Here is a 56966-nt window from a genome sequence, read left to right on the forward strand (position 1 = left end):
GACCGTCAGCCGAGTACGGCCAGCGCGTCGATCTCGATGAGCAGGCCCTTGGGCAGGCCGACGTACACCGTGGTGCGGGCGGCGGGCGGAGCCGTGAGCTGCTGCTCCTCGAAGTACGCGTTGTAGATCTGGTTCATCTCCGCGAAGTGGTCGACGTCCGTGAGGTAGACGCGCAGCATCATCACGTCGTCCCAACTGGCGCCGCCCTCTTCGAGGATGGCCTTGACGTTGGCGAGGGTCTGAAGGGTCTGCTCGCGCAGGGTCGGGCCCGCGGGAGTCGGGGCCTGGCCCTCGACCGCAGGGAGGAAGCCGACCTGGCCCGCGACCTGAAGGATGTTGCCCTTCTTGACGCCGTGCGAGAACTTCGCGGGCGGGGCGGTGTGGGTGGCCGGGGTGATCGCGGTCTTCTCGCTCATGAGCCTTCTCAGCTTTCTTCCTTGATGGGGGCCTTGCCGGAGTACTCCCGGCTGATCGCTTCCGCGGTGCGGCGCACCGCCGGGAGCAGGGTGAGGAGTTCCTCGGCCGTGACGACGACGTTCGGCGCGGACACCGACATGGCGGCGACCACCCGGCCGTCCGCGCCCCGGATGGGCGCGCCGACGCAGTTGATGGACTCCTCGTGGCCGCCGAGATCGGTGGCCCAGCCCTGTTCGCGCACCAGCGCCAGTTCCTTGAGGAAGGCGGCGGCGTTGGGCGTCGAACGGGACGTGTACGCGGGATAGTCGAGCTTCTCCGCGACAGCGCGCCGCTCGGCCTCGGGGAAGTCGGCGAGCAGCAGCTTGGCGACAGCGGCGACGGTGATGGCGACCGGCTTGCCGATGCGCGAGTACATCCGCACCGGATAGCGGCTCTCGACCTTGTCGATGTAGAGGACCTCCTGCTCCTCGTACACCGCGAGGTGGACGGTGTGGCCGCACTTCTCGTTGAGCGCGAGGAGGTGGGGGTGCGCGATCTCGCGTACGTCGAGGTTCTCGACGGCTTCCTGTGCGAGTGCGAAGAGCCGGGCGCCGAGGCGGTAGCGCTGGTCGGACTGGCGGAAGACCAGGCCGTGTTCGTGCAGGGTGCGCAGGAGCCGCAGGGCCGTGGACTTGTGCACGCCGAGGCGGTCGGCGACCTGGCCGAGGTCGGCGGGGCCCTCGGCGAGCAGCGGCAGGATGGACAGGGCGCGGTCGACGGTCTGGCTCATGACGTACGTACCTCCTCGGAGGCCGCGGCTGTGGTCCGGGCGGAGCCGGCCGTCCGGGCGGGGTCGGCGGTGGTCCAGCCGGGGCCGAGACGCAGTCTCTCCCAGGCGGGGGTGTCCAGGGCGGCGAGCGCGTCGGCGTGGTCGCGGGGCGGCGGGGTCGCGAGGTCGCCGGGGACGGTGAGGGCGGCGGCGGCCATGAGGTGGCCGTGCCTGAGGCGGCGTTCGGCGGACAGGCCGCGCAGGGTCGCGGAGAGGAACCCGGCGGCGAAGGCGTCGCCGGCCCCGACGGGCGCGACGACGTCGACGCGCAGGGCGGGCACGAAGGTGATGGTGTCGCGGCCGGTGGCGTGGTCGGCGGCGAAGACCGTGGCGCCGTGCGCGCCCTGCTTCACGACGAGCACGGCGGGCTCGGGCAGCGCCGCGCGGATCGCGGCCGGGCCGCCGGTGACGCCCCAGGCGGTCGCGGCCTCGTCCTCGCCGGCGAAGACCAGGTCGGCGCCGCGCGCGAGGTCGAGCAGCACGTCGGCGCCGTAGCCGTCTCCGTCGCTGTCTCCGTCTCCGTCGTCGCCGCCGTCTCCGTATCCGTCGCTGTCGCCCTCTCCATCGCCGTCGCTGTCGCTGCCGCTGTCGCTGTCGCTGTCGCTGTCGCGCCACAGTCCTGGCCGGTGGTTGACGTCGAAGGAGACCAGGGAGCGGCGGCCGGGCTTGCGGTCGCACAGGTCGCGGACTAGGGCGAGGCAGTCGGCGGAGAGGGCGGGCGTGATGCCGGAAAGGTGGAGCACGCGGCCCGACCACAGGGCGTCGTACGGCATGGTCGCGGGCGACATCGCGGAGGCGGCGGAGCCCGCGCGGTAGTAGACGACCTCGTGGGTGTCGGTGCCGCGGTCGTCGGCGGTGCGGAAGTAGATGCCGGTGGGGCGGTGCGGGTCGCGGCCGACGGCGGAGGTGTCCACGCCGTACCGCCCGATCGCCTCGACCAGGTGGTCGCCGAAGCCGTCGGCGCCGACGCGGCTGATCCAGCGGGTGCGGTGGCCGGCGGCGGCCAGGGCGCAGGCCACGTTCGACTCGGCGCCGCCGATGCCGCGTTCGAAGGACGGTACGTCGGCGAGCCGCCCCGGGCGCGACGGCAGGAAGGTCACCATGGACTCGCCCAGCGCCACCACGTCGGTGTCCAGGGAGTTCGTGTCTCCGCCGCCGCCTGCTCGGGTCACGTTCGGGTCAGCCCCTCGGTCGCTTCGCTCGCTCTCCGGATCCGTTGACCCGGCGTTGGCTCGGATGTTAGACAGCAGTAAGCGACATACGCAATGAACGTTGCATATTCTGCAACGCACTCGCCGGAGGGTGTTGTGGAGCCACGCCGAGCAGCCCAGGAGGCGCCCATGGCCGCCGACAAGCCCGCCCCCGCCGACCGCCGCGCGAGCGCCCTCGCACGGCTGGCCGAGGAGCGGATCGACCACCGCTTCAAGGGGCTCCCGCCGGACGCCGACGGCATGACGGTCGGCGAGCTGGCCGCCGAGCGCCGCAACCTCTTCACCGGCGGCTTCACCACGCCCGTCCTCGCCCTGTCCGCCGAGCGCCTGGAGCACAACCTGGCGCTCATGGAGGAGTACGCGACCCGCCACTCCCTCGCCTTCGCGCCGCACGGCAAGACGTCGATGGCGCCGCGGCTCTTCGAGCGGCAGCTCTCGCACGGCGCGTGGGGCATCACCCTCGCGGTGCCCCACCAGGTGCGCGTGGCAAGGGAGTTCGGCATCGAGCGGATCTTCCTGGCCAACGAGCTCGTCGACGCGGCGGCGCTGCGCTGGCTCGCCGCCGAGCTCGACTCCGACCCCGAGTTCCGCTTCATCTGCTACGTCGACTCGGTACGCGGCGTGGAACTGATGGACGCGGCTCTCCGCTCGGCGGGCGCGCGCCGCCCCGTGGACGTCGTCGTCGAGCTCGCCGCCGGCGACGGCGCCCGCACTGGCGCGCGCACCGAGGCAGACTGCGCGGCCGTCGCCGACGCGGTCGCCGCGGTGGGGACGCTGCGGCTCGTCGGGGTCGCGGGGTACGAGGGCGAGGTGCCGGACGCCACACCCGAGCGGGTGCACGCGTGGCTGCGGCGGCTCACCGCGCTGGCCGCGGAGTTCGACGCGGCGGGGCGGTTCAAGGCTGGCGATGCTTCCGGTGCCGGATCCGGTTCCGGCGCCACTTCCGGTGGCGCTTCCGGTGCCGGTTCCGGCGACGTTCCCGGTGCCGTTGACGAGATCGTCGTCAGCGCCGGGGGGTCCGCGTGGTTCGACGCGGTGGCCGACGAGTTCGCCGCCCTCCCCCAACTGTCGCTCCCCGTCCTGAAGTTGCTCCGTTCCGGCGCGTACGTCTCGCACGACGACGGGCACTACAAGCACCTCACGCCCTTCAACCGCGTGCCCGAGGAGGGGGCCCTGCGTCCCGCCTTCCGGTTGTGGGCGCAGGTCGTGTCCCGGCCCTCGCCCGAGCAGGCCTTCGTCAACGCCGGGAAGCGGGATGCGGCGTACGACCTCGATCTGCCGGCCGCGCAGGTTGTCCGCCGCGCGGACGACGGGGCGGAGGTGGCTGCCGACGGGGTCGTCGTGACCGGGCTTTCCGATCAGCACGGGTGGCTGCGGATCGCCTCGGGCGCCGGTGTTGAGGTCGGGGACTGGGTGGGGCTCGGGCTCTCCCACCCCTGCACGTCCTTCGACAAGTGGCAGCTCATTCCTCTCGTCGAGGCGGACGGGACGGTCACGGACTACATCCGCACCTACTTCTGACCGCTGGCGTGGCTCCCCGAAGCGGGGGCTCCGCCCCCGGACCCCCGCTCCTCAAACGCCGGAGGGGCTATCTCCCCCACCCACCCGCCCTTACTACCTGCCGGAACAGCCAGCCCAGCAACATCCCAGCCCACCCCGCACGGCACATTCCCGCCCACCCCGCACACTCTCAGCCCGCACGGCACATTCCAGCCCGCACGGCACATTCCAGCCCGTCCGGCGTTTGAGGACGAGCCGCGAAGCGGCGATCAGCGGCGGCCTGTCCCACCCGCACGGAACCCCCACTCCGGCAGGGGCCTGTCCCACCCACCCAAAGCCCCCACCCCGGCAGAGGTCTGTCCCACCCACCCAAAGCCCCCACCCCGCTGGGGTCCAGGGGGCGCAGCGCCCCTGGTTTCGGGAAGGGGCGGGCTTGGGGAGCCCCGGCAGGGACCACCCACCACCCGCAGAGAGGCACCCCCATGGACCTACTCATCCGCGGCGCCCACGTCATCGACGGCAGCGGCGACGCCTCGTACAGAGCCGACGTACGCATAGCAGACGGCCGCATCGCCGAGATCCGGCGGGAGGGCGAGGGCCCCCGGCCGACGGGGACGGCGGGGGGCACGGGGACCGCGGGGACGCGGACCATCGAGGCCGACGGACTCGTCCTCAGTCCCGGCTTCATCGACATGCACGCCCACAGCGACCTCGCCCTCCTCCGCGACCCCGACCACAGCGCGAAGGCCGCCCAGGGCGTCACCCTGGAAGTCATCGGCCAGGACGGCCTGTCGTACGCTCCGGTCGACGACCGCACCCTCGCCCAGGTCCGCCAGGCCATCACGGGCTGGAACGGCGACGGCGGCGACATCGACTTCGACTGGCGCACCGTCGGCGAGTACCTGGACCGCCTGGACCGGGCGCACGGCGGCCGCGGCATCCCGGTGAACGCGGCGTACCTGATCCCGCAGGGCACGGTCCGGATGTACGCGGTGGGCTGGGACGACCGCGAGGCGACGCCGGCCGAGCTGGAGCGGATGAAGCGGCTGGTGGCGGAGGGCATGGAGGAGGGCGCCGTAGGCATGTCGTCGGGGCTGACGTACACCCCGGGCATGTACGCCAAGGACGCCGAACTCACCGAGCTGTGCCGGGTGGTGGCGGCGTACGACGGCTACTACTGCCCCCACCACCGCAGTTACGGCGCCGGCGCGCTGGCTGCGTACGAGGAGATGGTGGAGCTGACGCGCTCCGCGAACTGCCCCCTCCATCTCGCCCACGCCACCATGAACTTCGGCGTGAACAAGGGCAAGGCGCCGGACCTGCTCGCGCTGCTCGACGACGCGCTGGCCGCGGGGGCCGACATCACCCTCGACACGTATCCGTACACGCCCGGCTGCACGACGCTCGTGGCGATGCTGCCGAGCTGGGCGAGCGAGGGCGGGCCCGACGCGATTCTGTCCCGGCTCCAGGACGACGAGACGGCCGCGCGGATCCGGCACCACATGGAGGTCGTCGGCGCGGACGGGTGCCACGGCGTGCCCATCGACTGGAACACCATCGAGATCTCGGGCGTCTCCGACCCGGGGCTCGCCTCCTGCGTGGGCAAGACCATCAAGCAGTCGGCCGACATGCGCGGCGAGGAGCCGTGGGTGACGGCGCGGCGGCTGCTCATCAACGACCGGCTCGGCTCGACGATCCTCCAGCACGTCGGCCATGAGGAGAACGTGCGGGCCATCATGCGCCACCGCGTCCACACCGGCGGCAGCGACGGCATCCTGCAGGGCTTCAAGCCGCACCCGCGGGCGTACGGCACGTTCCCGCAGTATCTGGGCAAGTACGTACGGGAGTTGGGGGTGCTGTCCCTGGAGGAGTGCGTCGCGCACCTCACCTCGCGGCCCGCGGCCCGGCTGCGCCTGCCCGACCGCGGCCTCGTCCGCGAGGGCTACCGCGCCGACCTCGTCCTCTTCGACCCGGACACGGTCGCGGCGGGCTCGACCTTCGAGGCACCGCGTACGCTCCCCGTCGGCATCCCGCACGTCCTCATCGACGGCAAGCCGGTCATCGAGGACGGCCGGCGCACGGACGTCCTCGCGGGACGTGCGGTGCGCCGGACCGCCTAGTTCCGGTCCTTGAACCGGTCCCCGGTCCTCGCAGGGGTCGGGATCGGGGTCGCGGTCAGGGCTTGGGCAGGGTGCAGCCCGGACGGTTCAGGTCGATCTTGTTGCCCGCGCCGACGCACGGGACGATGGTGTAGGTCTGCTGGCCGTAGTTGATGCCCTCGCGCACGGTCACCTTGCCGTTCTCGTCGACCTCGCACGGGTTGTTGTCGGTGCAGCGCTCGCCGTTCTCATTGCCGGTGTTGTTGACGGCGACGACCTTGCCGGTCGCGTCGTCGACCACCGGCGAGCCCGACGTACCGCCGATCGTCTGGCATGCGGAGGTGTAGCGGACCGAGTCCTTCCAGGTCCAGCGGCCCTCCTTCAACTGGTAGGCGAAGCCGTCGATGTTGCACTTGTACATCCGCTTCCAGTAGCCGGACACGACCGTGATGGCCTTGCCCGCCTGCGGGTGCGCGGAGTCGAGTTCGAGCGCCTTGATGCCGTAGCGGGTCTCTATGTCCTTGTACGTGCTGGTGAGCTGGTAGAGCGAGACGTCCGTGTCGGTCATCGTGCCGTACGCGATCTTGCTGGCGCGCACGGTGCCCGCGTTGCCGCCGCTCGCGTTCAGGAGCGTGAAGCTGCGGGTCGACGCGCGGTCGACGATGACCTGGCCGGGGGCCGGGAAGCCGGTCTCCAGGCAGTGCCCGTTGGACATCACGAGCGCGGGGTCGGTCGGCTGCGAGGACGGTACGCGGACGACGGAGCCGGAACAGTTGCTGAGCGCCACGCTGCCGGCGAAGGTCACGGCCTTGGCCTTGGCCTTCGCCTTGGCCGCCGGCTGCGCGGTGGCCGTCTGCTTGTCGAGTGCCGGTGCGTCATTGCTGACGGCCGCCGCGGGTGCCGCCATCGCGCCCAGGAACAGGGTCGCGAGAGCAGCACCGACGAGAGGCTTGTTCATGTGGGGGTCCCCTCTGGATGACTAAGTGACCGAAGGTCGTTCGGTTTTGTCATGCGCATTGTTGGGGCATCCTCGGGCCGGGACAAGACCGCGTACAGCCAAGTGCGCCCCAGAGGGGCGCGGGGAACTCCCAGAACAAGCCGCACCCGCCGGACGGCAGGAGTGACCGAGCTCTCCCGCCTCAAGGCGCCCCCGCCCGATAAGCTCAAGCTCATGCAGGTGATCCAGTCGACGAAGCTCGCCAACGTCTGTTACGAGATCCGGGGCCCGGTGCTCGACGAGGCGATGCGGCTGGAAGCAGCAGGTCACCGCATCCTCAAGCTCAACACCGGCAACCCCGCGGCCTTCGGCTTCGAGTGCCCGCCGGAGATCCTGGAGGACATCCTCCGCAACGTCAGCGGGGCGCACGGGTACGGCGACGCGAAGGGCCTGCTCGCCGCGCGCCGCGCGGTGGTGATGCACAACCAGACCCTCGGCATCGAGACCGACGTCGAGCACGTCTTCATGGGCAACGGCGTCTCCGAGCTGATCGTGATGGCCATGCAGGCCCTGCTCGACGACGGCGACGAGGTCCTGGTCCCGGCGCCCGACTACCCGCTGTGGACCGCCGCCGTCTCCCTCTCCGGCGGCACCGCCGTGCACTACCGCTGCGACGAGCAGGCGGACTGGATGCCGGACCTCACCGACATCGAGCGCAAGATCACCGACCGCACCAAGGCGCTCGTGATCATCAACCCGAACAACCCCACCGGTGCGGTCTACGACGAGGCGATGATCCGCGGCCTGACCGACATCGCCCGCCGCCACAACCTCCTGATCTGCTCGGACGAGATCTACGACAAGATCCTGTACGACGGCGCGACGCACACGCCGACCGCCGCCGTCGCCCCGGACCTGCTCACGCTCACCTTCAACGGCATGTCGAAGGCGTATCGCGTGGCCGGCTACCGCGTCGGCTGGATGTCGGTCTCCGGGCCGAAGGCCCACGCCTCCTCGTACATCGAGGGCCTGACGATCCTGGCGAACATGCGCCTGTGCGCGAACATGCCGGGGCAGCACGGCGTCGTCGCCGCGCTCAGCGGGCGGCAGACCATCGGCGATCTGGTCCTGCCGGGCGGGCGGCTGCTCGAACAGCGCGACGCGGCGTACGACCTGCTGACCCAGATTCCGGGCGTGACCTGCGTCAAGCCCAAGGGCTCCCTGTATCTCTTCCCGCGTTTGGACCCGAAGGTCTTCAAGGTCAAGGACGACCGGCAGCTCGTCCTCGACCTGCTCCGCGCCGAGAAGATCATGGTGGTCCACGGCACGGGCTTCAACTGGCCGGAGCCCGACCACTTCCGGATCGTGACGCTGCCGACGGCGTCGGATCTGACGGAGGCCGTCACCCGGATCGGCACGTTCCTGGACGGCTACAGCCAGCCGTAGACCTTCGCCCAGCGCCGCTCAGCATCGCTCAACTTTAGACAGAATCTAAGCTAGGATGGTTTTCAAGCAACCCGCTTGGAGGCCATCCCATGTACGAGCCGATCCGCACCAAGTCGGTCCATGCCCTGGCCGACCCGGGCGACTTCCCGCACCGCTCCCGCGAGGAGGAGCTGGACATCCAGCTCGCCGGTCACCTCGCGGCGCTGCTCGCCGTCACCGACGAGCTGCGCGCCCTCGACGCCGATCCCGGTCTGGACGCGGCCGCCGAGAAGCTTGCCGCGCAGGTGGCGCGGCTGCGCGGAGGGGTGCCGCCCGTCCGTTCGTCGGCGGTCGCCACCGCCATCCATGAGCCGCATCTTGCCGCGCTGCACCAGCGTGCGCATGCCCTTGCCGGGCGGGCGCTGGTGGTGGCCGCGTCCCGTGCGGACACGGGGGTGGCGATTCTGGCGGCGTCGCGCATGGACGCGCACGCGGCGGCCCACTTCGTGGGCGCCGCGCAGCTCTGACCTCGGGCCCCACTATGGGGCTGCGCCCCTCTCCCCCCTCTTTCGGCCCTCCGGGCCTCGTCCTCAAACGCCGGACGGGCTGAATCCCCCCGGAGGCTGACATCGCGCCCCCCCCGGGGGGCCCACCCGACTGTTCCGGCAGGTAGTAAGGGTGGGCGGGTGGGAAAAAAACCGCGCCGGAGGCGCGGTGCCCCCCACCGCGCCGCAGCGGAAAGCGGGAGCTCAGCCCAGGCGGGCGGTCAGGGCGTGGTATTCGTCCCAGAGTTCCTTCGGGGTGTGGTCGCCGAAGGTGTTGAGGTGCTCGGGCACGAGCGCAGCCTCCTCGCGCCAGACCTCCTTGTCGACCGTGAGCAGGAAGTCCAGGTCGGCGGCGGGCAGTTCGAGGCCGTCGGTGTCGAGGGACTCGGGCGTCGGCAGGACGCCGATGGGGGTCTCGACCCCGTCCGCGCGGCCGTCGAGCCGGTCGACGATCCACTTCAGGACACGGCTGTTCTCACCGAACCCGGGCCAGACGAACTTCCCGGCCTCGTTCTTCCGGAACCAGTTCACGTAGTAGATCTTCGGCAGCTTGGACTGGTCCTTGCCCTTGGCGACGTCCACCCAGTGGGCCATGTAGTCGCCCATGTTGTAGCCGCAGAAGGGCAGCATCGCGAACGGGTCGCGGCGCAGCTCGCCGACCTTGCCCTCGGCCGCGGCGGTCTTCTCGGAGGCGACGTTCGCGCCGAGGAAGACGCCGTGGTTCCAGGTGAAGGACTCGGTGACCAGCGGGACGGCGGAGGCGCGGCGGCCGCCGAAGAGGATCGCCGAGATCGGCACGCCCTTGGGGTCCTCCCACTCGGGCGCGATGATCGGGCACTGGGACGCCGGGACGGTGAAGCGGGCGTTGGGGTGGGCGGCCGGGGTCTCGGAGTCCGGCGTCCAGTCGTTGCCCTTCCAGTCTGTGAGGTGCTTGGGCTGCTCCTCCGTCATGCCCTCCCACCAGATGTCGTTGTCGTCGGTGAGGGCGACGTTGGTGAAGACCGAGTTGCCCCAGAGCGTCTTCATCGCGTTGGCGTTGGTGTGCTCGCCGGTGCCGGGCGCGACGCCGAAGAAGCCTGCCTCGGGATTGATGGCGTACAGACGGCCGTCCTCGCCGAACCGCATCCAGGCGATGTCGTCGCCGATGGTCTCGACGGTCCAGCCGGAGATCGTGGGCTCCAGCATCGCGAGGTTCGTCTTGCCGCAGGCAGAGGGGAAGGCCGCGGCGACGTACTTCGACTCGCCCTGCGGCGGCGTCAGCTTGAGGATCAGCATGTGCTCGGCGAGCCAGCCCTCGTCGCGCGCCATGACGGAGGCGATGCGCAGGGCGTAGCACTTCTTGCCGAGCAGGGCGTTGCCGCCGTAGCCGGAGCCGTACGACCAGATCTCGCGGGACTCCGGGAAGTGCGAGATGTACTTCGTGGAGTTGCAGGGCCAGGGGACGTCCGCCTGGCCGGGCTCCAGCGGGGCGCCCAGGGTGTGCACGGCCTTCACGAAGAAGCCGTCCTCGCCGAGCTCGTCCAGGACCGGCTGCCCCATGCGGGTCATGGTGCGCATGGACACGGCGACGTACGCGGAGTCGGTGATCTCGACGCCGATCGCGGACAGCGGCGAGCCGAGCGGGCCCATGCAGAACGGCACGACGTACATGGTCCGGCCGCGCATCGAGCCACGGAAGATCCCGCCCCGACCGTCTTCGCCGCCCTCGCCGGCGAAGATCTCCCGCATCTCCGCGGGGGCCTTCCAGTGGTTGGTGGGCCCGGCGTCCGCCTCCTTCTCGGAGCAGATGAACGTGCGGTCCTCGACGCGCGCGACGTCGGTCGGGTCGGAGGCCGCGTAGTAGGAGTTGGGCCGCTTGATCGGGTCCAGCTTCTTGAAGGTGCCCTTGGCCACGAGCTCCTCGCACAGGCGCTCGTACTCGGCCTCGGAGCCGTCACACCAGACCACACTGTCCGGCTGGGTCAGTTCGGCGATCTCGTTCACCCAGGAGACGAGCTCCTGGTGGTCGGTGGGGACGGTCCCCAAGGACTGCACTGACGGGGGAGCCGCGATATCGCGCGCCACGATTGCTCCTATACGAGGGTTTTTGTGGTTGGGGCCCCGTGGGGGCTGCGACCCGGATGCTTCACTGCTTCGAACTCATGGGCGCTCATCCGGTGCCGACCGCACTCATTTGATCATCCGACGCGTTTGCGCATCTGTCCAGAGTGCCTCACACCTGAGCGGCGTGAGCATTGCCACTCGCTCTTCCCGCATCCGGTCACGCTCACACCCGTGACCCGTGACCCTCGCCACTTGTAACCTTCAGGTGCGTCGGCTTTGATACCTAACTTACGGTTCCGTAGGTACGATGCCGCTCATGACCGCACCCGTCCCCGACGCGATCGCGAACTCCCCCGCAGGCGCCCCGGATCCGGGCGCGGCCCGCGCGTCCACGCCTGCGCCCGCCGATCCGGCGAAACCCAAGCTGCGCGGCTGGCTACACGCGGGCATGTTCCCCGCGGTAGTGATCTCGGGCGTCTTCCTGACCGCCCTCGCGGACTCCACGCGCGGCCGCATAGCCTGCGGGATCTACGTCCTCACGGCCTGCCTGCTGTTCGGCGTGAGCGCGCTCTACCACCGCGGCAACTGGGGTCCGCGCGCGGACGGAGTGCTGCGCAGACTCGACCACGCCAACATCTTCCTGATCATCGCGGGGACGTATACGCCCCTGACCCTGCTGCTCCTGCCGGACGCCAAGGGCCAGTGGCTGATGTGGGGCATCTGGGCGGCGGCCGCCGCGGGCATCGTCTTCCGCGTCTTCTGGGTCGGCGCCCCCCGCTGGCTCTACACCCCGTGCTATCTCGCGATGGGCTGGGCCGCCGTCTTCTTCCTGCCCGACTTCCTGCGCACGGGCGGCATCGCGGTCCTCGTCCTGGTCATCGTCGGCGGCCTCCTCTACAGCGCGGGCGGCGTGGTCTACGGCTTCAAACGCCCCAACCCCTCCCCCCGCTGGTTCGGCTTCCATGAGGTCTTCCACTCCCTCACGCTGGCGGCGTTCGCTGTGCATTACGTGGGGATCTCGCTGGTCGCGTACCAACACGCATGATTCACCCCTCCCCTCCGGGGCCGCGGCTTGCGCCGCGGCCCCCTTTTTGTTGGCGCCAGAACAACCCGCGCCCGCCGAACAACAAGCCCCATCGAGCTCTCAGTCGATATTGACAGCGAGCACCTTTTGAGAGCTACTCTCATTTCATGTCCACTGTCACCTCGCCGGACGGCGCACGGCAGGACCCCCGCCGCTGGCTGGCGCTCGGCGCCCTCGTCGCGAGCATGCTCGTGCTCGGCTTCGACCTGACGATCCTCAATGTCGCGCTGCCGACGATGGCCGATCAGCTGGACGCGAGCACCGGCGAACAGCAGTGGATGGCGGACGCGTACGTCGTGGTGTTCGCGGCGCTGATGCTGCCCGCCGGGCTGCTCGGGGACCGGTTCGGGCGGCGCCGGATGCTGGTCGTGGGGCTCGGGATCTTCCTCGTCGGCTCGCTGATCGGCACGCTCGTCGGCTCCGTCGCGCTGGTCGTCGTGGCGCGTGCCGTCATGGGGCTCGGAGCGGCCCTGGTGATGCCGCTCGCGATGGCCGTGCTGCCCGCGCTCTTCGGTCCCGGCGAACGCACCAAGGCGATCGGCATCGTCTCGGCCGCCTCCGCGCTCGGCGTGCCGCTCGGGCCCATCATCGGCGGCTTCCTGCTCGACCACTTCTGGTGGGGCTCGATCTTCCTGGTCAACGTCCCGATGGTCGCCATCGGCATCACCGCGTGCGTCCTGCTGCTCCCCGAGACCCGCGACCCGTCCGCGCCGAAGGTCGACGCCCTCTCCACCGCGCTCACCGCGACCGGCCTCGCCGCCCTCGTCTACGGGATCATCGAAGCCCCCGGCCGGGGCTGGTCCGACCCGCTCGTGATCGGCGCGCTTGCCGCCGCCGTGGTCCTCATCGGCGCGCTGGTGCTGCGCGAGCGCCGCCTCGTACGCCCCATGCTCGACCTGTCGCTCCTCGCCCACCGCGGCTTCCTGCTCAACACCCTCGCGGCGACGCTCGTGATGTTCGTGCTCGCGGGCCTGATGTTCGTGCTGCCGCCCTACCTCCAGGCCGTCCTCGGCAACGACGCCCTCGGCACCGGGCTGCGGATGCTGCCGCTGATGGGCGGGCTCATGGTCGCGGCCAAGGGCACCGAGCCGCTCGTACGCCGCTTCGGCTCGCCGGCCCTGATCAGCGCGGGCCTGACGGCCCTGGCCTTCGCCGCGATCCTCGGCAGCCGCACGACGGCCGACTCCGGCTACGGCTTCACCGCGCTGTGGCTGTCGATCGCCGGGCTCGGCTTCGGCTTCGCGGTCGTGCCGGCCATGGACGCGGCGCTGGGCGCGCTGCCGGTGGACCGGGCCGGGTCGGGCTCCGGACTGCTGATGACGGTACGTCAGGTGGGCAGCGCCATCGGCATCGCGCTGCTCGGCTCGCTCCTGTCCGGCGTGTACGCGGACCGGCTCGACACCGGCGGCCTGCCGGGCCCCGCGGCCGAGGCGGCGGGCGATTCGGTGGTGGCCGCGCACCTGGTGGCCGAGCGGGCCGCCGCGCCCGGGCTCGTCGAGTCCGCCAACGACGCGTACGTGCACGGCATGGACGTCGTCCTGGTGGTCAGCGGCATCGCGGCGCTGGTGGCCGCGCTGCTGGTGGCCGCGCTGCTGCCCCGCTCCGAGTCCGGCCGCGCCGACCCCGCCGACATGGCCTCCGGCCCCGCGGATGTCCGACAATGACGCCATGACGGCCGCACGCACCACCACCCCCGAGCCCCTCCCCACCCCGCTCTCCCGGGCCGGGTCCCCGGGGGGCCCGGCGGCCGGGATGGGGCTGCGGGAGCGCAAGAAGCTGAAGACGCGCATCGCGATCCGGGACGCGACGTACCGGCTGATCCGCGAGCGGGGGTACGAGGCGACGACGGTCGAGCAGATCGCGGAGGCGGCGGAGGTCTCGCCGTCCACCGTGTTCCGGTACTTCCCGACCAAGGAGGACATCGTCCTCACCGACGAGTACGACCCGCTCCTCGAGGACGACCTGCGCGCGCGGCCCGCGGACGAGCCGGTCGTGGAGTCCCTGCGGCACGTGCTGCGCCGGGCCGTGGGCCTCGGCTTCACGGAGGAGCCGGAGGTCTCGCGGCTGCGCACCAAGCTGATGGTCGAGGTGCCCGCGGTGCGCTCACGGATGCTGGAGAGCATGTCCGTGACCGGCCGGATGCTGTGCCGCGTCATCGCCGACCGCACCGGCCGCGACGCCGACGACCTGGAGGTCAGGACGTTCTCGATGGCCCTGATCGGCGCGCTCACCGAAGCGACGGCGTACTGGGCCGAGCACGATCACGAGGACGACCTGGCCGAGCTGGTGGACCGCACCCTGGACATGCTGTCGACGGGATTCAGGGCCTGATCAACGCCGTCGCGCGGGCCCGCCGCCATATCCTGGCCGGATGAACGGTCCGGAGATCCTCGTCGACTTCGCCCCCGACCTCGCGCTCTTCGTCGCGCACCAGCGCCGGGAAGGGCCCACCACGGCGGTCACCGACGGCGCGTCCACGCTCGGGCACGTCGTGGAGTCCCTCGGCGTGCCGCTCACGGAGGTCGGGGCGCTCGTCGTGGACGGCCGCGAGGTGCCGGCCGCGCATGTGCCGGCGGCCGGGCAGCGGGTCGAGGTGCGGGCCGTGCCCCGGCCGCAGCGGGTGCGGCCCGACGAGGCCCCCGAGGAGCCGCTGCGCTTCCTCCTCGACGTCCATCTGGGCACGCTGGCGCGGCGGCTGCGGCTGCTCGGCGTGGACGCGGCGTACGAGAGCACGGACATCGGCGACCCCGCGCTCGCCGCGAAGTCCGCCGCCGAGCGGCGAGTGCTGCTCAGCCGGGACCGGGGGCTGCTGCGGCGGCGGGAGCTGTGGGCGGGCGCGTACGTGTACAGCGACCGGCCCGACGACCAGCTCAGCGACGTCCTCGAAAGGTTCGCGCCGCCGCTGCGGCCGTGGACGCGGTGCACCGCCTGCAACGGAGCCCTGCGGGCGGCCAGCAAGGAGGAGGTCGCGGAGCGGCTCGAAGGGGGGACGCGCGGGGCGTACGACGTGTTCGCGGAGTGTGGGGCCTGCGGCCGCGTGTACTGGCGGGGCGCCCACCACGAACGCCTCCAGTCGATTGTCCGCCAGGCCGTGGCCGGGGTGCGGGGGGACGTTCCCCTCGACCCCGGGTGGGGCACCGCCGAATCGCGCTGACGCGCTCGTCCTCAATCGCCGGACGGGCTTTCCCCCCACCCGCCCACCCTTACTACCTGGCCAAATGCTCCCGGCGAGGTCGTTTCAGCCCGTCCGGCGTTTGAGGACGAGGCCCGGAGGGCCGAAAAGGCGGGGGAAAGGGGGCGCAGCCCCCATGAGGGCGGCCGCAGGGGTCAGGCGGCGGCAGCGCCGGTTCGGGGGCGGCGCCCGTCCGGCGACGGCGCGGTCACCGGAACGTGCCAAGCGCTTCCGCCAGTTCCCCCGCCTCCGTCGTCGGGCGGTCGCACACGAAGCCCCGGCAGACGTACGCCGTCTCCCGGCCGTCGACCAGGGATCGCCCCGCGAGCAGCGGGAGTTCGCCGTCCGGCGGCCCGGCGGCGACGACCGCGCCGGGTGCGGTGCCGAGCAGCGCCACGCGGTGCAGCGCGCCGCCGGCCTCCCCGGCGACCGCCACCTCCCGCGGCCCGTCCACCGCCGCCTCCGCCACGGCGAGCCCGTGCCCGATGAACCGCGGCACCCGCGGTCCCAGCGCCTTGACGACCCCGAGCGCCCGCTCGGCCGCCTCCCGGTGCGGCGCGGCCCCGGTGTGCGCCGCGTACGAGAGCAGCGCGCCCGCGGCGGCCGTCCACCCGGAGGGGGCCGCGTTGTCCGTGGGGTCCTGGGGACGCCGGATGAGGCGCTCCCCGTCGGACGCCGTGTCGTACAGCGCCCCCGACTCGGGGTCCACGAACTGCGCGAGGACGTGATCGAGCAGGAATCCGGCGAACTCCAGCCACACGCCCTCGCCCGTCACCGAGGCGAGCGCGAGGAAGCCCTCGGCCACGTCGGCGTAGTCCTCCAGGACCCCGGCGTTGGCGCCGACGTGCCCGTCCTTGGAGGTGCGGGCGAGCCGCGCGCGGTCGTCCATGTGGAGTCGTACGAGAAGATCCGCCGCCCCCACGGCCGCCGTGACCAGGTCGGGCCGGTCGAAGAGGGCGCCCGTCTCGGCGAGCGCGGCGATCGCGAGGCCGTTCCACGCAGCGACCACCTTGTCGTCGCGGCCGGGCGCGGGCCGCTCGGCGCGCGCGGCGAGCAGCCGCTCGCGGACGGCGGCGATCCGCGAGGCGTCGGCGACCACGCCGACGTCGCGCTGCGGGAGCTGGAGGACGGAGGCGCCCTCCTCGAAGGTGCCTTCCTCGGTCACGCCGAAGTACACCGCCGCGAGATCGCCGTCGGCCTCGCCCAGGACCTCGCGCAACTGCGCGGGCGTCCATACGTAGTACGCGCCCTCGACGAGCCTGCCCGTCGCGTCCTCGCTGTCGGCGTCCAGGGCGGAGGCGAACCCGCCCTCGTTGGTGCGCAGTTCGCGCACCATGAAGTCGGCCGTCTCCAGGGCGACGCGGCGTGCCAGGTCGGAGCCTGTGGCCCGCCACAGGTGGGCGTACGCGCGGCACAGCAGCGCGTTGTCGTACAGCATCTTCTCGAAGTGCGGCACGACCCACTCGCGGTCGACGGAGTAGCGGGCGAAGCCGCCGCCGAGCTGGTCGTAGATGCCGCCGCGCGCCATCCGCTCGCAGGTGTCGGCGGCCATCTGCAGGGCGCCCTCGGAGCCGGTGCGGGCGTGCGTGCGCAGCAGGAACTCGATGACCATGGACGGCGGGAACTTGGGGGCGCCGCCGAAGCCGCCGTGCGTCGCGTCGTAGTCCCGGGTGAGCGCGAGCAGTGCCTGGGCCAGCTCTTCCTCGCCGGGACGCTGCCCGTCCCCGACGGCGAGTTGACGCTCCGACAGGTCGCGCACGATCTTCCCCGCGACCTCGCCGACCTCGTCGCGCCGGTCCGCCCAGGCCCGGTTCACCCCGTCGAGGACCTGCTTGAAGGACGGCATGCCGTGGCGCGGCTCGGGCGGGAAGTACGTACCGAAGTAGAAGGGTTCGGCGTCCGCGGTGAGGAAGACCGTCATGGGCCAGCCGCCCTGGCCGGTCGCGGCCTGCACGGCCTCCATGTACACGGCGTCGACGTCGGGGCGCTCCTCGCGGTCGACCTTGATGTTCACGAAGTGCTCGTTCATGAGCGCGGCCGTGCCCTCGTCCTCGAACGATTCGTGGGCCATGACGTGACACCAGTGACAACTCGAATAGCCGACGGAGAGCAGCACGGGCACGCCGCGCTCACGGGCGGCGGCAAACGCCTCGGCCGACCACGGCCACCAGTCGACCGGGTTGTCGGCGTGCTGGAGGAGGTAGGGGGACGTCTCATGGGCCAGTCGGTTCGGCATGGGCCCATCCTCGCGCACACCGGCCCTGATCCGCCGACTCGCTCGCGCCGACGCCTCGTACGCAGGACACTGACACGTACATGTAGAGGTACGGGGGAGACGTACCCCTGGATGGCCGACGTACCCGTGTACGGGGCAGCCGGCTGGGTACGGGGCTCACGCACAGACACGTGTCGACGGCACGTGCCGCTCTCGGAGGGGGACCACATGCGGGACAGCCATCGGGCCGAAGCCGAGCGGCTGTTGGCACGGGCGGTCGAGGAGGAGGTCCGGCGCACGGGCGGGCGCACGGACGGCGGTGTGCTGCTCTCGCGGGCGCGCGGCGCGCTCGACGCCATGGCGCAGACGGCGGCCGAGGAGTACGAGGCGTACACCCGGGCCCTGGACGAGGCGGCGGCCGGGCAGCAGACGTTCGCGCAGCGGTACGCGAAGGAGGGCGCCGGAACTCCCTTGCTGGTCGCGGGCGTCGCCGCCGTCGCGGCCACGGCGGCCGACCTCGCGCTCGGCACGGGCGGCGGCACGGCGCTCGGCGCGGGCGCGGCCGTCGCGGTGGCGGGCGCGGCGGCGACGGTGGTGAAGGTGACGGCGGCGCACGTGCCCGCGGCGCAGCGGCACGCGGGCGCGGTGAGCCAGCCGGGCGGGCCCGAGCAGTTGCGGCTGCAGTGGCTGACGGCCCTGGAGGTGCGCGGGATCCGGCCGTTCCTGGACCAGCAGCGGGTGCTGACGGCCGCGTCGGGCGGCGGCGTGTCGGGCGGCTCCGGCGGGTCCGGCGGACAGAAGAGGGCGGCACCGCAGCTCCGCCGCACCGACAAGAGCGCGGCCGCGCGGAGGCGTACCGTACTGGAGCAGTCCTTCGGTCAACTGCCGCAGTCCGAGAGCGCGTTCGCGGGGCGGCGGGCCGAACTGGGGCGGATCGCGCAGTGGGTGCACGCGGCCCGCGCGAGCACGCAGACCAAGCCGACCGTCGTCGTGCTGCACGGGGCGCCCGGGGCGGGCCGGTCGTCGCTCGCGGTGCGGGCGGCGCACGACCTGAAGGACCAGTTCCGCGGGGCGTGCCTGGTGGACCTGCGCGGCGAGAGCCCCGACACCCCGCCCCTGTCGACCCGCGACGCCCTCCTGCACCTCCTCAACCGCCTGGGCGCACCGCGCGAACAGCTCCTCTTCCGCGAACGCTCCACCCAGGAACAGCAGGTCAAGCGGCTCAGCGAGCTGTACCACCAGCATCTGACCGGCCTTGAGGTGGTCGTCGTGCTCGACGACGCCGACGATCCCGACCAGGTGCGCACGCTGATCCCCGAACGCTCCGACAGCCTCGTCCTCGTCACCGCCCGCAAGCCGCTCGACCTGCCGGAGGACCTGCCCGCGTGGGTGCACCGGCTCCCGGTGGAGGCGCTGGACGCGGCGGGCGCCGAGCAGTTGCTCCGCGAATCGGCCGAGGAGCTCACGGGTCCTTACGACGCGGCGTCGCTGGAGTCCGTCGGGGAGCTGTGCGGCGGGCTGCCGCTGGCGCTGCGCGTGGCCGGATCCTCGCTCGGGCCGCGCACGCCGCTGCAACTGGTCTCCGACCTGTCGGCGTACGGCCCCCGGGACGCCGTGGCCCCGGTCGAGCGCGCGCTCTGGCTGCGCTACACCGACCTGGCGGAGCCCGCGCGGCGCCTGCTGCGGCGGCTCGCGCTGGCCGGGCGGGCCTCGCTCGGCGCGGCGGCCGCGGCCGCGCTGCTCGCCACGGACGAGGCGGAGGCAATCCGCCAGCTCACCGCCCTGTCACGGGCGGGCCTCGTCGACCACGTCCGGGGCAGCCGCTACCGCCTGCACGACCTCGTCCGCACGTTCGCCCAGGCCCGGCTCGCCGACGAGGAGGAGCCCGCCGAGCGCACCGCCGCGCAGGAACGTCTCATCGTCAGCTACGGCGAACTCGCCGACTCCGTGATCCGCCTGGTCGACGGCAAGACGTCGACGCGCGCCGACCACTTCGGCCAGCACGGCTTCACGTCCCTGGACTCCGCCCTGCGCTGGCTGGACGATGAGTCGAGCTTCATCACGGCGGCGCTGCGGCACGCGGAGGGCGTGGACCAGCAGGCCGTCCTCAACCTCCTGGGCGCCCTGTGCGACTACTGCCTGCTGCGCGGCGACCTCTACCGCCTGGGCGAGATCAGCGAGTTCGCGCAGTCCCTGGAGAAGGCCGGGGCCACCGCGTCGGGTCCGGCCGGGCAGGGCCGCATGGAGCGGAGCGTGCAGTGGCGCACCGGCATCGCGGCCCGCCAGATCGGCGATCTGGACCAGGCCCGCTCCACGCTGTCCTCCGTCGTGGACCTCTACTTCGAGGCCCACCAGGACGCGGGCGCGGCTCGTGCGCTCGGTTCGCTCGGCATCACCCTGCACCACCAGGGCCATCTCTCCGAGGCCGCGGCCCGCCTGCGCGAGGCGCTCGACCTCCAGGTGTCCGACGAGCTAGCGGGCGACCGCGCCTGGACCCTGCACGCCCTGGCCGCCGTCGAACGCGACCGCTCCCGCCTCGGCGAGGCCCAGGAGATGCTGCGCACCGCCCTGGTCCTGCACCGCGACAGCGAGTCCGTGCACGGCGAGGCGTGGGCGCACTTCCAGCTCGGGCAGGTGTGCCTGCGCATGGGCGAGGTGCCGCGCGCGGAGGAGGAGCTGCGGCGCGCCCTCGACCTGTACTCGTCGACCCGCGACGCCCGCGGCGAGGCGTGGGCCCTGACCCAGCTCGCCCGGGCCCGGCTCGTCGCGGGCGACCCGTCGCCCGCCGTCGACGGCCTGCGCCAGGCGGTCTCCCGCCACCGCGACAACGAGGACGCCCGCGGGGAGGCCTGGTCCCTGTACTACCTGGGCCAGGCCCTGGAGGAGACCGGCAACCTCGAACAGGCCGTGCGCGACCTGGAGCGGGCCCGCACGATGTTCTCCCGCATGCGGGACGTCTACGGCCTCGCCTGCGCCCGCCACCACTCGGCCCGCGTCACCCGCGACCAGCGCGCCGCCCAGACCGGCTCCCTGCGCAACTCCGGCTTCGCCCGCCAGCTCCTGATGGACGCCCGCGCCGACTTCCAGCGCATCGGGGTGGCCCACGGCGAGGCGTGGACGTGCCTGGAACTGGCCGTCGTCGACGCGGGGAACGCCCGCACGCAGGCGGCCCTCTCCCTGTGCGACGAGGCCCTCTCCCTCTTCGCCTCCTACGGCGACCGCCGCGGCGAGGACTGGGCCCACTTCCTGCGCGCCACGCTCCTCCCCTACGCCTCCCCCGGCGGCTGGGAGATCGGCACGGCCGTCGCCCAGGAGGAACTGGCCCAGCTCGCCCGCACCAGCCACCCCCTGCGGGACGGCAAGCTCGACGAGTACGTGGAGGCGTATCTGCTCCTGCTGGAGCGCGGGGCGGAACTGGACGCGGGGTGGCAGGCGTGGCGCCTGGGGATGACCCCGAACCGGCACGCGAGGGAGATCATGGGGGTGACGGTGGCGGGTTCTTAAACAGCCCGCTCCGCTGCGGCGTGGGTGGTGGCTTCCCCCGCCCACCCACCCCACCCCGCCCGAAGGGCAAGACCCCACCCACCCCAGCCCGCCCGGAGGGCGAGAAGGGCGGGCGGGTGGGAAATAGCCCGTCCGGCGCTTGAGGACGAGGCCGTTCAGGCCGATACGGGGGTCCGGGGGCGGAGCCCCCGACAGGAGCCTCAGGCCCCCCTGGACCCCTTGCCGCTCGCGGGCGTCGCGGGCGTCGCCGCATCCTCGGGGACGGCCGAGGAGTCGTCCGCGGCGGCCGCGGAGTCGGGAGACTCCTTGAAGTCCACCTTCCCCATGTGCCGGTTCATGGACTTCATCAGTCGCCACACCGCGAGCGCCATCACCGCGAACACGATGAACCCCAGGACACCGGGCGTCACCTTGTTCTCGTCCACCTCCTTGGCGAGGGGAACGAGGTGCGTCATTGCCAGGCTTGCGCTTCCGCTCATGTCAGGCATTGTCGCGGATGCCCGCGAAGAGGTCGTCCTCGGGGAGGGAGGTATCGACGAGAGACTTCGCGAGCTCGTACTCCTCCGTGGGCCAGACCTCCCGCTGGAGCTCCATGGGGACCCGGAACCAGCCGCCGTCGGGGTCGATCTGCGTGGCGTGCGCGATCAGGGCCTTGTCGCGGATCTCGTAGAAGTCGCCGCACGGGACGTGGGTCGTGAGCGTGCGCTCCACGCGCTCGAACTCGTCCCAGCGCTTGAGCCACTCCCCGTAGGGCGACTCCAGGCCGCGGTCCAGCATGGCCTGGTGCAGGGCCTCGGTGCGCGGCCGGTTGAAGCCCTGGTTGTAGTAGAGCTTCTGCGGCGCAAAGACCGGGCCGTACTCGCTCTCCGGGTACTTCTCCGCGTCCGCCGCGCCCTCGAAGGCCACCATCGAGATCTTGTGGGTCATGATGTGGTCCGGGTGCGGATAGCCCCCGTTCTCGTCGTACGTCGTGATCACCTGCGGGCGGAACGTACGGATCTGGCGCACCAGCTCACCGGCCGCCTTGTCGACGTCCTCCAGGGCGAAGCAGCCCTCCGGCAGCGGCGGCAGCGGGTCGCCCTCGGGCAGGCCCGAGTCGACGAAGCCCAGCCACTCCTGCTTGACGCCGAGAATCTCGCGCGCCTCGTCCATCTCCTTCTTGCGCACCTCGTGAATGTGCTCCTGGATGTACGTGTCGCCCTGGAGCTTGGGGTTGAGGATGTCGCCGCGCTCCCCGCCCGTGCAGGTCACGACGAGCACGTCCACCCCCTCGGACACGTACTTGGCCATGGTGGCCGCGCCCTTGCTCGACTCGTCGTCGGGGTGGGCGTGAACGGCCATCAGTCGAAGCTGCTCAGTCAAGACTCGATCCTCAGGTGTCCGGCGCCTGTGTGTGCTGTGGCGCCCTCGGTCATCCGGCGTTGTGCGGGGCTTCTATAGTGACGGAACCGGGGGGCGGAAAATTCCGGCGGACCGTACTGTCCCGCGGTCGGCTCGTGGTCGGCTCGCGGCTGTCTCGGCCGACGCGCGCCGCCCCGTGGCGGACTCGTGGCTTCCGCGTCCGCCGGATCCGGCATCCCTGTCCAGGTGGAGGACGATCATGACCGCGGTGAGCGGCGGCGACAGCGGCGGCACGGCCCTGCGGGTCCCCGAGGGCCGTTACGGCCGGTCGGCGGACGAGCGCGCCGACCACAAGCTCAAGATCGTGGGTGCCGCCCTCGGTGTGCTGCTGCTCGGGGTCGTCGGCTGGTTCGGCTACGACTCCATCGCGGGGTCCAAGGTCAGCGGCGAGATCATCAAGTTCGACGTGGTCTCGGACAAGGCCGTCGAGGTGCACCTCGAGGTGCGCAAGGACGCGGACGCGAACGGCTACTGCACGCTCCGCTCGCAGGCCGAGAACGGCTCCGAGGTGGGCCGCGCGGACTTCCGCTTCGACCAGGACAAGGGGCGCGTCGACAAGACCGTCACGCTGCGTACGACCGAGCGCGCCACGAGCGCGGAGCTCGTGGGCTGCCACGAGGACTGAGCTGCCTGCCTGACGGCGGGCGACGGCCCGCTGACGGCCTCGGTGACGGCCCGCCGGCGGCTCGGTGGCAGCCGCGGCCGGCCGCGGTGGTGACGCACGGCGCCCACGCCCGGCGCACAGGTGTTCACCTGCGCTGACGCCTTTCTGATGGCATACGTCCTCCCCCTTCGGCACCGGAATTGTTAGGCTCGTGGTTTCGCCCACCCGTGAGGGAACATCCTTCTGGGTAGGGCGATGCTTTGTATTCCCAGTACCTACGAGGAGCACCTGTGACCCAGACCAGCGACAACGTCACCTGGCTGACCCAGGAGGCGTACAACCAGCTCAAGGCCGAGCTGGAGTACCTGTCTGGTCCTGCGCGCACCGAGATCGCAGCCAAGATCGCGGCGGCGCGCGAGGAGGGCGACCTGCGCGAGAACGGCGGGTACCACGCGGCCAAGGAGGAGCAGGGCAAGCAGGAGCTCCGCGTCCGCCAGCTGACCCAGCTCCTGGAGCATGCCAAGGTCGGTGAGGCGCCCGCCGAGGAGGGCGTGGTCGCCCCCGGCATGGTCGTCACCATCGCGTTCGACGGCGACGAGGACGACACCGTGACCTTCCTGCTCGCCTCCCGGGAGTACGCCAGCGACGACATCGAGACGTACTCGCCGCAGTCCCCGCTCGGCAGCGGCGTCAACGGCAAGAAGATCGGCGAGAACGCGGAGTACGAGCTGCCGAACGGCAAGCTGGCCTCCGTGAAGATCCTCGAGGCCAAGCCGTACCAGGGCTGAGTCCGCCCAGGACCTGAGGACCAGGGCCGTGTCCGCCCAGGACCGCCCGCGTCCGCCCGGCCACGCGAAGACCCCCGGCGCCCAACGCGCCGGGGGTCTCGTACGTACGGTACGTGCGGGCGGCTACAGCGCCATTGTCACCGGCACTCGAGGTAGATGCCGCCGGACTGCTTCACGTCCACCCTGTTGTTGGTCCTGGTGCCCGACACGAAGGTCTTGAAAGCGCCGCGGGTGGGGCACTTCACGGACGTGTTGATGCTCCCCAGCGAGCTGGGCGAGACGTTCTGGCACTTGTTGGTGAGCTGCACCCAGCCCGACAGCGTCTGGCCGAGCAGCGAGATGCAGACCTTCTTGTAGCCCTCGTAGAACCCGGTGCCCCAGACCTTGCCGTTCTGGACCTTCGGGGTGTACGCGATCAGCTCGCGCTCCTGCGCGGCGGCCGACGACTGCGGCACCGCGGCCGCCAGCATTCCGGCCGCCAGCACGGCCGCGGCCGCACCCATCCGTACCTTGGACATGGTCTTCCCCTCGTTCAGTCGCGCGTGGGCGTCGTTGCGGTCAGCGGCACTTGACGAAGCGCGGGGCCGAGTCCTTCAGGTCCTTCCGGTTGTTGGTCCTGGTGCCCGACATCAAGGTCCGGTAAATGCCTTCCCTGGGGCACTTGACGCTGACGTTGATGCTGCCCAGCGAGTTGGGGGACACGTTCTGGCACTTGCTCGCCAGCCGAACCGGCGGAAGGAGGATGGTCTCCTGAAGCAGCGTGACGCAGACCTTCTTGTAGCCCTCATAGAACCCCGAGGCCCAGACCTTGCCGTTCTGCGCCTTCGGCTGGTAGGCGATCAGCTGACGCGCCTGCGCGTCCGCCCCCGCCGCCGACGCCTGCGGCACGGCCGCCGTCAGCATCCCCGCCACCATCATGGCCGTGGCCGCGGCCGCACCCATTCGCACCTTGGACATGGTCTTCCCCTCGTTCGGCTGTACTCGGTCGGCCGGAGTCGGCCGGGGAGCACTGCCCGCCCGGCTGTTCTCGGCGCCTGTAGCTTCCAGCCCTACGAACCGCGGTAGTACCCCCCGCTCAGGGGATCTTTTGCGCCACACCCGACCCACTGTTCATGTTCATGCCACTCAGAGTTCACCGTCCGCGTCGCACCATCGTGGGCGTACGCAGTCTGATCACGTAGTCACTGCCGTGAGGGACCACAGCTGCGTGCGCTCACCACGGGGAAGCAGTGAGGCACGGGGGACAACTGTGATATCGGTCGGTGTCATCGCACGCGGCGGACCGGAACGGGCGGGGCTGCGCGCCGCCGTGGAGGCGGAGGGACGCCATCGCGTCGCCGCCGAGGACGAGCCGGGCCGGGAGGTGGCGCTGGTGCGCCGCGCCCTGCCCCACGTGCTCGTGATCAGCCAGGGCGACGAGAGTTCGGCGCTCACCGCCCTGCACCGGCTCACCGCGGCGCCCGCGCCCACGCCGCCGGCCGTCCTGCTGCTCGCCGACCGGTTCAGCTGCGGCGGGCTGCGCCGGATCCTGGCGTGCCGTCCCGCGGGCGTCCTGCACCGGGCCGTGGCGGCCGTGCAGCTGCCGTGGGCCATTCCCGCGGCGGCCGCGGGCGGTCCGGTCCTCGGCCCCGAACTGGTCGGCCTCGTGGCCGGAAACTGTCCCGGCCCCGGCTGCGCGTCGTCGGCGCGGGACGAGGCACGGGCCCTCCTCGCCGCCCTGTCCACGCGCGAGCTCGAAGTCCTCGAACTCGTCGGCGAGGGCCTGTCGAACCCGCAGATCGCCGCGGCCCTGACCATCAGCTCGGACACCGCCAAGGACCATCTGCGCAGCATCTACGGCAAGCTCGGCATCCGGGGCCGGCTGCAGGCGGCCCGCGTCGCCTGGCAGGCGGGGCTCACCGGGCGGCGGGCGGTCGGCGGGCGGGTGCCGCCCGTCGGCCACGGGGGCCGACTGCCCATACCCCCGCCCCGCCAGGCGCACGTCATCTGCGGGTGACCGCCGGCCTGGCCACTCCCCTTCCGGGCCTTCCAGCCTTCCGCGGTGCCGTGTCAGACGGCGGCCGAGCGGTACTTGCGCACCGCCAGGGTGCGGAAGACCACCAGGATCAGCACCGACCAGAGCACCGACGCGAGCACCGGGTGCTGCATGGGCCAGGCGTCCGGGGTCTTGAAGCCGGGCGGCAGGTTGCCGAACAGCTCGCGGCAGGCCTGCACGGTGGTGCTGAACGGGTTCCACTCGGCGATGTGCCGGAAGAACGTCGGCAGATTGTTGGAGTCCACGAAGGCGTTCGAGATGAACGTCAGCGGGAAGAGCCAGATCAGTCCGCCCGAGGTCGCGGCCTCGGGCGTGCGCACCGACAGACCGATCACGGCGCCGATCCACGAGAAGGCGTACCCGAGCAGGAGCAGCAGTCCGAAGCCCGCGAGGATCTTGCCGAAGTTCTCGTGGGAGCGCCAGCCGATGAGGAGCGCGACCAGGGCGAGCACGACCAGGGTCAGCGCTGTCTGCACCAGGTCCGCCACGGTGCGGCCGGTGAGGACGGCGCCGCGCGCCATGGGCAGGGAGCGGAAGCGGTCGATGAGGCCCTTGTGCATGTCGTCCGCGATACCGGCGCCCGCACCGGCCGTGGCGAAGGTGACGGTCTGGGCGAAGATGCCCGCCATCAGGAACTCGCGGTAGTCCTGCGACGAGAGCGAGCCGCCTACCTGGATGGACCCGCCGAAGACGTACGTGAACAGGACCACGAACATGACCGGCTGGATCAGCCCGAACAGCACCATCTCGGGGATCCGGCTCATGCGGATCAGGTTCCGGCGGGCGATGACCAGGGAGTCGCGGACGGACTTGCCGATGCCGCCGGCGGGGGTGGGGGCGGGCACGGTGCGGGTGACGGCACTCACGGGGTGTCCTCCTTCTCCTCATCCGCGTCCGTGACCTCGGCCGTGTGGCCCGTCAGGGAGATGAAGACGTCGTCGAGGGTGGGGCGGCGCAGGCCGATGTCGTCGATCTCGATGCCCCGGGTGTCGAGCTCGCGGATGACCTCCGCGAGCAGCTTGGCGCCGCCCGTCACGGGGACCGTCAGCTTGCGCGTGTGCCGGTCGACGGTGGCCTCGCCCTTGCCGAACCCGGCCAGGACCTCGCTCGCGGTCGCGATGTGGTCCGGCTCGTGCACCACGACCTCGACGCGCTCGCCGCCCGTCTGGGCCTTGAGCTGGTCGGCGGTGCCGCGCGCGATGACGCGGCCGTGGTCGACGACGCAGATGTCGTGCGCCAGGTGGTCGGCCTCTTCCAGATACTGCGTGGTGAGCAGCAGGGTGGTGCCGCCGGCGACGAGCTCCTGGATGACCTCCCACAGTTCCTGGCGGTTGCGCGGGTCGAGGCCGGTCGTCGGCTCGTCCATGAACATCACCGGCGGCGAGACGACCAGGGCCGCGGCGAGGTCGAGGCGGCGGCGCATGCCTCCCGAATACGTCTTGGAGGGGCGGTCCGCGGCGTCCGTGAGGTGGAAGCGCTCAAGCAGCTCGGCCGCCCTGGCCTTGGCCTGCTTGGCCCGCATCTCATAGAGCTGGCCGACCATCTGGAGATTCTCACGGCCCGTCAGATACTCGTCCACGGCGGCGAATTGGCCGGAGAGGCCGATCGAGCGCCGCACTTCGTTCGGATGCTTCAGGACGTCGATCCCGGCGACGAACGCCCGCCCGCTGTCGGGGGTGAGCAGCGTCGTCAGACAACGGACCGCCGTCGTCTTTCCCGCGCCGTTCGGACCGAGGAGGCCGAGGACGGTGCCTTCCGGGACATCGAGATCGACGCCGTCCAGAGCCTTTACGTCGCCGAAGGTCTTGACCAGACCTTCGGCGTAGATGGCGCCTGGCATAGGGGTCTCCCATGTTTTGGGTGGTTACCTAGCGAAAAGCTTATGTTTGCCGGGTTCTGATCGCCCGGCCTTCGGGTGGCGTGAATCACACAGTAACGCGATACATCGCGTCGCCTCAAGAGGATGTGCGGCCTGTGGAAAACCGGCGGAGCGCGGTCAGCCGATGACCGTGTAGCCCGCGTCCCGCAGCGCCGTGCCGACCTCCGCGCAGTGCTCGGAGCCCTTCGTCTCCAGGTGCAGTTCCACCTCCGCCTCCGTGAGCCCGAGCCGGGGATCCGTCCGTACATGACTCACGTCGAGGACGTTGGCGTCGGCCTCCGAGAGCACCCCGAGCAGCGTGGCCAGGGCGCCCGGCCGGTCCGTCAGGCGCAGCCGCAGCGACAGATAGCGGCCGGCCGCCGCCATGCCGTGGCGCAGGATGCGCTGCATCAGGAGCGGGTCCACGTTGCCGCCGGAGAGCAGCGCGACGACCGGGCCCTCGAAGGCGCGCGGATCGCTCAGCAGCGCCGCCACCGGGCTCGCGCCCGCGGGTTCGACGACCATCTTGGCCCGCTCCAGGCACAGCAGCAAGGCACTCGACAGATCGTCCTCGGAAACCGTCACGATGTCGTCCACGAGGTCCTCGACGATCCGGAACGGCACGTCGCCGGGGCGCCCCACCTTGATGCCGTCCGCCATCGTCACCGGGTTGTCGATCGACACCGGCCGGCCCGCGGCCAGCGAGGGCGGGTACGCGGCCGAGCCCGCCGCCTGCACTCCGACCAGGCGTACGTCCGGGCGCAGCGACTTGACCGCGACGGCGATGCCCGCGGCCAGGCCGCCGCCGCCCACGCCGATGACGAGCGTGCGCACCTCCGGGCACTGCTCCAGGATCTCCAGGCCAACGGTGCCCTGTCCGGCGATGATGTCCGGATGGTCGAAGGGGTGGATGAAGACCGCGCCCGTCTCGCGCGCGTAGTCCTCCGCGGCCGCCAGCGTCTCGTCCACGACATGGCCCCGCAGCCGGACGTCCGCCCCGTAGTCCCTGGTCGCCGCTACCTTCGGCAGCGGGGCGCCGACCGGCATGAACACCGTCGAGCGGACACCGAGCAGCGAGGACGCGAGCGCGACGCCCTGCGCGTGGTTCCCGGCGCTGGCCGCGACGACGCCGGCCGCGCGCTCCTCGGGGAGCAGCCCGGCGATGCGGACGTAGGCGCCGCGGAGCTTGAAGGAGCCGGTCCGCTGGAGGTTCTCGCACTTGAAGTGCACCGGCGCGCCGACAAGCCGCGACAGGTGCCTGCTGCCCTCCATGGCGGTGACCCGGGAGACGCCGAGGAGCATCTTCTGCGCGCCGCGTACGTCGTCGAGCGTCACCGTCGGAAAGGAGCGAGTCGTGCGGTAGCTCATGACTGCAGTCTCGCAGTTCACGCGCGTCTCCACTTGGTGTGACCAAGCCGCGAGACGGGTTTGCGCAGCGCCGGTACGGGTAGCGCCCGGGCCGCGTACCCTGTCCCCCAATCCATCACCCTTCCCATGAAGTGAGCCCCCGGCCATGCCCACAACTCCGGACATGACGACCGCCAGCGATCCCGGCCTCCTCGACACGTTGCAGCACCAGGTTGCGGTGTTCGCACGGCGTGCCGAGCAGACCCGCCTCGGCGGCGTCGGACAGGTCCGCAACTCCATGGACCGCGCCGCGTATCTGCTGCTCAACCGCCTCGACAAGGAAGGTCCGATGGGCGTCAAGGCGCTCGCGGCGAGCATGGGCATCGACTCGTCGACCGTCACCCGGCAGGTCGCGCCCCTGGTCGACACCGGCCTGGTCAAGCGCACCTCCCACCCCGAGGACGGCCGTGCGGTCGTGCTCCAGCTGTCACCGCGCGGGCAGGCCCGCCTGGACGAGGTGCGCTCCTCGCGGCGCGAACTGATGGCCGAGCTCACGCACGACTGGGCGCCGGCCGAGCGCGAGAGCTTCACCGCGCTCCTCACCCGCTTCAACACCGCGCTCTCGGCGCGGCAGTCCTCCCAGGGGGTGCCGGACTCCGTCGCTCCGGCAGACTCCTGAGCACCCGGCCGCGGTCCGCCGACTGCCGCGGCCGGGCGCCGAGCGGGCCCTGAGGGAGGGGCCCGCTCGCGCAGGGCTCTTGACCTGGGCGCCGTGCTGGCCTCAGATGAAACCGGGTCCCCCCTATGCCGGACACGGCGGGAGGCGCGGTGCGAGAGCGGCAGGCCGCCCAACAGGCCCGCCGCGCCCGGGAGTTCCAGGCGTTCGTCGCGGGCGCGGCAGGGCGTCTTCTGCATGCCGCCACACTGCTGACCGGTGAGCCGCCCGGCGCCAACCCGCGCGCGCGGGCGCTGCTCACTGCTGCCCTGGCCGCTACGTACGCCTCGTGGGACCGGCTGCGCGGCGAAGATCCCTACGACCGCACGCGTACCGGCCTCGTCGTCCGCTTCGCGCGCGGTGCGTGGCGGCGGCCCCGTGGGGGCGGGGGGCTGCTCTCCCGGCTGTCCCCGCAGGAGCGGCTCGTGCTGGTGCTGCGGTTGTACGAGGGGGTGGCCGAGGAGCAGACCGCGGCGCTGCTCGGGTTGCCCCCCGAGCGGGTCCGCACTCTGTGTGCGCGGGCCGTGGCCGCGGTGCTCCATCCCCCTCGGGGGCCGGCTCCCTCCTCTCCGGTGCCGCCGGTTCCGCCGCGTCCCGTCGGGGAGCTCGGGAAGGCGGTGTCGCCGTGAGTCAGCAGGAGCGGCGGGAGGCCGTGGTGCGGCAGATGCTCGATGCCGGGGGGCCGGCTGTGGTGCCTCCCGATCTGCACGGGGACGCCGTGCGGCGCGGGGCCCGCATGCTGCGGCGGCGGATCGTGCTGCGGCGGCTGCTGTGGCTGCTCCTGCTCGCCGCCGTCGTGGCCTTCGCCGTCTGGGCGGCCGAGGTCCAGCCCTGGGTGGAGCCCCCGTCCCGGACCACGCCCCCGCTCACCCGCTGGTAGCGGCCCGGTGGGGGCGGACCCTGTCCCGCCGCTCCGCGGCGGATATCTCCCACCCGCCCGCCCGTTTCCAGCACACCAGCAGCTCCAGGCCGAAAGCGCGGCCACCGCCCACCTACCGCCCGGGCAGGCCGGGCTCCCGGTGCCGGGACAGGTTGATCGGCGTCTGACCGTCGCGGGTTACCAATGCGCGTTCCCGCTGCGGCCACACCGGCCCGACGCTCCCCGCCACGCCGCACCCGCTGTGGCCACCCGGCCGACAGCCCCCGTCAGGCCGCTCCTGCTGTGCGCAGCTGGGCCCGGCACCCGCTTCCCGTCCACCCGCTGTGGGCCAGCTGGGCGCCTCCCGGTTCCCGTCACCTGCTGTGGGCAGCTGGGCCGCCAGGGGCGGCTCCCGACCCTAAAGGCAGCCCAGGCCGACGGTGCCCTTCCGGCCGGGGGGGGCAACCCGGCCGACGGGGCAGCGGTGCGCCGCGCCCAACCCCGCCCCGGGCAGGGCGCACCCCCAGCCGACGCCGGGGGCACCCCCGACCGTTCAGCGCCCGCGTGCCTAGCCCAGCGCCTGCTGGAGGTCCGCCAGCAAGTCGTCCGCCGACTCGATGCCCACGGAGAGGCGGACCAGGTCGGAGGGGACCTCCAGGGCGGAGCCTGCGGTGGAGGCGTGGGTCATGCGGCCGGGGTGTTCGATGAGGGACTCGACGCCGCCGAGGGACTCGCCCAGGGTGAAGAGCTTGGCGCGGTCGCAGACCGCCACGGCCGCCGCCTCGCCACCCTCGACCTGGAAGGACACCATGCCGCCGAACGCCTTCATCTGCTTGGCGGCGATCTCATGGCCGGGGTGCGAGTCCAGCCCGGGGTACAGGACCTTCGTCACGCGCGGGTGACGTGTCAGCATGTCGGCGATGCGGGTGGCGTTCTCGCTGTGGCGGTCCATGCGGACGGCGAGCGTCTTGACGCCGCGCAGGACAAGCCACGAGTCGAACGGGCCGGCCACGGCCCCCATGGCGTTCTGGTGGTACGCCAACTCCTCGCCGAGATCGGTGTCGTTGACCACGAGCGCGCCGCCGACGACGTCCGAGTGCCCGCCCATGTACTTCGTGAGGGAGTGCACGACGACGTCCGCGCCGAGGGCGAGCGGCTGCTGGAGGTAGGGGCTGGCGAAGGTGTTGTCGACGACGAGCCGCGCCCCCGCCTCACGGGCGATCTGGGCCGTGGCCTCGATGTCGGTGATGCCGAGCAGCGGGTTGGAGGGCGTCTCCACCCACACGGCCTTCGTACGCGGCGTGATCGCGGCCCGCACCGACGCGGGGTCGGAGGTGTCGGCGACCGACCATTCCACACCCCACCGCGAGACGACCTTGTCGAAGAGGCGGAACGTGCCGCCGTACGCATCGTTGGGGATGACCACGTGGTCACCGGGACCGAGCAGCGTACGCAGCAGGCAGTCCTCGGCGGCGAGCCCGGAGGCGAAGGCGAGGCCGCGGCGGCCGCCTTCGAGGGCGGCGAGGTTCTCCTCGAGCGCGGTGCGCGTGGGGTTGGCGCTGCGGCTGTACTCGTATCCGCCGCGCAGTCCGCCGACTCCGTCCTGCTTGTACGTGGACACCTGGTAGATGGGCGGGACGACGGCACCCGTGAGCGGGTCGGCGGTGTTGCCCGCGTGGATGGCGACGGTCTCGAAGCTCTGGCTGCTGTGCGAGTCACTCATGCGGCCTGAGCGTAATGGGGGACGGCGGCCGGGGGCGGGCGGGGAGCGGCGGGGCGGGCCGCCGGGGGGAGGTTGACCGGCCGGGACCGCCAGGTTGGCCAATTGTCACAGGCGTCTGGTTCGCTTGTACGTATGGAGATTCTCTGGGTCCTGATGGCAGTGGTGATGATCGGGGCGGTCCTCGGGCCGTTCCTGCTGCGCAGGCGCGCCGGAATCCGGCAGGTGCACCCGGGCGCCCCGGACGCGGCGGACCCGGCGAACTACGGCTTCGCGCGCCAGGAGGAGCTGGACATCCGCATGCCAGGGCCGGACGCCGACCTGCTCGAGGTCCTGGACCTGGTGCAGCGCACGCAGGACTGGCGCGCCGCGTCGCAGTTGCTCGCCGGGACGGAGGTGCACGGTGAGCAGCGCTGGCAGCGTGTGCAGGCCTTCGCAGGCGCCGCGTCCCTGGAGCTGCAGCAGCGGCCGGGCGGCGTGAGCGATACGCCGGGCGGGCAGTGGCTGCGGGTGTGGCGTGCGGAGGCTCCGAAGGACGCGGGCGGCGCGGCGGTGCACGCGGAGTTCCTGGTCCAGCAGGCCTGGCGCACGGCGACGGCCGGGACGGACGAGTTCCGGATCATCCTGGAGGAGGCGAAGGAGACGTGCGCGCAGGCCGCGCTCCTCTCCCCCGGCGACCCGATTCCGTACGTCATAGAGCTGTCCATCGCCCGCGGACTCGCCTATCCGCGCGCGGAGTTCGAGCAGCTGTGGCTGAAGATCCTGGACCGCGCGCCCGCGCACATGGGCGCCCACCTGGCGGCCCTGCACTACTGGTGCGAGAAGTGGCACGGCACCCGCGAAGAGGCGTACGCGTTCGCGGAGGCCGCGGCCGCCCGCGCCCCCAAGGGCTCGCTGCTCTCGGCGCTGCCGCTGTTCGCGGTGTACGAGCACCTGCCCGAGGTGAACCTGGTGCGCGGGTTCTACCAGAGCGAGGTCGTGACCAAGGCGATCGAGGGCGCCCAGTTCGCGGTGCACTCCGCCCGCCCGGACGACCCGATGCTGGCCCACGTCCGCCATCTCCTGGTCTTCTTCCTGGTCCGCTGCGAGCGCTGGGGCGAGGCGATGCAGCAGATCGTCCACGTCGACGGCCACGTCGGCGCCCTCCCCTGGACCCTGTCCCACGACCCGGCCGCGGACTACACGGTCTACCGCGCCCTGGCGGTCGCGGGCTATGAGGCGAACGGCGGCAGCCCGGCGACGCTGCCGCACTGAGCGGAGCCCCGCGGTCCGGCCCGCGCCGGGCGGGGCCCGCGTGACCGGCAGGAATGTCCCCGGCCGCCCCGTCGTTGTACGTACTCGCCGCCCCCGCCACGAGGAGAGAAGCTCATGATCTTCGGCCGCACGCCCGTCCTCCCCACGCCCGAGGAGGCCCTCAAGGGCCGCGAGACGCCCGAGTTCGAGGTCCCCTCCCGGCACACGGTGCTCGGCAACGCGCTGCTCGGCCCCTACCCCGAGGGCCTGGAGGTCGCGGACTTCGCCCTGGGCTGCTTCTGGGGCGCGGAGCGCAAGTTCTGGCAGACCGACGGCGTCTGGACGACCCTCGTGGGCTACCAGGGCGGATACACGAAAAACCCCTCCTACGAAGAGGTCTGCTCCGGCATGACCGGCCACACGGAGGCCGTGCGCGTCGTCTTCGACCCCGCGAAGGTCACGTACGCGGAGCTGTTGAAGCTCTTCTGGGAGTCCCACGATCCGACCCAGGGCTTCCGCCAGGGCAACGACGTCGGCACCCAGTACCGCTCCGCGATCTACACCCACTCCCCCGCCCAGGAAGCCGCCGCCACCGCCTCCCGCGACGCCTACCAGCAGGTCCTCACCGCCTCGGGCCACGGCACCATCACCACGACCGTCCTCCCGGCCGCCGACCGCACCTTCTGGCCGGCCGAGGCCTACCACCAGCAGTACCTGGACAAGAACCCGGGCGGCTACTGCGGCATCGGCGGCACGGGCGTGAGCTGCCCCATCGGCATCGCCAAGGCCTGAGCATGCCGCACGCCCAAGCCGCCGACGGCACCGCCGTCCACTACGAACTGCGCGGCTCCGGTGAGCCGTTGGTGCTGCTGAGCGGGCAGTCCAACAGCAGGCACTGGTGGGACCCCGTCGTCGGGGACTTCGCCGCGGCGTACACGACCGTGACGGTCGACTGGCGCGGCACCGGGGAGAGCGGACGGCCCGACACGGACACGTACAGCACGCGCGGGTTCGCCGCCGACGTCGTGGCCGTGCTCGACCACGCCGGGATCGGGCGGGCCCGGGTGTACGGCACGTCGATGGGCGGGCGCGTCGCGCAGTGGCTGGCCGCCGAGTACCCGGAGCGGGTCGAGCGGCTCGTGCTCGGGTGTACGTCGCCGGGGGCGCCGCACGGCGCCGAGCGCGGGCCCGAGGTGCGCCGCGCGCTCGCCCAGGCCGATCCGGCCGCGGCGCGGCGGGCGCTGCTCGAGCTGATGTACACGCCCGCGTGGATCGCCGCCCAGGAGGCCGCCGGGCGTACGGAGTTCGGCACGCTCGGGGACCCGTCCATGCCCGCGCACGCCCGCGGCCGCCATCTGCGGGCCAGCGCCCGGCACGACGCGTGGGACGCGCTCCCCCGGATCGCGGCGCCGACGCTCGTGGTGCACGGCGGCGACGACACCTTCAATCCGGCCGCGAACGCCGCGCTCCTCGCCGGCCGCATCCCCGGCGCCCGGTCACGGCTGGTCCCGGGCGCCCGGCACGCGTACTTCGAAGAGTTCGCGGAGGTCGCGACGCCGCTGGTGCTCGGGTTCCTGCGCGGCGAGGACGACGGCCGCCACTGACCCACGCGAAGGGGTGCTGCCCCTGCTGCCGCCCCGGGAGCAGGGCGCCTCACTGCTCGCGCCCACCCCGCTTCCGCGCCCCGTTCCGGCGCCCGTCCCGCGGATGCCACAGCCGCAGCCAGAGGTCGCGTGCGCGGCGCCCCTCCTCCGTGCGGCTGCGGGCCACGATCTCGCGGGCCTCGTCCTCCGTCTCGACCATCGGGCCGGAGCCGCGCAGCGGGCGGCCCGCCGTCTCGTGCAGGAAGAACGTCGACACCAGGCCGATCACGCCCGCCACCATCAGGTAGAAGGCCGGGACCAGGGTGTTGCCGGTGCTGTGCACCAGGTACGAGGCCAGCAGCGGGGTGGTGCCGCCGAACAGGGAGACGGAGATGTTGTACGCGATCGACAGGGCGCCGTAGCGCAGGCGGGTGGGGAACAGGGCGGGCAGGGTGGCCGCGGCCGTACCGGCGAAGCACACCAGGAGCAGGGCGAGGATCGCGCAGCCGAACGCGGGGAAGAGGATGCCGCCCTCCCGGATCAGCAGAAACGCGGGGACGGAGAGCGCGATCAGGGCGATGCTGCCGCCCATGAACATGGGGCGCCGGCCCCACCGGTCGGAGCTGCGGCCCACGGTGGTGATCGCGAGCACGACGAGCAGCATGGTGCCGAGGACCAGGAGCTGCGCGGTGGTGTCGCTCTCGCCCAGCGTCACCGTCATGAAGGTCGGCAGGTAGGACGTCACCATGTAGTTCGTGACGTTGTAGAGCAGCACCAGGCCCATGCAGATCAGCACCGCCTGCCAGTGGCGGGTGAAGATCTCCTTCAGGCGGCCCCTGCCGGACTGGCGGGCCTCCTCGACGGGGTCGCTCTCGCCGCGCGCGTGGCCCGCCTCCCGCTCGGCGGCCGCGGCGGCGGCCTCCTGCTTGAACGCGGGGGTCTCCTCCAGCTTCAGGCGCATGTAGAGGCCGATGAGCCCGAGCGGCCCCGCGACAAAGAAGGGGATGCGCCATCCCCAGCTCTCCAGGCCGTCCGAGCCGAGCGTCAGCGTGAGCACCGTGACCAGGCCGGAGCCGAGCGAGTAGCCCACGAAGGTGCCGAAGTCGAGCCAGCTCCCGAGGAAGCCGCGGCGCTGGTCGGGGGCGTACTCGGCGAAGTAGGTGGTGGCGCCGGCGTACTCGCCGCCGGTGGAGAAGCCCTGGACCAGGCGGCAGACGAGGAGCAGCAGCGGCGCGGCGAAGCCGATCGAGGCGTACGTCGGCAGGAGGCCGACCGCGAAGGTGCTGGCCGCCATCATGATCATGGTCGCGGCCAGCACGCGCTGCCGGCCGATGCGGTCGCCCAGCGGCCCGAAGACCAGGCCGCCGAGCGGGCGGACCAGGAAGGCCGCGGCGAACGTGGCGAAGGTGGCGACGACCTGGGCCCCGGGCGAGCTGGAGGGGAAGAAGACCTTCCCGATCGTGCCCGCCAGATAGGCGTAGACGCCGAAGTCGAACCACTCCATGGTGTTGCCGAGCGCGGCGGCCGTCACCGCGCGCCGCACCATCGGGCGGTCCGAGACGGTCACGTCCTCGGGGCTGAGCGCCTTCTTCCGGCGGCGCAGCAGCGTACGCACCATCCGGTCGGTCGCCGGATGTGAGGCGCGCGGGGAGCCCGGGGAGCCCTTCGCCATGAGGCAGTTCTCCTCCTGCCGACCGGGGAAAGCGGTGCCGCCGCAAAATTAAACCGCCCGGGAAAGTGCGGCAAACGGTGATGAGGCGGACGGCGGTACGACACCGCGAGGGCCCGGCGGGACACAGGAGTGGCCCGGCGGGATCACCCGCGCCGGGCCCTTCTGTTCCGCCGGGCCTCAGTCCCCGGACCCGTACGGCTCGGGCCTCAGTCCTCGGACCCGTACGGCCTCGTGATGATCTCCAGCTTGTGGCCGTTCGGGTCGTCCCAGTACACGCCGCGGCCGCCGTCGTTCGTGTTGATCTGGTTCTCCAGCTTGTGGTACGGGTCCGCCCAGTAGGTGAGACCCCGCTCCTTGATGCGGCCGAAGATGGCGTCGAACTCCTCCTCGGAGACCAGGAACGCGTAGTGCTGCGGCACGATCGGGCCGCCGTCGCCCTCGTAGTAGTCGAGCGTGACGCCGTTGGGAATGTTCACCGGGATGAACGGGCCGTACTGCGGGGCGACTTCGAGGCCCAGGATGTCGGCGAGGAACTGTGCGGACGCCTTCTTGTCCTCGGCTGCGACGATCGTGTGGTTCAGCTCGATGGTCATCGTGCGGACCTCCTCGGTGTCTGGCCTGCCGTGCCCGGCCGGTGGTGTCGGGCCTCTCTGTCCGACACACACAACGTTAGGTCCGTGCGCCCCACACCGACATCGGCCACTGGGCCCGACGGCCGTGCGCTCTGCGCCCTAGGCCGCTGGACCCAGCGATTTCCAGCCGCGTCAGATCGTCGCCGCGTCGATCACGAACCGGTACCGCACGTCGCTGGCGAGCACCCGCTCGTACGCCTCGTTGATCTGCTCGGCGCTGATCAGCTCGATCTCGGCGCCCAGGCCGTGCTCGGCGCAGAAGTCCAGCATTTCCTGGGTCTCCCGGATGCCGCCGATGCCGGAGCCCGCAAGGGTCCTGCGTTGGAGCATGAGGGAGAAGACGTTCAGCGAGACCGGCTCCTCGGGGGCGCCCACGTTCACCAGCGCGCCGTCCGTCTTCAGCAGGCTCAGGTACTTGTCGAAGGGCAGCGGCGCCGAGACCGTGGAGACGATCAGGTCGAGGCTGCCGGCGAGCTGCTCGAAGGTGGCGTCGTCGCTGGTCGCGTAGTAGTGGTCGGCGCCCAGCTTCAGCCCGTCGTCCTTCTTGCGCAGGGACTGCGACAGGACGGTCACCTCGGCGCCCATGGCGTGCGCGATCTTGACGGCCATGTGGCCGAGGCCGCCGAGGCCGACGATCGCGACCTTCTTGCCGGGGCCCGCGTTCCAGTGGGCGAGCGGGGAGTATGTGGTGATGCCCGCGCACAGCAGCGGCGCGGCCACGTCCAGGGAGAGGCCGTCGGGGACGCGGAGCGTGAAGGCCTCGTCGACGACGATCTGCCGCGAGTAGCCGCCGTAGGTGGGCTCGCCGTTCTTGTCGAGGGCGTTGTACGTCTGGATGTTGCCCTTGACGCAGTACTGCTCCAGGCCTGCCCTGCAGTTCTCGCACGTGCGGCAGGAGTCGACCATGCAGCCGACGCCGACGCGGTCGCCGGCCTTGAACTTGGTGACGTCGGCGCCGACCGCCGCCACGACTCCGGCGATCTCGTGACCGGGCACCATCGGGAAGATGCCTTCGCCCCAGCCGTCGCGGGCCTGGTGGATGTCGGAGTGGCAGATGCCGGCGTACTTGACGTCGATCAGTACGTCGGAGGGGCCGACAGGGCGGCGCTCGATGGTGGTGCGCTCCAGCGGGGCCTTGGCCGAGGAAGCGGCGTAAGCGGGGACATTCAGGGTCTGTGCGGTCATGCCCTTGAGGCTGTCACCTGCGGAAAGGGTCACCCAGCCCTCCGTTGTGCCTACGTCCCGCGTGCGTACCACTGGCAGGATCAGGCTCACGCTCCGGCGAGGCGGAATACTGGAACGCATGGACAAGAACGCGGCGGCGGAGCGACGGCAGCCGGAGACCCTCGACCCGCGCGCCGAGCTGAGCGAGTTCCTGCGCACCCGCAGGGCCCGGCTGCAGCCGCACGACGTGGGGCTGCCCAGCTTCGGCCGGCACCGGCGCGTGCCGGGGCTCAGGCGCGAGGAGCTGGCGCAGCTCGCCGGGGTGTCGGTGGCGTACTACACGCGCCTGGAGCAGGGCAACGGCCGCAATGTGTCGGGCGAGGTCCTGGACGCCATCGCGCGCGCCCTGCGGCTGAGCGACGCCGAGCACGCGCACCTCACACACCTGGCGAAGCCGACCGCGCACAAGAAGAAGAAGGCGAGCCGCCCCCAGCACCTGCGGCCCGCCGTGCAGCACCTGATGGACGCCATGGACGGCGTCCCCGCCTATGTCCTAGGGCGGCGCTCCGAGATCCTCGGCTGGAACAGGATGGCGGCCGCGCTCTTCGGCGACTGGGGGCCGCTGCCGCCCGAGGAGCGCAACTGGGCGCGGCTCACCTTCCTCAACGAGGAGATGCGGGCGCTGTTCTACGGCACGTCGTGGGAGCAGAAGGCGTCGGACATGGTCAGCTTCCTGCGGATGGAGGCGGGCTGCTATCCGAACGACCCCCTGCTCTCCGCCCTGGTGGGCGAACTCTCCGTGAAGAGCGAGGAGTTCAGGCGCCTGTGGGCCGAGCACGACGTGCGGGAGAAGGGCCACGGCGTGAAGCGCCTGCGCCACCCCCTGGTCGGCGAGCTGACCCTGTCGTTCGAGTCCATGCGCCTGCCCGACGACTACGAACAGACCCTGGTCACGTACCACGCCGAACCGGACTCCGCCTCGGCGGAGGGCCTGCGGCTCCTTGCCAGCTGGGGCGTCGACGCCGCGGATCCGGAGCGCAGGAGGGTGCCCTAGTCCGCCGGGCCGGGCCGGGCCGGGCCGGGTCGGTCGGTCAGGTGCGGTACCGGGGGAACTTGGCCGTGTCGATGGTCCACGCGCCCATGGGGACGGCGTCGCCGAACTTGTACCGGCGCGGGGTGTCGCCGTACCGGGGCTCGCCACTGGCCGTGTCCGGACCGGAGTGCACGGTGACCGTGCCGTCCCGGGGGTCGATGATCACGTAGACGGGGACGCCCATGCGGGGGTAGTCGCGGAGCTTGGTGATGTAGTCGTTGTTGGGGTTCGAGGTGGAGACGACCTCGATGGCCAAGGTGATGTCAGGGGCGAAGGTGGCAAAGTCTTCGGTCTGCCGTTCATACGCGTCCTTGGTCATGACCAAGAGATCCGCGGTGCGGCACAGGCCGAGCCCGGGGTGGTGGACACGGTTCTCGACAGGAGCGACCGCGTCGCCGTCCTGGGACCGGATCTGGAAGACGACCTCCTGCACGATGAGCCCGTGCGGGTTCGAGGGGGACATCATGTGAACGACGATCTCCTGGTTGTTGATGTCCGCCCGTACACGGTCGCCAAGCCGATCCGCCGCGTCCACGATTTCGTCTGCGAGGACGCGGAGCTGCTGATACGTGGCTGTCGACCTGTACGGCTCGACCGGCTGCGCACTCATGCTGCGACTCCCTTGCGTGTGTGGTGCCCGGCCGCGCGGCCGGGTCCCGTCTTCACGGTACTCGCCGCCCACCCGACCTCGCCTGCCTCTCACCCGGACGGGGATCAGGCCTGGTATGGCGGCGCCGCGCCCCAGTCCCAGAGAGCCTGGAGGACGGGCCCCAGCTCTCGGCCGCGCGGAGTGAGTTGATACGTGACGGTGGGCGGCCAGGCCGGTGTGCGGGTGCGCCGGGCCACCCCGGCGTCGACCAGCTGTGCGAGCCGCTCCGTGAGGACCTTGTCCGACAACTGGGGGAGCGCGGCGGCGAGTTCGCTGTACGCGTAGCGGTCCCCGTCGAGCAGCTCGCGCACGACAAGCGTCGTCCACCGGCCGCGCAGCGCCGCCAGGGTGACCTCGACGGGGCACGCGGGGGTGGGCGCGGTGACGCGGGCGAGGGGGTCGTCGGGCAGGCCGGGGCGCGGCTCCCGGGGGTCCGGGAGCACCTGCCTTACCGTTCGGTGAGCCACGGGCGCTCCTCCTACTGTGCCGTTCATGAGCACTTTCATCCTGCCCCAGCGCCCCGAGGACGTCCCGTCGGCGTTCGCCGAACGGTTCAACAGCGGCGACCCGGAGGCCGTGCGTGAGCTGTACGAGCCGGACGCCGCCTTCGTCCCCGAGTCCGGTGCCCCCGTGCACGGCGCCGACGCGATCGCCGCGCAGAACGCCCCGTTCCTCGCCCTCGGCCTGCCCATCTCCGCCACGCCCCGGCACGTGCACGTCGCCGGGGACACCGCCCTGCTCGTCGTCGACTGGGACATCGACGGAAAGGTGCGGGCCACGGCGACGGACGTGGCGCGCCGCGGCGCCGACGGGTACTGGCGCTATGTGATCGACAGCCCCTTCGGCGCCGGGCGCCGCGAAGAATAGAGCCGGGCGCGAGGAACAGGAAAGGCTACTCTCCGTAGTACGCGTCGTAGATCGCCACCGTCGCCCTGTTCCCCTTCTTGTCCTCGACCGCGGCCCGGAAGGAGATCGACTTGCCCTTCGCCGGGTTCTTCACGGACATCCTTCCGTCACGCACCGTGGTCTTCCTCCATGTGCGGCCCTTGTCGTAGGAGACGTACACGGCAAGGGACTTGAGCCGGCCGCCCGCGGCGGCACCCTGCACCGTCACCGGCACGGACTGGGCCGCCCCGGCGGGCGCCCGGCTGTCCAGGCCCACCTTCGGCGTGAAGCGGACCGTCGACGCGGGCAGCTGCGCCTCGCGCGCCTTCTTGGAGCGGAACGTCCAGCTCGCGTCGACGCGCGAGGAGGCGGTCGCCACGCGCGGGTCACGCCGCACCGACGTGGAGAGGCGGTACTCGGCGTCCGCCGCCGGGACCTTGAAGGACACGTCGCCGGTCAGCGGGTCCTTGTTCGCGCCGATCCGGCGGCCGTCGCGGTGCAGGGTCGTCCGCACCGAGGAGAAGGCCGACCCGCCCTCGTGCCCCGCGCCGTCGGCGACGACCGGCACGGCGCCGGTGAGCTCATTGCCCTCACGGAAGATCCCCCAGTCGTTCCCGAGGCGCGGCCCGAACACGGCCGTGTTGAACGTCTTCGTGTACGTCCTGCCCGCCTCGAACGTCTCCGACGGGTAGACCGAGTAGGTCGCTTCGGAGGTCACTCCGCCGTTCTGGTCCTCCGCCAGCTGATTGAAGATCGTGTCCCACTGCACCTTGTCCGCCGTGGACAGATGGAACGTCCGCGTGCTGTGGGCGCGCTGCGGGGCCATCCAGCCGGAGCCGAGACCGCTGCCCCCGGGCAGCCACCCCGTGACGCTGGCCACGCCCTTCTTGCCCTCGGCGGACGCCCCGAGACGGGTCTTCAGCGTGGCGAGTTCGCTGTCCTTGAAGTGCTTGGCGTAGCCGGTCGCGAGCCGGTCGGCCTTGCCGCCGACGAGGATGTCGTACTGCTCGTCGTCACCCTTGACCCAGTGCCCGCCCCACTCCTGGTGCAGCGAGCCGTCCGTGACCTCGGGCCCGAGGTGCGCGGTGCGCAGATGGGCGTAGGAATCGACGCTCACGCCCGCGCCCATGTCGTCCGGCAGCTCGAACTGGGGAAAGGCGGACACCGGCTCGGCGTCCTTGTCGGGCACCGTGATGTCCACCGGCTTCGCCGCGCGCGCGTCCACTGTCAGCGTCATGTCCTTGGTGACGTTCAGCCGCGGCCGGGCGAGCCAGTCGACGCCCTTCGCGGAGTCCTCCGGGTCCTGGTAGATCTTGGCGTCGAGAAGGTAACCACCCTTGGGCACCCGGACCTTGACCGTGCCGGACACGTCGTTGAAGTGGAAGTCCTCCTCGGCGGCGGGCCCGCTCAGGCCGAGGAGGCCGGACGAGTAGAACTTCGCGGGCCGGCCGTCACGGCCGACGTACTTCAGCGTCACGTCGTACCTCTCCCCCTCGCGCTGCACCACGGCGGCCGTGCGCACGGACTGGCCGCCGCCCTTCGCCACGACGTACGCGGAGTACGTGCCGCGCGCCGTGCCGCCGAGCTTGGTGTGCGCCGTCAGGTCGACCGCCGCGCGTCCGCCCGCGGGCACCGTCACCTTCTTCGCGCCGAGCGTGTAGAAGCCGTCCGGAGCCGGGCGCCCCTTCGGGTCCGTGGCGGTCACCGAGAGGTCGAGGGTGATGTCCTTCGTACCGAGATTCCTGTACGTCACCTTCCTGGTGACCGGCTTGTCGTCGGTGTGCGGCCATTTCGGCGCGCCGAGGTTCAGCGACACCGGCTCGGCGACCACCGTCTGCTTGATGGCCTTGTCGACGGCGATGCGCCCCGAACCCTGCTGGTACGGGGTGTACGTGCCGCCCTTCGTGGACGACGTCAGGGCCCGCTTGAGCTCGGGCGCCCGCCAGTCGGGGTGCCGCTGCTTGAGCAGGGCGGCGGCGCCCGCGACGTGCGGGGTCGCCATCGACGTACCGGAGATCGTCAGATAGCCCTCGGGCTTCTGCCCGAATTCCTTCTCGATCTCGCTGCCGGGGGCCGCGGCGGCCGTGATGTCGACGCCGGGCGCCGTCACGTCCGGCTTGACCGCGCCGTCACCGGCGCGCGGGCCCTCGCTGGAGAAGTCCGCGAGCTTGTCCTTGCCGTCGACGGCGCCGACGGTGAGCGCGGCGTCCGCGGTGCCCGGCGAGTCGAGGGAGCCCCGATAGCCCTCGTTGCCCGCCGCGACGGCGAACAGGACGCCCTTGTCGGCGGAGAGCCTGTTGACAGCCTCTTCCAGCGGGTCGACGCCGATGTCGTCGGCGCCGCCGAGGCTGAGGTTGACGACGTCGGCGCCCTGCGCGGCCGCCCACTCCATGCCCGCGATGATCCCGGAGTCGCTGCCCCGGCCGTCGTCGCCGAGGACCTTGCCGTTGAGCACCTTCGCGCCCGGCGCGACGCCCTTGAATGTGCCGCCCGACTTCGCCCCCGTACCGGCCGCGGTGGACGCGACGTGCGTGCCGTGCCCGACGCGGTCCTTGGTGTCGGGGGACGCGGAAAAGTTCTTCTCGGCGGCGATGCGGTCCTTCAGGTCCGGGTGGGTGGCGTCGACTCCCGTGTCCAGGACGGCGATCCGCACTCCCTTGCCGTCGAGCCCGGCCTGCCACGCCTTCGGCGCCCCGATCTGCCGCACGCTCTTGTCGAGGCTCGCCTTCCGGGTGCCGTCCAGCCAGACGCGGCTGACGCCGGACGCGGTGCCGCGCTTGCCCGTGAGGGTCTTCCAGAGCGCGGCCGCGTCCCGTGTGGGGGTGGTCACGGCGTCCGCGTTCAGGGACGTCAGGTTCCGGCGGACCGCCGTGTCACCGGCCGCGCGGACACCGGCCTTGGCGCCGCGAGCGGCGCCCCGGTAGCCGACGATCAGCTTCAGGCCCTTCCGATTGGCCTGCCCGTTCGCCTCGCCGGCCAACTCCCTCACGTCAAAGAGCCGTTGGTCGACCTTGCCCTCGTCGACGAGTCGCTGGGCGTCGTACGGCAGGACCAGCGTGTGCCCGCGCACGGTCCGGGTACTCACCGGTATGCGCTCCCGCCCCTTCGCCGGCGTGAAGCCGAGCAGGCGGCCCTTGGCGTCGACGGTGACGCGGTCGCCGGTGACGAGGGTGAGGCGGTTCGTGGGCCCGGCCCCAGTGGGCGCCTGCCCCGGGCTCCGGGGGTCCCCCGCCGACGCGGGGCCGACCGCCCCCGCCGCAAGGGCCACCACGACCGTCACCGCCGCGTACGCCTTCTTCCTGTGCTGACGCAAGATTCCCCCTGCCGTCGAAGTGTGCGTTGCCTACACAAGAAGCGGCCCCCGAAGCCCGTCGGGCCCCGGGAGCCACTCCTCACACCCCTTCAACTGTCCGCAGGAAGAAGGTCAGTTCCCGTCGGAAGACGATCTCTTTCCCTCGGGAAAGGTCACTTCCCGTAATACGCGTTGTAGATCGAGATCGTGGACTTGTTGCCCTTCTTGTCCGTGATCTTGGCGTGGAACGAGATCGCCTTGCCCTTGTCCGGGTTCGTGACCTCGGCCTTGCCGTTCTTCACCGACAGCGGCTCCCACTTCTGGCCGTAGTCGTAACTGGCGTAGACGTGGAGCGACTTCAGGTTGGCACCGGCGGCCGCGCCCTGCACCGTCACCGGCACGGACTGCTTCTTGCCCGCGGGGGCCCGGCTGTCGAGGCCGACCGCCGCGTTGAAGCGCACGGCGGAGACCGGGAGCTGCGTGGCGGTGGCCGTCTTCTTGGAGCGGAACGTCCAGCTCGCGTCGATGCGCGTGGAGGCCGCGGACACGGCGACGCTGCGCTTCACGGACGTCGACAGCTTGTACGCGGCGTCACCGGCGGGGACCGTGAAGGGCTTCTCGCCGGTCAGCGGGTCGTCGTTCTCGCCGATCTGCGTGCCGTCGCGGGCCAGTGTCGTCTTCACCGAGGTGTACGTCGAGCCGCCCGCGTGCGTCTTGCCGTCGGCGAAGAGCGGCAGGGAGCCCGCGATCTTGTTGCCGTCGCGCACCACTCCGTAGTCGCCGCCGACACGCGGTCCGAAGACGGCCGTGTTGAACGTCTTCGTGTACGTCATGCCCGCGGTGAACGCCTGGGCTCTGCCCAGCGAGTACGAGGCGTCGACGATCGGCCAGCCGTCCTCACCGATACCGGCAATCTGCTCGAACCGCAGGCTCCAGGTGACCTTGTCGGCCGTGGACACGTACAGGGTGCGGGTGCTCGGCGCCTTCTGCGGCACGCTGATGCCCGAGGCGCTGAAGCTGCCGGGCAGCCTGCCGAACGCGACGACCGTGGCGGTCTTGCCGCTGGAGGACGCGCCGAGGCCCGCCTTCACGGTGGCGAGGTCGGCTTCCTTGTAGTCCTTGGTGTAGCCGGTCGCGAGCTGCTTGACGACGCCGCCGGCGACGGTGCTGTACTCCGTCTTCTCGCCGCGCGTCCAGTGGCCCTCCCACTTCTGCAGCAGCGAGCCGTCGGTGACCTGCGGCCCGAGGTGCGCGCTGCGCAGCCCGTCGTAGGTGTCCAGCCACCAGCCGAAGCCGTAGCCCGCGTTGCCCGCGGTGATCTCGTACGAGGGGGCGGCGAACTCGGACTTGGCGCCGGAGGACGGCACGGTGATGTCGACCGGCTTGGCGGTGCGCGCGTCGACCGTCACCGTCGCCGCCTTGGTGACGTCCAGCTTCGGCTGCGCGAGCCAGTCGACGCCCTTGGTGATGTCCCGCGGGTCGACGTAGACACCGGCGTCGAGGACGTAACCGCCCTTGGGCACGCGGACCTTGGCGGTGCCGGACTCGTCGTGCACCGGGATGAACTGCTCCTTGCCGAGCCCGGAGATGCCGACGAGGGCCGTGCTGTAGTACTTCGCGGGCTGCCCGTCGCGGCCGATGTGCCTGACGGTCAGGTCGTACGACTCGACCTCGCGGTCGACCGCGGCGGCGGTGCGGATGCTCTGGCCGCCGCCGTTCGCCACGACGTACGCGGAGTAGGCGCCGTCGACCGTGCCGCCGAGGCGGGTGTCGGCCGTGATGTCGACGGAGGCGGTGCCGCCGGCGGGGACGGTCACCTTCTTGGCGGCGAGGGTGAAGAAGCCGTCGGGGGCGGGCTTGCCCGTGGGGTCGGTGCCCTCGGCGGTGAGGTCGAGGGTGACCTCTTCCTTGCCGAGGTTCTTGTAGGTGACCTTCTTGGTGACGGGCTTGTCGTCGGCGTGCGGCCACAGCTGGGTGCCGAAGCTGACCGACACCGGGTCGGCGATCAGGGTCTGCTTGAGGGCCCGGTCGACGGCGATGCGCCCCGAACCCTGCTGGAACGCCGTGTACTTGCCCGCCTTCGTGGACGCGGTGAGGGCGCCCTTCAGCTCGGGCTGCTTCCAGTCCGGGTGCTGCTGCTTGAGCAGGGCGGCGGCGCCCGCGGCGTGCGGGGTCGCCATCGACGTACCGGAGATCGTCAGGTAGCCCTCGGGCTTCTGGCCGACCTCCTTCTCGATCTCGCTGCCGGGCGCGGCGGCGGCCGTGATGTCGACGCCGGGCGCCGTCACGTCGGGCTTGACGGCGCCGTCGCCGATGCGCGGGCCCTCGCTGGAGAAGTCCGCGAGCTTGTCGTTGTCGTCGACCGCGCCGACGGTGAGAGCCGCGTCCGCGCTGCCGGGCGAGCCGATGGAGCGGGGCGAGCCGTCGTTGCCGGCGGCGATGGCGAAGAGGATGCCCTTCTCCGCCGAGACCTTGTCGACCGCGGCCTCCAGCGGGTCGACGCCGGGGGTGTCGCCGCCGCCGAGGCTCAGGTTCATCACGTCGGCGCCCTGCGCGGCGGCCCAGTCGATGCCCGCGATGATCCCGGAGTCGTCACCGGAGCCGGTGTCGCCGAGGACCTTGCCGTTGAGGATCTTGGCGCCGGGTGCGACGCCCTTGTACGCGCCGTTCTTGGCGCCGGTGCCCGCGGCGGTGGAGGCGACGTGCGTGCCGTGTCCGACGCGGTCCTTGGCGTCGGGCGAGGGCGTGAAGTCCTCGGCCGCGACGACCTGGTCCTTGAGGTCGGGGTGGGTGGCGTCGACGCCGGTGTCCAGGATCGCGATCTTCACGCCCTTGCCGTCGTACCCGGCCTCCCAGGCCTTCGGCGCCCCGATCTGCGCCACGCTCTTGTCCAGGGTGGCCTTGCGCACCCCGTCCAGCCAGACGCGGCTGATGCCGGACGCGGTGGTGCGGGCGCCGTCCCGCTCGGCGGTCAGCGCCTGCCACAGCTTGGCGGCGTCCCGCTTGGGGGTGATCACCGCGTCCGCGTTGAGGGTCTTGAGGGTGCGACGGACGTCGGTGCCGCCCGCGTCGCGCACGTCGGCCTTCGCGCCGGCGGCCGCGCCCTTGTAGGCGACGATCACCTTCAGGCCCTGTTTCTGCGCGCTGCGGTTGTCCTTCTTGCTCAGCTCCGTGACGTCGAAAAGGCGCTGGTCGAGCGTGCCGTCGGCGATCAGGCGCTGGGCGTCGGCGGGGACGACGAGCGTGTGCCCGTCCCGGTTGCTGGTCCGCACGGGTATGCGCTCGCGGCCCTCGGCGGGGTCGAACGCGGTGACCCGCCCCTTCGCGTCGACCGTGACACGGTCGCCGGTGAGGAGCGTGATGTGGTGGCGCACCGGCACCTTGACCTCGTCCGCCGCCGCGCCGGCCGGGCGCACGGGGTCGGGGTCCGCCTGCGCCGGGCTGGTCATGCCCGCCGCGAGCGCCACGGCCGCGGCGGTGGCGACGCCTGCCGCGGCCGCGCGACGCGCGGTGACCGGTCTCTTCGCTTTCTGCACTTGTCTGAGCAAGTTTCCCCCTCAGGTGAAAGCTTGAGTCACGCACTCTGTCGAGGGGGACGATATCTGTTCAACTATGGGGTGTAAGTGGGTAGTTGGGGTTGTTGGCCGGTTCACCATGCTGCCGCAACACGGCGGATACGGTGCGCCCGCGACCGCACACACGGAAGCGGCCCGCACCCCGGTCGGGGTGCGGGCCGCTCGGCGCAGGCCAGGGCCTTCTGAGAAGGCCCGTTCCGATCAGACGGCGGAGCCCGCCTTCCACTCGGCCCAGCTCATGTTCCAGCCGTTGAGGCCGTTGTCCGGGGCGATGGTCTTGTCGCCGGTGTTGCGGACGTCCACGACGTCACCGGTGATCGTGTTCTCGAAGAACCAGGAGCCCGGCGTCGACTTGTCGTTCGCGCCCTTGGCGTCCTTCAGGCCGATGCAGCCGTGGCTCGTGTTCGCGTTGCCGAAGATCGACGGCGAGCCCCAGTAGTTGCCGTGGATGAAGGTGCCGGAGCTGGACAGGCGCATGGCGTGCGGCACGTCCTTGATGTCGTACTCGCCCTTGCCGTCGTTGTCCGTGAAGCCGACGGTGGCGCCGTTCATCCGGGTCTCCTTGAACTTCTCGGAGATCACCATCTTGCCGTTGTACGTCTTGTTGTCCGGCGAGCCGGCCGAGATCGGAATGGTCTTCACGACCTTGCCGTCTCGCATGATCTTCATCTGCTTGGTCTTGGCGTCGACGACGGAGACCTGATTGCGGCCGATCTTGAACTGGACGGTCTTCTGCTGCACGCCGTACACCCCGTCGGCGCCCTCGACGCCGTCCAGGTTCAGCTTCAGCGTGATCGTGGAGTTGCCCTTCCAGTAGTCCTGGGGCCGGAAGTCGAGCCGGTTCGCCCCGAACCAGTGCCCGACGACTTCCTGACCGCTGCTGGAAGACACCTTGATCTTGGACTGCACGTCCTTCTTGTTGCTGATCGCCTTGTCGAAGTTGATCGACACCGGCATGCCCACGCCGACCGTGGAGCCGTCCTCGGGCGTGAAGCTGCCGATGAAGCTGTTGGCCTTCGAGACGGTGGTGAACGAGGAGTTCTCGTGCGCCTTGCGGCCCTCGGAGTCCTTGGCCGTCACGGCGATCTTGTACGTGGTGGCGCGCTCGAGCTGGGCGCTCGGCTTCCAGGACTTCTTGTCCGCGGATATCTCGCCCGCGACCGCCGCGCCGCCCTCGGCCTTCATGGCCACGTCCGTGAGCGTGCCCTCGCTCACGGTGACCTTGGTGTCCTTGTTGATGCCCGCGTTGTCGGAACCGTTCTTGGGCGCGATCTCGATCTTGGCTTCGGACGTCTTCTCCGCCGCCGCCTCGTCGACCTGGTTCTGCGACTTCTTGCCGCTGCCCGAGCCGCTGTCGCCGCCGCCGTCGTCGCTGCAGGCCGAGAGCACCAGCACTCCGCCGACCAGGGCGGACACGGCCACCAGACCCCTGCGCCGCTTACTGTCCGTCATTACACGCTTCTCCATCGTCGCCGAATCCCCAAGACCCCGCGGGTCCCCCCGCAACCCCGCCTAACGCCTCACCCGGCGCATCCCGTTCCATTTCCGCCGAAGATGTGGGGAACGCCACGTCTGCGGTGCGGCCGGGACGGCCGTGCATCCAGGAGACGACTGAGCCCCGGGCGGCGGTTGCCGCCCGGGGCTCCCGATTTCGGAAACGCTGCCGGGACGCTGTCCGCCACCGCGACTAGGGCATGACGCGGACCTCGTAGCCCTCGTCGACGCCCTCATCGGCGCCCGTGTCGTCGTCCTCGGCGTCATCATCCTCGTCCGGGTCCCAATCCGGCGAATCGGGATCGTAATCGATCACTTCGCTGCTCCATGAGGCCTGAGTGAGCTCCACTCCGGGCACGTCCCCGATCAGGTCGACGGGGTCGACGAGGTAGGCGAGCGCCTCCGCGTCGTCCTCCTTCACGGCGGTCTGGGCGTGAACGCGCTCGTCGTCGGGCATGTGGGCGTCTTCCGCGATGCGGCTCAGGGCGGTGCCGCGCAGCTCGGCGGAGCCGTCGACCTCGACCACCAATTCGACGCGGAGGCGCACAAAGCGTGATGTCTCGTCCGTACTCATACGCGGGAGCGTACGGCCCCGCCCCGCCACGGCTTTCCCGCGACCCGCGGCTTTCACTAGCATCGCCCAAGACGGCCAATTAGCCAGCTCCACAAGGGGGATCCTCGTCCCGTGACCGCACGCCGCACGCTGTTGACCGCAGCCACAGCCGGGGCCCTGCTCGCCGCCCTGTGGTTCGTCCCCTCCGCGAAGGCAACAGCATCGCCGGGCCCGGCCGGCGCGCTCTCCCAGCACACAGCCGCCCAGACCGAGGCGATGGCCTCCGACACGGGCGCCGACGTCGACACCACTGCGTACGTGGCCGGGGGGACGGCGTTCCTGGGGCTCGGGGCGGGGTTCGTTCTGTACTCGGTACGACGGGAGCGGACGGAGTCCGCCTGACGGCGGCTACTGGGAGGCGGTTGTGCCGGGGGCGGCGAAGTCGGACGTGTCCAGCTCGAAGCCGAAGGGCTCGGGGACGTGCAGCGCCGGCGGTACCGTCCGCGTGGCAGCCCTCGCCCTTGAACGCCGCCACGTCGGTGACGTACACATCCGGCCCGAAGGCCCGCCCGGCACTCGGGAAGCTGCAGAGGAACGGCGCCGCGCCGACGTCGTGCCCCTTCGGGGCATGCGGTTCGAGCTGGCGCCGGAGCGACGTCGTCGGCTTCTTGTGGCGCAGCATCAGGGTCAGGGTTGTTCTCCGTTCACGTGGGGTTCCGTACGGCCATCACGCCGCGAGGCGTGCGCGTAGTGGCACACGAGGAACAGGCCGCGGCCGCCGTCGGCCTCCCCGGCCGGGGTGAGCGGGACCGGCCGGCGGGCCCGGTCGAACGGCGGCGGGACGTGCGGGTCGGTGTCCCACACCGCGACGCGCAGCCCCCGCCCGCCGTCCAGCTCGCGCAGCCGCAGCGCGGCGGGGCCCCGGCTGTGCCGGTAGGCGTTGGTGACCAGCTCCGACGTCAGCAGCTCGGCGACGTCGTTGAGTACGGCGAGGCCGTGCGCGGCGAGGACGGTACGGAGGGTGGCCCGGGCGATGCGGGGCGCCCGGGGGTCGTGGGGGAGGTGGAGGGCGTACGCCCACGCGGGGGCGGGAGTTGGGGGCTGCGGCGGGGATACGGTGGCCATGGCTGGCTCCTGGGGAGTGAGGGCACGGTGCCCTTCTGGCTTAGAGAGGGCACACGTGCCGCCCAGCACCAGCCCCACGCTGCGGCAGCAGCGGTTGGGGAGCGAACTGCGCAAGCTCCGCGAGCAAGCGGGCCTCACGGCGACGGCCGCGGCGGCCCTCCTCGGCCTCAAGCAGGGGCAGGTCAGCAGCATCGAGACGGGCCGGTACCCCGTCAGCGCCGACCGCGTACGCACCTTCGCGCGCGGCTACAGCTGCGGGGACAACCAACTCGTCGATGCTCTGGCCGACATGACAGGCGGCCGCACGCGCGGCTGGTGGGACGAGTACCGGGAGCACCTGCCGGTCGGGCTCATCGACTTGGCGGAACTGGAGCACCATGCCGTCGCGCTGCGTGCCGCCCTCGTAGTCCACATCCCGGCCCTGCTGCAGACCACGGACCACGCCCGCGCCCTCTTCCAGCAGGCGGTCCCACCCCTGCGACAGTACGAGATCGAGCATCGCGTCACGCACCGGGTCAAGCGGCAGGGCATCCTGCACCGCGACAGCCCGCCCTCGTACAGCGCCGTCATCCACGAGTCGGCCCTACACATGGGATACGGCGGTCCCGCCGTGGTCCGGGATCAGCTCCGGCACATCATGGACATGAGCGAGCTGGCGCACGTCACCGTGCGGGTCATCCCGTTCGGCAAGGGGTGCTTTCCGGGCACGGGGCAACCCATCGACTACGTCATGGGGCCTGTTCCGCAGCTCGACACGGTTCAACTGGACACGCATCATGGCTGCGAATTCCTGGACGCCATGGCCCAGTTGACTAAGTACCGCTCAGTGATCGATCGCATGGAGGAGAGCGCACTCGACCCCACCGAGTCGCGTGCCCTCATCCACCGCATCGCCCAGAGCGCCTGAAGGGACGTTCATGACCGACCTCCGGTGGCAGAAGTCCACCTTCAGCCCGGACTCCTCGAACTGCGTCTACGTCGCCGCGACAGCGAACGGCACAATCCACCTCCGCGAAAGCGACACCCCCGACGCCATACTCACCACCGGCCCCCGCCAACTCCACGCCCTCATAGCGCAGCTGAAGCCGCGTTCAGGGAACGTTGACTGACCGTTGAGACCCACCCCGTACCTTCTCGGCTGATCAAGTCCCCGCAACACGCCGAGAGGGAACATGTCCCGCCTCAGACCTCCCCGCACCCGCGTCCCCATCCCCGCACTGGTCCTGGTCCTCCTGGCCGGGCTCCTCTCCGTCGGCGTCATCGGCGTGGCCGCGCCACCCGCCCGTGCCACCAATGCCGACCGGACGATCCTCACCTGGAACATGCAGGGCGGCGGGGACGCCGACGGCCCCGCCGCCAAGTGGCAGACGCTCCGCAACCTCATGCGGGACCACCGCATCGAGGTGGCAACGCTGCAGGAGTCCGGCGCCACCCCCGGCGGGGCCACGCTCCTGCGGAACATGGTCCCCGCCCTGACCACCAACGCCCGGCCCGAACCCGTCGGCCAGGTCGAGGAGTACCGGTGGGGCGGCACCGCCAGGCGACCGCAGTTCTATCTGTACCGGATCGACTGGGACGCCGGTGGGCACCGCGTCAACCAGGCGATCCTCATGGCCAGGCAGGCCGACGAGGTCCTGCTCGTGCCGCGCCGCGGCGACGGGCTGCGGCCCCTGCTCGGCGTCCGCATGGGCGGGGACCTCGTCTTCACGATCCACGCGGGCGCCAACAACGGCCCCGACGCGGCCGCACAGGTCAGGGACGCCTGGGACTACGCCCAGGCGCAGAACCTGAACCTCGTGGTGGCCGGGGACTTCAACCGGGTGCCGGAAGACCTCGCCGTCCCGGGCGGCCTGCACATGGAGAATCCGGGAGAGGCCACCCACAGAGGCGGCAGGGAGCTCGACTACATGGTCACCAACGAGGAGCGGATCGTCCCGTCCCTCGTTCGCCGCGTGGCGAACTCCGATCACGAGCCCGTCCTGTTCGCCACGCCCCTGCGTGCCGGCGCCGGGGAGATCCACACGCTCGCCCACCGCAACGACAGCCGGTACGTCCTCCCCGCAACGGTGAGCGACTATGGGTACCTGTACGAGGGCGACGACGCGAAGCCCGTCGCTCGGGCCTTCTTCATCGAACTGCCCATCCTCAAGGGCGCCGTACGGGCCCGCAGCGGCGAGGATGAGTACGCACTCCTGATGAACCTGGCTACCGGTCAGTGCCTGGGCCTCGACGCGGGCAACCGCAACAACTATCCGCAGATGACTAGCTGCCAGGACACCGACCCGCCCGAGCGCCTGCAGTGGCGCTTCGACGAGCTCGGAAACCTGTTCAACGCCTCGGACCGGATGATCTGGGACAGGGGGCACGCGGACACCGACCGCACCCTGCGCCTCGGCTCCCCGGGCGTGGAACAGCCGGGGAGCCCCTGGCGGCACTGCGTCTGGGAGCCCGACCCCGGTGCGAACGGCGAGCAGCTCCGCGCAGTGGGCTGCAGCGACGGCGCCGCCCCGGACCCCGTGCGGCTCGACACGAGCGTTCCCCCTGTGCAGGCCGCGGTCTCCACGGCGGACAAGGACGCGTACACGCAGTACCTCTTCCACGGCCCCAGCTACGCCCGCTTCGACCCGGCCACCGGGAAGACCGGCCCGGTCCAGGGCATCCACGACGCCTGGACGAGCCTCCAGCGCACCCAGTTCCAGCTCGGGTTCGACGCGGGCTTCGAAGCGGAGAAGTACGGGAAGCGGCAGCTCATCCTGTTCAGGGAAGACCAGTACGTGCGCGTCGAGATCCCCATGGGATCGTCCACGGACACGCTCGCCAAGGGGCCGCTGCCCATACGTGACGGCTTCCATCTGTTCCGTGGCACCCCGTTCGAGTACGGCATCGACGCGGCCGTCGGCCTCGGCGACAACAAGATCATGGTGTTCCGACGGGGCACGATGGGCGTGTTCCAGCTGGACATCGACGGCAACGGCGACAAGTGGATCGTGGACGAGACGCCGATCTCCTCCGGCCTTCCGGTCCTTGAGGGGACGGGCATGGAGAAGGGCATCGACACCGCCCTGGTGAGCGGAAAGCTGCAGAGCGGCGCCGACGACACCGACCTCCCGGCGGTCGAGCTGATCTCCGGAAACCGGGTTCTGACGCTGCGCGTCCACCCGGACCGCGTACAGGACAGCGAACTCGCCGCCGGACCCCAGGGGCTCACCCGGAAGTGGCCCGGCCTCAAGGACACGGTCTTCGACGACGGCTGGCTCGACGACCCGGGCCCGCCCGGCCGCACCCGCCTGCGCACCGGCCCCACCCCCACCACCGACCCCGAGCCCAACGGCCCGGGCCCCTGGTCCACCGACCCCGCCGACCAGCCCAAATGCCGCCCCGACGGCATGACGCCGACCGAGGGCGTGAACACCCCGTACTGCCGCATCTACGACGACAAGGGCCGCGAGCGCATGGGCGACCGCCACCCCCGCCGGGTCGTCGGCTACTTCACCGGCTGGCGCACCGGCAAGAACGGGCAGCCCATGTACCTGCCGAACAGCATCCCCTGGGGCCAGGTCAGCCACGTCAACTACGCCTTCGCGCACGTCGACGGCGGCAACCGCATCTCCGTCGGCGACACGAACGACCCCGACAACCCGGCCACCGGCATGACCTGGCCGGACGTCCCCGGCGCCGAGATGGACGACTCGCTCCCGTACAAGGGGAACTTCAACCTCCTGACCAAGTACAAGAAGAAGCACCCGCGCGTGAAGACGCTGATCTCCGTGGGCGGTTGGGCCGAGACCGGCGGGACGCTCAAGCCCGACGGCTCACGCGAGAAGACCGGCGGGCTCTACACGCTCACGACCCGCGAAGACGGCAGCGTCAATCAGCCCGCCATCGACACCTTCGCCGACTCCGTCGTCGACTTCCTGCGCACGTACGGATTCGACGGCGCCGATATCGACTACGAGTACCCGACGTCGTTGAAGGACGCCGGGAATCCGGAGGACTGGCCCGTCGCCAACGCCCGCCGCAAGGGCCTCAACGCGGGGAACACCGCCCTGATGAAGACCCTGCGCGAGAAGCTCGACGCGGCCTCCGCCGAGGACGGCACGTACTACCAGCTCACCGCCGCGGCCTCCTCCTCCGGCTATCTGCTGCGCGGCCAGGAGGACTTCCGGGCCCTGCAGTATCTGGACTTCGTCAACAGCATGTCGTACGACTTCCACGGCTCGTGGAACAGCTACGTCGGCCCGCAGTCGGCGCTCTACGACGACGGCAAGGACGCCGAACTGGCCGCCGCCGGTATCTACGACGACCAGAACGAGGACACCAAGGACTACAAGAAGGAGGGGTACTTCAACACCGACTGGTCCTATCACTACTTCCGGGGCGCGATGCAGGCCGGGCGCATCAACCTGGGCGTGCCGTACTACACGCGCGGCTGGAAGAACGTGAACGGCGGTACGGGCAACGGCCTTTGGGGCAAGTCGGAGCTGCCCGACCAGGGCGACTGCCCCGACGGCACCGGCCCCAACGGCAGCAAGACCCCCTGCGGCTCCGGTGCCTCCGGCATCGACAACCTCTGGCACGACCAGACGGCCGCCGGGGACGAACTCGCCGCCGGGTCCAACCCCATGTGGCACGCCAAGAACCTCGAACGCGGGGTCACCGGCGGCTACTTGGGACAGTTCGGGGTCGACCCCGACGCGCCCGCCAACCGTGTCGACGGCTACACCCGCCACTGGGACGACACCCTCAAGGCCTCCTGGCTCTGGAACGGCGACAAGAAGGTGTTCCTGTCCACACAGGACGAGCAGGACATCACCGCCAAGGCCGACTACATCAAGGACAAGGGCGCGGGCGGCGCGATGATCTGGGAGCTGGCCGGGGACTACCAGTGTCCCGAAGGCGGCGGCGAGGACCAGTGCGTGCCCGGTTACACCATGACCAAGCAGCTCGACGAATCCCTGCGGGGCGCCGAGCCCTACGGCTCCACGCGCGCCGGAAAGACGGAGCTGCCCAGCCAAGTCCTCGATATGGACGTCGAGTTCGCCGACTACCCCGCTGACGAGCTGTGGCCGCTGCAGCCCAAGCTGCGCATCACCAACCACAGCGACAAGGTCATCGCCGGGGGCGCGAAGGTCTCCTTCGACCTGCCGACGTCCGCGCCGCCCGTCGTCAAGGACGGCAACTGGCAGAAGTACGAGGGGGTCGAGCCCGGCCATACCGGGCCCAACATCGGCGGTCTGAAAGGCGAGTTCCACCGGGTCACCATCACCCTGGAGGACTGCCAGGAGATCCCGGCGGGCCGCAGCATGGACGTCCCCGTGAAGTACTACCTGCCCGCCACCGGCCCGGTGAACGTCACCCTCACCACCGAGGGCGAGACGTTCGGCGTCACGGGCGACCGGCGCCACGGCACGGAGACCGTCGACCCGCCCGAGGCGTCGGCCTCCTGCGAGGCGCCGGAGTGGGACCGGGACGCCGATCACTACAACAAGGGAGACGTCGTCACCCACAACAGCCGCCGCTGGCTCGCGCAGTACTGGGCCAACAAGGGCGACGAGCCCGGCGTCGCGCCCGTATGGCGTGACATCAGCCCGACGGACTGAGGACCGGACTCCCCCTGCCGGGCACGGGTTTCGCGCGGCCACCGGCCGCCGTGAAATCCGGGCCCGGGCGGGTGGGGTCGGCGGCGCCCCGCACCCCGCCGACCCCACCGACTCGGCCAACTCCGCGCC

48 protein-coding genes are annotated in these 56966 nt (G+C 71.4%); 24 read left to right on the plus strand and 24 right to left on the minus strand.

Going from position 1 to position 56966, the window contains the following annotated elements; genetic code table 11:
• Positions 1 to 5: 5 nt before the first annotated feature.
• From AC0KTA_RS13500 to AC0KTA_RS13510, 3 genes are read right to left on the minus strand one after another with little or no spacing between them, the layout of a single operon-like run.
• Positions 6 to 416, minus strand: a complete 411-nt coding sequence (locus AC0KTA_RS13500) for a RidA family protein (RefSeq protein WP_481055369.1) — start codon at positions 414 to 416, stop codon at positions 6 to 8.
• A gap of 8 nt (positions 417 to 424) precedes the next feature.
• Positions 425 to 1186: an IclR family transcriptional regulator gene (locus AC0KTA_RS13505; protein WP_481055370.1), complete on the minus strand. Its 762-nt coding sequence runs from the start codon at positions 1184 to 1186 to the stop codon at positions 425 to 427.
• Positions 1183 to 2397, minus strand: coding sequence for a sugar kinase (locus tag AC0KTA_RS13510; RefSeq protein ID WP_481055371.1), 1215 nt, complete (start codon positions 2395 to 2397; stop codon positions 1183 to 1185). The genes AC0KTA_RS13505 and AC0KTA_RS13510 overlap by 4 nt, the downstream gene beginning before the upstream one ends.
• 168 nt (positions 2398 to 2565) lie before the next feature.
• Here AC0KTA_RS13510 and AC0KTA_RS13515 point away from each other — a divergent pair, with 168 nt between their 5' ends.
• Together AC0KTA_RS13515 and AC0KTA_RS13520 are read left to right on the plus strand one after the other, a co-directional pair.
• The gene (locus AC0KTA_RS13515; RefSeq protein WP_481055372.1) at positions 2566 to 3957 is read left to right on the plus strand and encodes an alanine racemase; all 1392 of its coding nucleotides are present in this window, start codon (positions 2566 to 2568) and stop codon (positions 3955 to 3957) included.
• A gap of 461 nt (positions 3958 to 4418) precedes the next feature.
• Positions 4419 to 6056, plus strand: a complete 1638-nt coding sequence (locus AC0KTA_RS13520) for an N-acyl-D-amino-acid deacylase family protein (RefSeq protein WP_481055373.1) — start codon at positions 4419 to 4421, stop codon at positions 6054 to 6056.
• 55 nt (positions 6057 to 6111) lie between these two features.
• Here the strand turns inward: AC0KTA_RS13520 and AC0KTA_RS13525 are convergent, their stop codons facing one another.
• Positions 6112 to 6993, minus strand: a complete 882-nt coding sequence (locus tag AC0KTA_RS13525; protein ID WP_481055374.1) for a S1 family peptidase — start codon at positions 6991 to 6993, stop codon at positions 6112 to 6114.
• A gap of 213 nt (positions 6994 to 7206) precedes the next feature.
• Between AC0KTA_RS13525 and AC0KTA_RS13530 the strand changes: the two genes are divergently transcribed.
• Both AC0KTA_RS13530 and AC0KTA_RS13535 read left to right on the plus strand, forming a co-directional pair.
• Positions 7207 to 8418: a pyridoxal phosphate-dependent aminotransferase gene (locus tag AC0KTA_RS13530; RefSeq protein ID WP_481055375.1), complete on the plus strand. Its 1212-nt coding sequence runs from the start codon at positions 7207 to 7209 to the stop codon at positions 8416 to 8418.
• A gap of 89 nt (positions 8419 to 8507) precedes the next feature.
• A complete protein-coding gene (locus tag AC0KTA_RS13535) occupies positions 8508 to 8924 on the plus strand; it encodes an SCO4983 family protein (RefSeq protein WP_481055376.1) in 417 nt (138 codons plus the stop codon).
• A gap of 222 nt (positions 8925 to 9146) precedes the next feature.
• Here the strand turns inward: AC0KTA_RS13535 and AC0KTA_RS13540 are convergent, their stop codons facing one another.
• Positions 9147 to 11006 (minus strand): phosphoenolpyruvate carboxykinase (GTP), encoded by a 1860-nt coding sequence (locus tag AC0KTA_RS13540; RefSeq protein WP_481055377.1) that lies wholly within the window; start codon positions 11004 to 11006, stop codon positions 9147 to 9149.
• 295 nt (positions 11007 to 11301) lie between these two features.
• Between AC0KTA_RS13540 and trhA the strand changes: the two genes are divergently transcribed.
• The 4 genes from trhA to AC0KTA_RS13560 all read left to right on the plus strand — a co-directional run bounded on the left by trhA (position 11302) and on the right by AC0KTA_RS13560 (position 15223).
• Positions 11302 to 12030: a PAQR family membrane homeostasis protein TrhA gene (gene trhA / locus AC0KTA_RS13545; protein ID WP_481055378.1), complete on the plus strand. Its 729-nt coding sequence runs from the start codon at positions 11302 to 11304 to the stop codon at positions 12028 to 12030.
• A 146-nt stretch (positions 12031 to 12176) separates the two neighbouring features.
• Positions 12177 to 13733: an MFS transporter gene (locus tag AC0KTA_RS13550; protein ID WP_481055379.1), complete on the plus strand. Its 1557-nt coding sequence runs from the start codon at positions 12177 to 12179 to the stop codon at positions 13731 to 13733.
• 4 nt (positions 13734 to 13737) lie between these two features.
• Entirely contained in the window at positions 13738 to 14400 is a 663-nt protein-coding gene (locus AC0KTA_RS13555) for a TetR/AcrR family transcriptional regulator (RefSeq protein ID WP_481055380.1), read from the plus strand.
• Between the two features lie 40 nt (positions 14401 to 14440).
• On the plus strand, positions 14441 to 15223 hold the full coding sequence (locus AC0KTA_RS13560; protein ID WP_481055381.1) for a Mut7-C RNAse domain-containing protein: 783 nt from the start codon (positions 14441 to 14443) through the stop codon (positions 15221 to 15223).
• Positions 15224 to 15449: 226 nt separating this feature from the next.
• On the opposite strand, the gene AC0KTA_RS13565 is transcribed toward AC0KTA_RS13560, so the two are convergent.
• The gene (locus AC0KTA_RS13565; RefSeq protein ID WP_481055382.1) at positions 15450 to 17477 is read right to left on the minus strand and encodes a thioredoxin domain-containing protein; all 2028 of its coding nucleotides are present in this window, start codon (positions 17475 to 17477) and stop codon (positions 15450 to 15452) included.
• Between the two features lie 207 nt (positions 17478 to 17684).
• Between AC0KTA_RS13565 and AC0KTA_RS13570 the strand changes: the two genes are divergently transcribed.
• The gene (locus AC0KTA_RS13570) at positions 17685 to 20960 is read left to right on the plus strand and encodes a tetratricopeptide repeat protein (protein WP_481055383.1); all 3276 of its coding nucleotides are present in this window, start codon (positions 17685 to 17687) and stop codon (positions 20958 to 20960) included.
• Positions 20961 to 21160: 200 nt separating this feature from the next.
• Here the strand turns inward: AC0KTA_RS13570 and AC0KTA_RS13575 are convergent, their stop codons facing one another.
• The gene (locus AC0KTA_RS13575) at positions 21161 to 21448 is read right to left on the minus strand and encodes a hypothetical protein (protein WP_481055384.1); all 288 of its coding nucleotides are present in this window, start codon (positions 21446 to 21448) and stop codon (positions 21161 to 21163) included.
• Positions 21441 to 22322: a mycothiol conjugate amidase Mca gene (gene mca / locus AC0KTA_RS13580; RefSeq protein WP_481055385.1), complete on the minus strand. Its 882-nt coding sequence runs from the start codon at positions 22320 to 22322 to the stop codon at positions 21441 to 21443. Before mca ends, AC0KTA_RS13575 begins: the two co-directional genes overlap by 8 nt.
• A gap of 238 nt (positions 22323 to 22560) precedes the next feature.
• On the opposite strand from mca, the gene AC0KTA_RS13585 reads away from it, so the two are divergent.
• The gene (locus tag AC0KTA_RS13585) at positions 22561 to 22986 is read left to right on the plus strand and encodes a DUF4307 domain-containing protein (protein ID WP_481055386.1); all 426 of its coding nucleotides are present in this window, start codon (positions 22561 to 22563) and stop codon (positions 22984 to 22986) included.
• A 269-nt stretch (positions 22987 to 23255) separates the two neighbouring features.
• Positions 23256 to 23753 (plus strand): transcription elongation factor GreA, encoded by a 498-nt coding sequence (gene greA, locus AC0KTA_RS13590; protein WP_481055387.1) that lies wholly within the window; start codon positions 23256 to 23258, stop codon positions 23751 to 23753.
• A 137-nt stretch (positions 23754 to 23890) separates the two neighbouring features.
• Here greA and AC0KTA_RS13595 read toward each other — a convergent pair whose 3' ends face one another.
• Positions 23891 to 24271 (minus strand): hypothetical protein, encoded by a 381-nt coding sequence (locus AC0KTA_RS13595; protein WP_481055388.1) that lies wholly within the window; start codon positions 24269 to 24271, stop codon positions 23891 to 23893.
• A 40-nt stretch (positions 24272 to 24311) separates the two neighbouring features.
• The gene (locus AC0KTA_RS13600; protein WP_481055389.1) at positions 24312 to 24710 is read right to left on the minus strand and encodes a hypothetical protein; all 399 of its coding nucleotides are present in this window, start codon (positions 24708 to 24710) and stop codon (positions 24312 to 24314) included.
• A 292-nt stretch (positions 24711 to 25002) separates the two neighbouring features.
• On the opposite strand from AC0KTA_RS13600, the gene AC0KTA_RS13605 reads away from it, so the two are divergent.
• Positions 25003 to 25749, plus strand: a complete 747-nt coding sequence (locus AC0KTA_RS13605; protein ID WP_481055390.1) for a helix-turn-helix transcriptional regulator — start codon at positions 25003 to 25005, stop codon at positions 25747 to 25749.
• Positions 25750 to 25802: 53 nt separating this feature from the next.
• Here the strand turns inward: AC0KTA_RS13605 and AC0KTA_RS13610 are convergent, their stop codons facing one another.
• The 3 genes from AC0KTA_RS13610 to ilvA all read right to left on the minus strand — a co-directional run bounded on the left by AC0KTA_RS13610 (position 25803) and on the right by ilvA (position 29014).
• The gene (locus AC0KTA_RS13610; RefSeq protein WP_481055391.1) at positions 25803 to 26654 is read right to left on the minus strand and encodes an ABC transporter permease; all 852 of its coding nucleotides are present in this window, start codon (positions 26652 to 26654) and stop codon (positions 25803 to 25805) included.
• A complete protein-coding gene (locus tag AC0KTA_RS13615; protein WP_481055392.1) occupies positions 26651 to 27628 on the minus strand; it encodes an ATP-binding cassette domain-containing protein in 978 nt (325 codons plus the stop codon). The genes AC0KTA_RS13610 and AC0KTA_RS13615 overlap by 4 nt, the downstream gene beginning before the upstream one ends.
• A 156-nt stretch (positions 27629 to 27784) precedes the next feature.
• Entirely contained in the window at positions 27785 to 29014 is a 1230-nt protein-coding gene (ilvA, locus tag AC0KTA_RS13620; RefSeq protein WP_481055393.1) for a threonine ammonia-lyase, read from the minus strand.
• 145 nt (positions 29015 to 29159) lie between these two features.
• On the opposite strand from ilvA, the gene AC0KTA_RS13625 reads away from it, so the two are divergent.
• The 3 genes from AC0KTA_RS13625 to AC0KTA_RS13635 all read left to right on the plus strand — a co-directional run bounded on the left by AC0KTA_RS13625 (position 29160) and on the right by AC0KTA_RS13635 (position 30588).
• Positions 29160 to 29672: a MarR family winged helix-turn-helix transcriptional regulator gene (locus AC0KTA_RS13625; protein ID WP_481055394.1), complete on the plus strand. Its 513-nt coding sequence runs from the start codon at positions 29160 to 29162 to the stop codon at positions 29670 to 29672.
• A gap of 149 nt (positions 29673 to 29821) precedes the next feature.
• Positions 29822 to 30337 (plus strand): sigma factor-like helix-turn-helix DNA-binding protein, encoded by a 516-nt coding sequence (locus AC0KTA_RS13630; protein ID WP_481055395.1) that lies wholly within the window; start codon positions 29822 to 29824, stop codon positions 30335 to 30337.
• A gap of 35 nt (positions 30338 to 30372) precedes the next feature.
• Positions 30373 to 30588, plus strand: a complete 216-nt coding sequence (locus AC0KTA_RS13635; RefSeq protein WP_481056411.1) for a hypothetical protein — start codon at positions 30373 to 30375, stop codon at positions 30586 to 30588.
• Positions 30589 to 31135: 547 nt separating this feature from the next.
• Here the strand turns inward: AC0KTA_RS13635 and AC0KTA_RS13640 are convergent.
• Positions 31136 to 32290, minus strand: a complete 1155-nt coding sequence (locus AC0KTA_RS13640) for a cystathionine gamma-synthase (protein ID WP_481055396.1) — start codon at positions 32288 to 32290, stop codon at positions 31136 to 31138.
• Between the two features lie 132 nt (positions 32291 to 32422).
• Between AC0KTA_RS13640 and AC0KTA_RS13645 the strand changes: the two genes are divergently transcribed.
• The 3 genes from AC0KTA_RS13645 to AC0KTA_RS13655 all read left to right on the plus strand — a co-directional run bounded on the left by AC0KTA_RS13645 (position 32423) and on the right by AC0KTA_RS13655 (position 35124).
• Positions 32423 to 33541 carry a hypothetical protein gene (locus AC0KTA_RS13645; protein WP_481055397.1) on the plus strand — a complete coding sequence of 373 codons (1119 nt, stop codon included), beginning with the start codon at positions 32423 to 32425 and terminating at the stop codon, positions 33539 to 33541.
• A 114-nt stretch (positions 33542 to 33655) separates the two neighbouring features.
• A complete protein-coding gene (msrA, locus tag AC0KTA_RS13650) occupies positions 33656 to 34312 on the plus strand; it encodes a peptide-methionine (S)-S-oxide reductase MsrA (protein WP_481055398.1) in 657 nt (218 codons plus the stop codon).
• 2 nt (positions 34313 to 34314) lie between these two features.
• Positions 34315 to 35124, plus strand: coding sequence for an alpha/beta fold hydrolase (locus AC0KTA_RS13655; protein ID WP_481055399.1), 810 nt, complete (start codon positions 34315 to 34317; stop codon positions 35122 to 35124).
• Between the two features lie 49 nt (positions 35125 to 35173).
• Here AC0KTA_RS13655 and proP read toward each other — a convergent pair whose 3' ends face one another.
• The 3 genes from proP to AC0KTA_RS13670 form a co-directional block, all read right to left on the minus strand.
• Positions 35174 to 36721, minus strand: coding sequence for a glycine betaine/L-proline transporter ProP (proP, locus tag AC0KTA_RS13660; RefSeq protein ID WP_481056412.1), 1548 nt, complete (start codon positions 36719 to 36721; stop codon positions 35174 to 35176).
• Positions 36722 to 36981: 260 nt separating this feature from the next.
• A complete protein-coding gene (locus tag AC0KTA_RS13665) occupies positions 36982 to 37368 on the minus strand; it encodes a VOC family protein (RefSeq protein ID WP_481055400.1) in 387 nt (128 codons plus the stop codon).
• 171 nt (positions 37369 to 37539) lie between these two features.
• Entirely contained in the window at positions 37540 to 38592 is a 1053-nt protein-coding gene (locus AC0KTA_RS13670; RefSeq protein WP_481055401.1) for an NAD(P)-dependent alcohol dehydrogenase, read from the minus strand.
• A 118-nt stretch (positions 38593 to 38710) separates the two neighbouring features.
• Between AC0KTA_RS13670 and AC0KTA_RS13675 the strand changes: the two genes are divergently transcribed.
• Positions 38711 to 39625 carry a helix-turn-helix domain-containing protein gene (locus AC0KTA_RS13675; RefSeq protein ID WP_481055402.1) on the plus strand — a complete coding sequence of 305 codons (915 nt, stop codon included), beginning with the start codon at positions 38711 to 38713 and terminating at the stop codon, positions 39623 to 39625.
• Positions 39626 to 39662: 37 nt separating this feature from the next.
• On the opposite strand, the gene AC0KTA_RS13680 is transcribed toward AC0KTA_RS13675, so the two are convergent.
• A complete protein-coding gene (locus AC0KTA_RS13680; RefSeq protein ID WP_481055403.1) occupies positions 39663 to 40274 on the minus strand; it encodes a Uma2 family endonuclease in 612 nt (203 codons plus the stop codon).
• A gap of 104 nt (positions 40275 to 40378) precedes the next feature.
• Positions 40379 to 40780: a winged helix-turn-helix transcriptional regulator gene (locus AC0KTA_RS13685; protein ID WP_481055404.1), complete on the minus strand. Its 402-nt coding sequence runs from the start codon at positions 40778 to 40780 to the stop codon at positions 40379 to 40381.
• Between the two features lie 25 nt (positions 40781 to 40805).
• Between AC0KTA_RS13685 and AC0KTA_RS13690 the strand changes: the two genes are divergently transcribed.
• Positions 40806 to 41180 carry a YybH family protein gene (locus AC0KTA_RS13690; RefSeq protein ID WP_481055405.1) on the plus strand — a complete coding sequence of 125 codons (375 nt, stop codon included), beginning with the start codon at positions 40806 to 40808 and terminating at the stop codon, positions 41178 to 41180.
• Between the two features lie 25 nt (positions 41181 to 41205).
• On the opposite strand, the gene AC0KTA_RS13695 is transcribed toward AC0KTA_RS13690, so the two are convergent.
• The 4 genes from AC0KTA_RS13695 to AC0KTA_RS13710 all read right to left on the minus strand — a co-directional run bounded on the left by AC0KTA_RS13695 (position 41206) and on the right by AC0KTA_RS13710 (position 50133).
• Complete coding sequence (locus AC0KTA_RS13695) at positions 41206 to 44511, minus strand: S8 family peptidase (protein WP_481055406.1); 3306 nt, start codon at positions 44509 to 44511, stop codon at positions 41206 to 41208.
• A gap of 152 nt (positions 44512 to 44663) precedes the next feature.
• On the minus strand, positions 44664 to 48026 hold the full coding sequence (locus tag AC0KTA_RS13700) for a S8 family peptidase (RefSeq protein ID WP_481055407.1): 3363 nt from the start codon (positions 48024 to 48026) through the stop codon (positions 44664 to 44666).
• 240 nt (positions 48027 to 48266) lie between these two features.
• Entirely contained in the window at positions 48267 to 49517 is a 1251-nt protein-coding gene (locus tag AC0KTA_RS13705; protein ID WP_481055408.1) for a L,D-transpeptidase, read from the minus strand.
• A 235-nt stretch (positions 49518 to 49752) separates the two neighbouring features.
• Positions 49753 to 50133 (minus strand): hypothetical protein, encoded by a 381-nt coding sequence (locus AC0KTA_RS13710; protein WP_481055409.1) that lies wholly within the window; start codon positions 50131 to 50133, stop codon positions 49753 to 49755.
• 111 nt (positions 50134 to 50244) lie between these two features.
• On the opposite strand from AC0KTA_RS13710, the gene AC0KTA_RS13715 reads away from it, so the two are divergent.
• A complete protein-coding gene (locus AC0KTA_RS13715; protein ID WP_481055410.1) occupies positions 50245 to 50514 on the plus strand; it encodes a hypothetical protein in 270 nt (89 codons plus the stop codon).
• Positions 50515 to 50799: 285 nt separating this feature from the next.
• Here AC0KTA_RS13715 and AC0KTA_RS13720 read toward each other — a convergent pair whose 3' ends face one another.
• Positions 50800 to 51237 (minus strand): ATP-binding protein, encoded by a 438-nt coding sequence (locus tag AC0KTA_RS13720; protein ID WP_481055411.1) that lies wholly within the window; start codon positions 51235 to 51237, stop codon positions 50800 to 50802.
• Between the two features lie 55 nt (positions 51238 to 51292).
• Here AC0KTA_RS13720 and AC0KTA_RS13725 point away from each other — a divergent pair, with 55 nt between their 5' ends.
• The 3 genes from AC0KTA_RS13725 to AC0KTA_RS13735 all read left to right on the plus strand — a co-directional run bounded on the left by AC0KTA_RS13725 (position 51293) and on the right by AC0KTA_RS13735 (position 56837).
• Complete coding sequence (locus AC0KTA_RS13725; RefSeq protein WP_481055412.1) at positions 51293 to 52144, plus strand: DUF5753 domain-containing protein; 852 nt, start codon at positions 51293 to 51295, stop codon at positions 52142 to 52144.
• Between the two features lie 10 nt (positions 52145 to 52154).
• On the plus strand, positions 52155 to 52346 hold the full coding sequence (locus AC0KTA_RS13730) for a DUF397 domain-containing protein (protein ID WP_481055413.1): 192 nt from the start codon (positions 52155 to 52157) through the stop codon (positions 52344 to 52346).
• 63 nt (positions 52347 to 52409) lie between these two features.
• The gene (locus tag AC0KTA_RS13735; protein WP_481055414.1) at positions 52410 to 56837 is read left to right on the plus strand and encodes a glycosyl hydrolase family 18 protein; all 4428 of its coding nucleotides are present in this window, start codon (positions 52410 to 52412) and stop codon (positions 56835 to 56837) included.
• The last annotated feature ends 129 nt before the right edge of the window (positions 56838 to 56966 follow it).

It is taken from the genome of Streptomyces sp. Y309, assembly GCF_056712025.1.

Bases quoted from the DNA above. Each gene is read 5' to 3' on its own strand.
- AC0KTA_RS13500 (WP_481055369.1), bottom strand. From the start codon at position 416: ATGAGCGAGAAGACCGCGATCACCCCGGCCACCCACACCGCCCCGCCC.
- AC0KTA_RS13505 (WP_481055370.1), bottom strand. From the start codon at position 1,186: ATGAGCCAGACCGTCGACCGCGCCCTGTCCATCCTGCCGCTGCTCGCC.
- AC0KTA_RS13515 (WP_481055372.1), top strand. From the start codon at position 2,566: ATGGCCGCCGACAAGCCCGCCCCCGCCGACCGCCGCGCGAGCGCCCTC.
- AC0KTA_RS13520 (WP_481055373.1), top strand. From the start codon at position 4,419: ATGGACCTACTCATCCGCGGCGCCCACGTCATCGACGGCAGCGGCGAC.
- AC0KTA_RS13525 (WP_481055374.1), bottom strand. From the start codon at position 6,993: ATGAACAAGCCTCTCGTCGGTGCTGCTCTCGCGACCCTGTTCCTGGGC.
- AC0KTA_RS13530 (WP_481055375.1), top strand. From the start codon at position 7,207: ATGCAGGTGATCCAGTCGACGAAGCTCGCCAACGTCTGTTACGAGATC.
- AC0KTA_RS13535 (WP_481055376.1), top strand. From the start codon at position 8,508: ATGTACGAGCCGATCCGCACCAAGTCGGTCCATGCCCTGGCCGACCCG.
- trhA (WP_481055378.1), top strand. From the start codon at position 11,302: ATGACCGCACCCGTCCCCGACGCGATCGCGAACTCCCCCGCAGGCGCC.
- AC0KTA_RS13550 (WP_481055379.1), top strand. From the start codon at position 12,177: ATGTCCACTGTCACCTCGCCGGACGGCGCACGGCAGGACCCCCGCCGC.
- AC0KTA_RS13555 (WP_481055380.1), top strand. From the start codon at position 13,738: ATGACGGCCGCACGCACCACCACCCCCGAGCCCCTCCCCACCCCGCTC.
- AC0KTA_RS13560 (WP_481055381.1), top strand. From the start codon at position 14,441: ATGAACGGTCCGGAGATCCTCGTCGACTTCGCCCCCGACCTCGCGCTC.
- AC0KTA_RS13565 (WP_481055382.1), bottom strand. From the start codon at position 17,477: ATGCCGAACCGACTGGCCCATGAGACGTCCCCCTACCTCCTCCAGCAC.
- AC0KTA_RS13570 (WP_481055383.1), top strand. From the start codon at position 17,685: ATGCGGGACAGCCATCGGGCCGAAGCCGAGCGGCTGTTGGCACGGGCG.
- AC0KTA_RS13575 (WP_481055384.1), bottom strand. From the start codon at position 21,448: ATGCCTGACATGAGCGGAAGCGCAAGCCTGGCAATGACGCACCTCGTT.
- AC0KTA_RS13585 (WP_481055386.1), top strand. From the start codon at position 22,561: ATGACCGCGGTGAGCGGCGGCGACAGCGGCGGCACGGCCCTGCGGGTC.
- AC0KTA_RS13595 (WP_481055388.1), bottom strand. From the start codon at position 24,271: ATGTCCAAGGTACGGATGGGTGCGGCCGCGGCCGTGCTGGCGGCCGGA.
- AC0KTA_RS13600 (WP_481055389.1), bottom strand. From the start codon at position 24,710: ATGTCCAAGGTGCGAATGGGTGCGGCCGCGGCCACGGCCATGATGGTG.
- AC0KTA_RS13615 (WP_481055392.1), bottom strand. From the start codon at position 27,628: ATGCCAGGCGCCATCTACGCCGAAGGTCTGGTCAAGACCTTCGGCGAC.
- ilvA (WP_481055393.1), bottom strand. From the start codon at position 29,014: ATGAGCTACCGCACGACTCGCTCCTTTCCGACGGTGACGCTCGACGAC.
- AC0KTA_RS13625 (WP_481055394.1), top strand. From the start codon at position 29,160: ATGCCCACAACTCCGGACATGACGACCGCCAGCGATCCCGGCCTCCTC.
- AC0KTA_RS13635 (WP_481056411.1), top strand. From the start codon at position 30,373: ATGCTCGATGCCGGGGGGCCGGCTGTGGTGCCTCCCGATCTGCACGGG.
- AC0KTA_RS13640 (WP_481055396.1), bottom strand. From the start codon at position 32,290: ATGAGTGACTCGCACAGCAGCCAGAGCTTCGAGACCGTCGCCATCCAC.
- AC0KTA_RS13645 (WP_481055397.1), top strand. From the start codon at position 32,423: ATGGAGATTCTCTGGGTCCTGATGGCAGTGGTGATGATCGGGGCGGTC.
- msrA (WP_481055398.1), top strand. From the start codon at position 33,656: ATGATCTTCGGCCGCACGCCCGTCCTCCCCACGCCCGAGGAGGCCCTC.
- AC0KTA_RS13655 (WP_481055399.1), top strand. From the start codon at position 34,315: ATGCCGCACGCCCAAGCCGCCGACGGCACCGCCGTCCACTACGAACTG.
- proP (WP_481056412.1), bottom strand. From the start codon at position 36,721: ATGGTGCGTACGCTGCTGCGCCGCCGGAAGAAGGCGCTCAGCCCCGAG.
- AC0KTA_RS13665 (WP_481055400.1), bottom strand. From the start codon at position 37,368: ATGACCATCGAGCTGAACCACACGATCGTCGCAGCCGAGGACAAGAAG.
- AC0KTA_RS13670 (WP_481055401.1), bottom strand. From the start codon at position 38,592: ATGACCGCACAGACCCTGAATGTCCCCGCTTACGCCGCTTCCTCGGCC.
- AC0KTA_RS13675 (WP_481055402.1), top strand. From the start codon at position 38,711: ATGGACAAGAACGCGGCGGCGGAGCGACGGCAGCCGGAGACCCTCGAC.
- AC0KTA_RS13680 (WP_481055403.1), bottom strand. From the start codon at position 40,274: ATGAGTGCGCAGCCGGTCGAGCCGTACAGGTCGACAGCCACGTATCAG.
- AC0KTA_RS13690 (WP_481055405.1), top strand. From the start codon at position 40,806: ATGAGCACTTTCATCCTGCCCCAGCGCCCCGAGGACGTCCCGTCGGCG.
- AC0KTA_RS13705 (WP_481055408.1), bottom strand. From the start codon at position 49,517: ATGACGGACAGTAAGCGGCGCAGGGGTCTGGTGGCCGTGTCCGCCCTG.
- AC0KTA_RS13710 (WP_481055409.1), bottom strand. From the start codon at position 50,133: ATGAGTACGGACGAGACATCACGCTTTGTGCGCCTCCGCGTCGAATTG.
- AC0KTA_RS13720 (WP_481055411.1), bottom strand. From the start codon at position 51,237: ATGGCCACCGTATCCCCGCCGCAGCCCCCAACTCCCGCCCCCGCGTGG.
- AC0KTA_RS13730 (WP_481055413.1), top strand. From the start codon at position 52,155: ATGACCGACCTCCGGTGGCAGAAGTCCACCTTCAGCCCGGACTCCTCG.
- AC0KTA_RS13735 (WP_481055414.1), top strand. From the start codon at position 52,410: ATGTCCCGCCTCAGACCTCCCCGCACCCGCGTCCCCATCCCCGCACTG.